The sequence below is a fragment of the Streptomyces sp. GLSS-08 genome, from assembly GCF_056387915.1.
On the sequence record NZ_JBWJAQ010000023.1, the window covers coordinates 57672 to 101856 of the forward strand.

General features: G+C 74.1%; 35 protein-coding genes (1 of these 35 running past the window's edge). 11 read left to right on the forward strand and 24 right to left on the reverse strand.

All coding sequences use genetic code 11. The features are described from left to right. The 6 genes from AC0ZLC_RS29685 to AC0ZLC_RS29710 all read right to left on the reverse strand — a co-directional run. Positions 1-1551: the beginning of an amino acid adenylation domain-containing protein gene (locus AC0ZLC_RS29685; protein ID WP_476755023.1), read on the reverse strand. It extends 6213 nt beyond the left edge of the window; the window shows 1551 of its 7764 coding nt (coding positions 1-1551); its start codon is at positions 1549-1551; the stop codon falls past the left edge of the window. Between the two features lie 43 nt (positions 1552-1594). Continuing rightward, complete coding sequence (locus tag AC0ZLC_RS29690) at positions 1595-2782, reverse strand: NAD(P)/FAD-dependent oxidoreductase (protein WP_476755024.1); 1188 nt, start codon at positions 2780-2782, stop codon at positions 1595-1597. Positions 2783-2923: 141 nt separating this feature from the next. Next, positions 2924-3154 carry an acyl carrier protein gene (locus AC0ZLC_RS29695; protein WP_476755025.1) on the reverse strand — a complete coding sequence of 77 codons (231 nt, stop codon included), beginning with the start codon at positions 3152-3154 and terminating at the stop codon, positions 2924-2926. 36 nt (positions 3155-3190) lie between these two features. After that, positions 3191-4774, reverse strand: a complete 1584-nt coding sequence (locus AC0ZLC_RS29700) for an amino acid adenylation domain-containing protein (RefSeq protein ID WP_476755026.1) — start codon at positions 4772-4774, stop codon at positions 3191-3193. Positions 4775-4867: 93 nt separating this feature from the next. Continuing rightward, positions 4868-5599 carry an LmbU family transcriptional regulator gene (locus AC0ZLC_RS29705; RefSeq protein WP_476755027.1) on the reverse strand — a complete coding sequence of 244 codons (732 nt, stop codon included), beginning with the start codon at positions 5597-5599 and terminating at the stop codon, positions 4868-4870. 203 nt (positions 5600-5802) lie between these two features. Then, positions 5803-6018 (reverse strand): MbtH family protein, encoded by a 216-nt coding sequence (locus AC0ZLC_RS29710; protein ID WP_476755028.1) that lies wholly within the window; start codon positions 6016-6018, stop codon positions 5803-5805. Between the two features lie 422 nt (positions 6019-6440). Between AC0ZLC_RS29710 and AC0ZLC_RS29715 the strand changes: the two genes are divergently transcribed. From AC0ZLC_RS29715 to argB (AC0ZLC_RS29735), 5 genes are all read left to right on the forward strand, one after another. Beyond that, the gene (locus tag AC0ZLC_RS29715) at positions 6441-7187 is read left to right on the forward strand and encodes a thioesterase II family protein (RefSeq protein ID WP_476755029.1); all 747 of its coding nucleotides are present in this window, start codon (positions 6441-6443) and stop codon (positions 7185-7187) included. 1286 nt (positions 7188-8473) lie between these two features. Then, complete coding sequence (locus AC0ZLC_RS29720) at positions 8474-9652, forward strand: serine hydrolase domain-containing protein (protein ID WP_476755030.1); 1179 nt, start codon at positions 8474-8476, stop codon at positions 9650-9652. Positions 9653-9914: 262 nt separating this feature from the next. Next, positions 9915-10943, forward strand: a complete 1029-nt coding sequence (gene argC / locus AC0ZLC_RS29725; RefSeq protein WP_476755031.1) for an N-acetyl-gamma-glutamyl-phosphate reductase — start codon at positions 9915-9917, stop codon at positions 10941-10943. A 127-nt stretch (positions 10944-11070) separates the two neighbouring features. After that, complete coding sequence (gene argJ / locus AC0ZLC_RS29730) at positions 11071-12222, forward strand: bifunctional glutamate N-acetyltransferase/amino-acid acetyltransferase ArgJ (protein ID WP_476755032.1); 1152 nt, start codon at positions 11071-11073, stop codon at positions 12220-12222. Continuing rightward, positions 12219-13184 carry an acetylglutamate kinase gene (gene argB / locus AC0ZLC_RS29735; protein ID WP_476755033.1) on the forward strand — a complete coding sequence of 322 codons (966 nt, stop codon included), beginning with the start codon at positions 12219-12221 and terminating at the stop codon, positions 13182-13184. Before argJ ends, argB (AC0ZLC_RS29735) begins: the two co-directional genes overlap by 4 nt. A gap of 79 nt (positions 13185-13263) precedes the next feature. Here the strand turns inward: argB (AC0ZLC_RS29735) and AC0ZLC_RS29740 are convergent, their stop codons facing one another. Next, positions 13264-14205, reverse strand: a complete 942-nt coding sequence (locus AC0ZLC_RS29740; protein ID WP_476755034.1) for a ParB/RepB/Spo0J family partition protein — start codon at positions 14203-14205, stop codon at positions 13264-13266. A 683-nt stretch (positions 14206-14888) separates the two neighbouring features. Between AC0ZLC_RS29740 and AC0ZLC_RS29745 the strand changes: the two genes are divergently transcribed. Next, positions 14889-15680, forward strand: a complete 792-nt coding sequence (locus tag AC0ZLC_RS29745; RefSeq protein ID WP_476755035.1) for an LmbU family transcriptional regulator — start codon at positions 14889-14891, stop codon at positions 15678-15680. 27 nt (positions 15681-15707) lie between these two features. Here the strand turns inward: AC0ZLC_RS29745 and AC0ZLC_RS29750 are convergent, their stop codons facing one another. After that, positions 15708-16352 carry an FMN-binding negative transcriptional regulator gene (locus tag AC0ZLC_RS29750; protein ID WP_476755036.1) on the reverse strand — a complete coding sequence of 215 codons (645 nt, stop codon included), beginning with the start codon at positions 16350-16352 and terminating at the stop codon, positions 15708-15710. 277 nt (positions 16353-16629) lie between these two features. Here AC0ZLC_RS29750 and AC0ZLC_RS29755 point away from each other — a divergent pair, with 277 nt between their 5' ends. The 3 genes from AC0ZLC_RS29755 to AC0ZLC_RS29765 all read left to right on the forward strand — a co-directional run bounded on the left by AC0ZLC_RS29755 (position 16630) and on the right by AC0ZLC_RS29765 (position 20100). Continuing rightward, entirely contained in the window at positions 16630-18000 is a 1371-nt protein-coding gene (locus AC0ZLC_RS29755; RefSeq protein ID WP_476755037.1) for a lysine N(6)-hydroxylase/L-ornithine N(5)-oxygenase family protein, read from the forward strand. Between the two features lie 490 nt (positions 18001-18490). Beyond that, complete coding sequence (gene argB / locus AC0ZLC_RS29760) at positions 18491-19399, forward strand: acetylglutamate kinase (RefSeq protein ID WP_476755038.1); 909 nt, start codon at positions 18491-18493, stop codon at positions 19397-19399. 296 nt (positions 19400-19695) lie between these two features. Then, positions 19696-20100 (forward strand): hypothetical protein, encoded by a 405-nt coding sequence (locus AC0ZLC_RS29765; RefSeq protein WP_476755039.1) that lies wholly within the window; start codon positions 19696-19698, stop codon positions 20098-20100. Positions 20101-20180: 80 nt separating this feature from the next. Here AC0ZLC_RS29765 and ddaH read toward each other — a convergent pair whose 3' ends face one another. From ddaH to AC0ZLC_RS29835, 14 genes are all read right to left on the reverse strand, one after another. Next, positions 20181-21029 carry a dimethylargininase gene (ddaH, locus tag AC0ZLC_RS29770; protein ID WP_476755040.1) on the reverse strand — a complete coding sequence of 283 codons (849 nt, stop codon included), beginning with the start codon at positions 21027-21029 and terminating at the stop codon, positions 20181-20183. A 333-nt stretch (positions 21030-21362) separates the two neighbouring features. After that, on the reverse strand, positions 21363-21824 hold the full coding sequence (locus AC0ZLC_RS29775) for a nuclear transport factor 2 family protein (protein ID WP_476755041.1): 462 nt from the start codon (positions 21822-21824) through the stop codon (positions 21363-21365). Positions 21825-22035: 211 nt separating this feature from the next. Further along, the gene (locus AC0ZLC_RS29780) at positions 22036-23289 is read right to left on the reverse strand and encodes an MFS transporter (RefSeq protein ID WP_476755042.1); all 1254 of its coding nucleotides are present in this window, start codon (positions 23287-23289) and stop codon (positions 22036-22038) included. 49 nt (positions 23290-23338) lie between these two features. Further along, entirely contained in the window at positions 23339-24640 is a 1302-nt protein-coding gene (locus AC0ZLC_RS29785; protein WP_476755043.1) for a M16 family metallopeptidase, read from the reverse strand. After that, positions 24637-25938: a M16 family metallopeptidase gene (locus tag AC0ZLC_RS29790; RefSeq protein ID WP_476755044.1), complete on the reverse strand. Its 1302-nt coding sequence runs from the start codon at positions 25936-25938 to the stop codon at positions 24637-24639. Before AC0ZLC_RS29790 ends, AC0ZLC_RS29785 begins: the two co-directional genes overlap by 4 nt. After that, positions 25935-26477, reverse strand: coding sequence for a GNAT family N-acetyltransferase (locus AC0ZLC_RS29795; RefSeq protein ID WP_476755045.1), 543 nt, complete (start codon positions 26475-26477; stop codon positions 25935-25937). The genes AC0ZLC_RS29790 and AC0ZLC_RS29795 overlap by 4 nt, the downstream gene beginning before the upstream one ends. Beyond that, positions 26474-27394 carry an AAC(3) family N-acetyltransferase gene (locus tag AC0ZLC_RS29800; protein ID WP_476755046.1) on the reverse strand — a complete coding sequence of 307 codons (921 nt, stop codon included), beginning with the start codon at positions 27392-27394 and terminating at the stop codon, positions 26474-26476. Before AC0ZLC_RS29800 ends, AC0ZLC_RS29795 begins: the two co-directional genes overlap by 4 nt. Continuing rightward, positions 27391-29403: a S9 family peptidase gene (locus AC0ZLC_RS29805; RefSeq protein ID WP_476755047.1), complete on the reverse strand. Its 2013-nt coding sequence runs from the start codon at positions 29401-29403 to the stop codon at positions 27391-27393. Before AC0ZLC_RS29805 ends, AC0ZLC_RS29800 begins: the two co-directional genes overlap by 4 nt. After that, positions 29400-30686, reverse strand: a complete 1287-nt coding sequence (locus AC0ZLC_RS29810; RefSeq protein ID WP_476755048.1) for a TfuA-like protein — start codon at positions 30684-30686, stop codon at positions 29400-29402. The genes AC0ZLC_RS29805 and AC0ZLC_RS29810 overlap by 4 nt, the downstream gene beginning before the upstream one ends. Next, positions 30683-31876 carry a YcaO-like family protein gene (locus AC0ZLC_RS29815; protein ID WP_476755049.1) on the reverse strand — a complete coding sequence of 398 codons (1194 nt, stop codon included), beginning with the start codon at positions 31874-31876 and terminating at the stop codon, positions 30683-30685. Before AC0ZLC_RS29815 ends, AC0ZLC_RS29810 begins: the two co-directional genes overlap by 4 nt. Beyond that, positions 31873-32958: a JmjC domain-containing protein gene (locus tag AC0ZLC_RS29820; RefSeq protein ID WP_476755050.1), complete on the reverse strand. Its 1086-nt coding sequence runs from the start codon at positions 32956-32958 to the stop codon at positions 31873-31875. The genes AC0ZLC_RS29815 and AC0ZLC_RS29820 overlap by 4 nt, the downstream gene beginning before the upstream one ends. Continuing rightward, the gene (locus AC0ZLC_RS29825; protein ID WP_476755051.1) at positions 32958-33824 is read right to left on the reverse strand and encodes a JmjC domain-containing protein; all 867 of its coding nucleotides are present in this window, start codon (positions 33822-33824) and stop codon (positions 32958-32960) included. The genes AC0ZLC_RS29820 and AC0ZLC_RS29825 overlap by 1 nt, the downstream gene beginning before the upstream one ends. 72 nt (positions 33825-33896) lie before the next feature. Then, a complete protein-coding gene (locus AC0ZLC_RS29830) occupies positions 33897-34073 on the reverse strand; it encodes a hypothetical protein (RefSeq protein ID WP_476755052.1) in 177 nt (58 codons plus the stop codon). A 658-nt stretch (positions 34074-34731) separates the two neighbouring features. After that, complete coding sequence (locus AC0ZLC_RS29835; RefSeq protein ID WP_476755063.1) at positions 34732-35928, reverse strand: aminotransferase class V-fold PLP-dependent enzyme; 1197 nt, start codon at positions 35926-35928, stop codon at positions 34732-34734. Between the two features lie 409 nt (positions 35929-36337). Here AC0ZLC_RS29835 and AC0ZLC_RS29840 point away from each other — a divergent pair, with 409 nt between their 5' ends. After that, positions 36338-36721, forward strand: coding sequence for a hypothetical protein (locus AC0ZLC_RS29840; protein WP_476755053.1), 384 nt, complete (start codon positions 36338-36340; stop codon positions 36719-36721). A 294-nt stretch (positions 36722-37015) separates the two neighbouring features. Then, positions 37016-38290 (forward strand): class I SAM-dependent methyltransferase, encoded by a 1275-nt coding sequence (locus AC0ZLC_RS29845; RefSeq protein WP_476755054.1) that lies wholly within the window; start codon positions 37016-37018, stop codon positions 38288-38290. 429 nt (positions 38291-38719) lie between these two features. Here the strand turns inward: AC0ZLC_RS29845 and AC0ZLC_RS29850 are convergent, their stop codons facing one another. Next, positions 38720-39955: a helix-turn-helix domain-containing protein gene (locus AC0ZLC_RS29850; protein ID WP_476755055.1), complete on the reverse strand. Its 1236-nt coding sequence runs from the start codon at positions 39953-39955 to the stop codon at positions 38720-38722. A gap of 495 nt (positions 39956-40450) precedes the next feature. Then, on the reverse strand, positions 40451-42535 hold the full coding sequence (locus AC0ZLC_RS29855) for a condensation domain-containing protein (protein WP_476755056.1): 2085 nt from the start codon (positions 42533-42535) through the stop codon (positions 40451-40453). Between the last annotated feature and the right edge of the window lie 1650 nt (positions 42536-44185).

A 44185-nucleotide genomic window follows, 5' to 3' on the forward strand; every position in this document is an offset into this window, starting at 1 on the left:
CAGTGCGAGGAGCACCAGGTCCTCGGGGCCGGCGCCGTGGCGCAGCAGCTCCCAGGCGACGGCGTTGGCCCGGTCGTCGAGTTCCCGGTAGGTCAGGGTGTGGCCGTCGTGCACGAGCGCGGGGGCGTCGGGGGTGCGGGCGACCTGGTTTTCGAACAGCTCGGGAATGGTCTGCTCGGGGACGGTGGCGGCGTGCTGGTCGAAGCGGGTGAGCAGCAGTTCCCGCTCGGTGTCGTCCAGGACGTCGACGAGGCCGATCACGCGCTGCGGGTCGGCGGTGAGGCGGCTCAGTACGCGCACGAAGCGTTCGGCGATGGTCTCGGCGGTGTGCCGGTCGAAGAGGCTGGTGGCGTACTCCAGGCGGCATCGTGCCCCGCCACGGCTGTCGGGGAGCAGGTCGAAGAACAGGTCGAACTTGGCGGTGCCGGTCTCCAGCCGCTCGGCCCGGACGGTGAGGCCGGGCAGTTCCAGGGCCGGCACGGGCGGCTGCCAGGAGAGCATGACCTGGAAGAACGGGTTGTAGGCGGTGGAGCGGTCCGGGTTGAGGAGTTCCACCAGCCGCTCGAAGGGCATGTCCTGGTTGTCGTAGGCGGCGAGGGAGCGGTCGCGTACCTGCTGGAGCAGCCCGCGGAAGGTCGGGTTGGCGGAGAGGTCGACGCGCAGCACCCAGGTGTTGACGAAGAACCCGACGAGGTCGCGCAGTTCTTCGTCGGTGCGGTCGGTGATCGGCGCGCCGATGGACACGTCGTCGCCGCATCCGAGGTGGTGCAGGAGCACCGCCAGCGCCGAGTGCATGACCATCGACACGGTGGTGTCCAGTTCCGTGGCCAGTTTCTGCACGCTGTCGAGCAGGTCGCCGTCGATCGTGAACGCGACGCGGTCACCGTCGGGGCTCATCACCCGGGGGCGGGGGCGGTCGGTGGGCAGGGCCAGCGGCTGCGGCAGGTCGGCCAGGGCCTCGCGCCAGTACGCCAGTTGCCGGGCCGCCAGGCTCTGCGGGTCGCTCTCGTCACCGAGCACGTCCCGCTGCCACAGCGTGTAGTCCGCGTACTGCACCGGCAGGGGCTCCCAGGTGGGTGCCCCGCCCTCGGTGCGGGCCGCGTAGGCGGTGGTGAGGTCGCGGAACAGGGGTCCGAAGGATTCCCCGTCCACGGCGATGTGGTGCGCGACGACGACGAGGGTGTGCTCGCGCGGTGCGCACCGCAGCAGCCTGGCGCGGATGGGTGCGTCGCCGGCCAGGTCGAAGGTTCGGGTGGCGGCCTCCTCGACGGCCGCCGCCCGTCCTTCCCGGCTGACCTCGACGACCGGCAGGTGGAAGGGCTGGTCACCGGGCGCCAGTACCTGCTGGTGCGGGACGCCGTCGTCGTCCTCGACGATCACCGTGCGCAGGACCTCGTGGCGGTCGATGACGTCGCGAAGCGCCGCCTGAAGCGCCCCCACGCGCAGTTCACCGGTCAGGTGCAGGGCGAAGGCGCCGTTGTAGGTCGCTGACGGGCCTTCGAACCGGTCCACGAACCACAGCCGACGCTGCGCGAACGACAACGGGATCATTGTTTCTCCAAATCGGCGGAACCAGGAGGGGGCGGGTCGTCACTCAGCTCAGGTCGAGCAGGGTCAGCAGTTCGTCGTTGTAGAAGTCGTCGATGGAGCAGGCGCCCGACAGCGTGGAGAAGTAGCGGTCGATGTGCTCCTGGTGGCCGACCAGTTTCTGCAGCATCTCCACCCGTCCCTGGGGCTTGAGCTCGGCCACGTTGAGCGCGCCCTGGTAGTGGCTGAGGGCTTCGCCGCTGAGGTCGTTCTCGTAGCGCCGCAGCGCGGTTCTGAGGGCGGCGTCGTCGTGCAGGCCGGTGCCGATGCGGTCGGTGAGCGACTGGGCCTGGACGAAGGCCTCGGTGATGCCGCGGGCGGTGATGGAGTCCTTGTGGTTGACCGCGTCGCCGACCAGTACCCAGCCGGGCCCGTAGGCCTTGCGGAAGTAGTTCTCCTGGTGGCCGGTGCCGTACAGCTGCTCCACGCGCCGGCCCGCCGACATCCGCTCGTACAGCTCGGGGGCCGTGGTGCGGAAGGTGTCGAGGTAGAAGGGTTCGACTCCCTTGCGGACGTCGTTGTACTCCTCCTGCGGGAAGTAGGTCATGAGCAGGGTGAGGTCGTCGTTGGTGGGGATGACGCCGACCCAGCGGCCGGGCCGCTCGTACAGCTCGAAGTGCGAGGGGACGTCGGCCCAGTAGCTGTAGTAGGTGCAGGTGACCCGCGGGTGCTCGATGACGTTCTGCGCGCCCACCTTGCGGGCCACCAGCGAGCGCATGCCGTCCGCGCCGACGACCAGGCGGGCCCGCTCGGTGGTCTCGGTGCCGCCGGGCGTGGTGCAGCGCACCCCGACGACCCGGTCGTCCTCCCACACCAGGTCCTTGACCGTGCAGGACTCGCGGAAGTCCACGCCGGCCGCCACGGCGCCCTCGGCCAGGACCGGGTCCAGGACGTAGCGGCGCGGCGCGTAGGTGTACCGCAGGCCGTCCAGCGGCAGGGAGAAGCCCTCGATGCGGACGCCGGGGCCCTCGTAGCTCTGGTGGGTGATCGGCCGGCAGCCCGCGTCGCGGAGTCTGTCGAGCAGCCCCCACCGGTTGAGCAGCGACATGCCCTGCATGTGGATGTAGTGCGAGGACAGGGTGTCCTGGGGGAACTGTGCCTTCTCCAGGAGCAGGACACGGTAGCCCTGCCGGGCGAACAGCATGGCCGTCGGCGAACCCGCACAACGGGCACCGATGACAATCACGTCGTACATGGCGCGCCTCTCTTGCCGAATAGTTGGTGAACGCACCTTCCGGCCGCGGCCGGAAAAGCCCTTTGGGTGTGGAGCGTGCTGCGCGGGGCGGCGGGCCCGAAGGTGCTGCCGGGCGGCGCGGACGGGACGGGCCGGACAGGCCTAGGGGGCCAGTGCGCTCTCGGATTCGATGTACGCGCAGATCGAGGCGATGGTGGGGTTGAGGAACATCTGGTCCATGGGGACCTCGACGCCCAGCTCCTCCATGAAGGCGCCCTGGATCTTGACCATGATCAGGGACTGGCCGCCCAGGGCGAAGAAGTCGTCGTCGGCCGCTATGTCGTCGCGCTGAAGTTCCCGGCACCAGATGGCGCGGACGCTGTCGGCACTCATCGTTGTCCTTTCCGTTGCTCGTCAAGGGGCGTTCGGCTAGGCCGCCGTGCCGCTTTCGGCGTACGTCCTGAGTGAGTCGAGGAGCGCTGCGCGGTCGACTTTCCCGTGCGGGCTCAGCGGAAGCCGCAGAATGTTCACGAAGCGCGCCGGAACCATGTTCCGCGGCAGGGTCCGCAGCAGGCGGGTGCGGACCTCGTCCTCGGTGAGCTCGTCTCTGGTGGGGACGATGAACGCGGTCAGCTCGGCCTCGCCGGAGTCGGTGTACGTGACCGCCACGGCGGCCTCCCGGATCCCGGCGAGCTTGCCGAGGGCGCGCTCGATGTCGGTGGGGTCGATCCGCATCCCCCGCACCTTGACCTGGGCGTCCATCCGGCCGGCGACGACGAGGTGGCCGGCCTCGGTGACCTGGCCGCGGTCGCCCGTGCGGTACAGCCGCACCGGTGCGCCGTCGACGACGACGGTGGTGAACTTGTCGTTCTCGGGGCCCGCGGCGCCCAGGTAGCCGGCGCCGACGCCGGCCCCGGCGATGCAGATCTCGCCGTACTCCCCCACCCCGACACCGCGCAGCTGCTCGTCGAGGAGGTGGATGTCGGTGTTGTAGGCGGGTGTGCCGACCGGCGGGATGTCCTGTTCGCCGGAGCGGTACTGGGCCAGGTCGTAGGAGGTGGCGACGTCGGTGCACTCGGCGACGCCGTACTGGTGCAGGAGGGTGCAGGTGTTGCCCTCGCGCCGGGCCCAGCCGGTGAGCCGCTCGGGTTTGAGTGCCTCCCCGCCGAAGAGCACGTAGTCGAGCCGGGTGAGCGCGTCACCGCCGCGGGCCCGCTCCCAGTCCACCAGCACGTACAGCGTGCTGGAGGCGCAGTGCACCACGCGGATCTCGTGTTCGTTCAGGATGCGGTAGGCCATCATCGCGTCGAAGTTGCGGCTGGCCATCAGGTACTGGGTGGCGCCGCAGAACAGCGGTGTCATCAGGGCCCGTTGGGAGAGGTCGAAACCGAACGCGCTGACGACCAGGTGGTGGGAGCCGCTGTGCAGGCCGTACTCGAGCGTGAGCCAGTTCATCAGGTTGAACCAGCCCTCGTGGCGCACCGCGGTCAGCTTCGGCGTACCGGTCGACCCGGACGTGAAGACGGCGTAGCACACGTCGTCGCCGGTGACGGGGACGCCGGGTGAGGTCGCCGGGAGGGCTGCCAGGTGTCCGGCGAGCTGTTCGAGGTCGACGACGTCGACGGCCGCGTCGTCGACCATGGCGGCCGTCGCCGGGGAGGCCACGATCAGGGCGAGGCCGGGGACCTGGCCCAGCAGCAGCTGGAGCCGGGCCGCCGGGTAGGCCGGGTCGAAGGGTACGTAGGCCGCGCCCGCCTTGAGCGTGCCGAGGATCGCGACGAGCATGTCGGTCGAGTAGTCGAGACAGACGCCGACCTTCGCGCCCCGGCCGTGCCCGCGGGCGGTGAGGAAGTGCGCGAAGCGGTTCGCCCGGGCGTCCAGCTCGGCGTACGTCACCTGCCGGCCGGCCCTGACGACGGCGACGGCGTCGGGGGCGGCCTGCGCGTTCGCCTCGAACTGCCGGTGGACGACGGGCTCCGGGGGCAGGGCGACCCGCTTTCCCTGAAGGATCATCAACTGACTCCGATGTGAAGGAGGGGTGCGGACCGGACGGGGTGCCGGCGCGCCACAGGTGAAACGGTGGGCGGCCGGCCCGTCGGGCAGGCCCTAGGCGGCCGGCCGCACGGCGGCGGGCCGGCCGAGGGTTTCGAGGACCTGGGCCACCCACTTGTCAAGAGGCAGACCGTGCGCTGCGGCGGCTTTCGAGCAGTACTCCAGCTGGCCGGCGGACAGCTCGATGGTGAGCGTGGTGACGTCCTGCCGGTCGGCCCCGGCCGCCGGCCGGGGCGTGCGGGGTGCTTCCTGCTGCTCGTCACCGCCGCAGGGGGCGGGGGCCGCGTCGTTCTGCACGGCGAGGCCGGCGCGCAGTGCCCTGCGCAGTTCGTTGCGCGACCACTTCTGCGCCTCGGCCTTGCGCAGCCAGTAGTCCTGCTCGGCCGGCGCCAGGCGGGTCACCTCGGCGTGGTGGGCGAAGCTGAGGCTGTCGTGCCTGCGGTGGTGCTCGAAGCGCCGGGCCACCCACGCGTAGTTGCGCAGGGTCTGGTAGTCGAGCCCGGTGCGCTCGATCGCCTCCTTGTAGCGCCGCCACCCGTAGGTGGCCTCGCCGTAGATCAGCCAGTCGGCGAGCCACCACGCCGAGGAGTTCACCAGCTCGCGCAGGTTGGTCCCGATCTGCTCCCAGGACCGCTCGGGCAGGTTCTGCGGGAACGTCATCCCCGACTTCTGCACCGTGGCCTGCCTGCCCACGAAGGACAGGAACACCTCGCGCTGCGCCGGCTCACCGCCGGTGTCCGCCGGCCTCGCCCCGTACCTGCTCGCGGTCCTCACAGCCCCCGTCACAACCCTTCATCTCCCCACTCGACGTGTCTTCTTCGGCATGGGCCCTGTCACTCGGCCGAGCACCCCGGGCGGCGGACGCCGCCGGTCCCGCGGAGCCGGGCACCGCGGGCCGGCACCGCGGGCCGCGGCGCTCGCACCGGGGCCCTCGGGTTCAGGGGCGGACGGGTGACGCCTGCGGTCGGGTCCGCGAACGGCGCCGGTGTTCAGTCCGCCGCCATGGCCTCCTGCAGGCTCTTGGGGCGCAGGTCCGTCCAGTTCTGCTCGACGTACTCCAGGCACTCGGTCCTGGCCGCCTCACCGAAGACCACGCGCCAGCCCGCGGGCACCTCGGCGAACACCGGCCACAGGGAGTGCTGCTCCTCGTCGTTGACCACCACGTAGAAGCGGCCGTCCGCGTCGTCGAAAGGGTTCGTGCTCACCTGACACCGTCCTTGTCCGTCATGAGGTGACTCGAGATGGGAAATCGCCGGGCCGGGTGCACGAGGGCACCGGGTGCGGATCGCGCCGGGCGGTGTCCGTCCGGTCGACAGGACACTTCGCTGTCCGGTCGACAGGACACCCCGGTGGCGGCCCCGGCGATGCCACGTCACCGTAGGGACCCGGCCGTCGGCGCAACAAGGGCGCCGGGCGGGCCGGCCCTCCCGCCGGCCGCCCGCACCTGCAGCCGCCCCGATCCCCTGTACCGCGCCGCTCTCCTGTGCCACGATGCCGCGCTCGCGGGGGCGCCTGAGGATCACTCAAGAGCCGCCACACCTGCGGCACAGCCCGTGGGGTGCCGCCTCCCGGCGGCCCGGCACCGCTCTATGGTGCGAAGGTGCGCCGTCCGATCCAAGGGGGAGCGATGGACAGCACCCGACCCGCCCTGCGCCTGTTCGTCCTGCACCACGCGGGGGGCTCCCACGTGCTGTACCGGCACTGGCCGGCCGCGCTGCCCCCCACGTGGGACGTGCGGCTGCTCGACGCCCCCGGCCACGGTCTGCTCCTCGACCTGCCGCAAATCAGCGACGCCGGTCGCCTCGCCGACTTCCTGCTGGACGGCATGGAGCCGGAACTCACCTGCCCCTACGCCCTGTTCGGGCACAGCATGGGTGCCCTCGTGGCGTACGAGATCACCCGGCGGGCCGCCGGCCGGGGCCTGCCGCCGCCGGTGTGGGTCGGTGTCTCCGCCCGGCCCGCGCCGCGGCCGGCGGGGCCCGGGCCGCGGTACCACGAGCTGCCCGACGCCGAGCTGCGGGCCCGCCTGAAACAGCTCGGCGGCACGCCCGACGAGGTCTTCGACGACCCCGGCCTGTGGAGCGTGTTCGCCCCCGTCATCCGCGCCGACCTGCGCCTGGTGGAGACCTGGCGGCCCGCTGACGACGCCGCTCCGCTGCCCGTGGCGCTGTCCGCCTACGCGGGCGCCGGGGACCCCTTTGCCGCACCGCCGGGGATGGCGGCCTGGGCGGAGCACACCGAACACTTCCTCGGCCTGCGGGTCCTGGACGGCGGCCACTTCTACTTCCAGGACGATCCCGGCCCGCTGCTGCGTCACATCGAACTCGACGCGAGGGCCGCACTCGACGCGACGGCCTGCGCGGCACGCACCTGACGAACCCCGCCGCCCGCGCCCGCAGGACACCGGCCGGCTTTGCACCGGGCCTGCGCGTAAGCGCACTGCGCCGCGAGCGCGCTGCGCCCCGGTCGTCGGAGCGGCCCGGCCCGGGGTGCCCGGCGGGGCGAAGCGTGCTGCGCGGCGCGATCCGGGGCGTCCGGTGCCGTGAGCGTGTTGCGGCACGACCGGGGCGCCGCGAGCGTGCTGCGCGGCCCGGCCCGGGGGCGTCGGTGTCGCTGAGGTGAGGGCGGGCGGGGGCGCGACGGCGGCCGCCGGCACGCCGCGCGACGGCGGCAGCCGAACCCCGGGACGGGGCCGTTCGTCGGAGCGGCACGACCCGGAGCATGCGGCCCCAACTGAACCTGGGACGGGGGCCGGCCCTCGGGGCGGTGTGCCATGACCGGGGACAGACGGCCGGACTGCTGCGGCGCACCTCGCCGTACCGGCGAGCACCACACCCGGGCGCTGCCACCGACCCCGCTACGGCCGCCATGTCGCCCCGCGCGGGGAAGCGCCGCGTCCCGGCTGCGCTGCCGCACCACGTCGGCGCCCTGAGCGCGCGAGCGGTACGGCGGGCATGTCACCCCGCGCGGGAAAGCGCCGTGCCTGCGCCGTGCGCCGGAGTTCACCCGGACGCCGCCGGCGCCACAGCCAAGGGCACCCCCGCGCGGGATGCGCCGTGCCCCGGGCCGCCCCGCGCCGTGCCCTCACCACGGCCCGCGCAGGCGCCGCCGGTACGGCGGGTGCGGGCCATGTCTGTCCCGTGCGGGGATGCTCCGCGCCCGAGCCCGCGCCGTACGGCGGTTCACCCGGGCGCCGCCGGTGCCGCAGCCAGTGCCACCCCTTGCGCGGGGGTGTGCCGTGCCCAAACCACCCCGCACCGCTGACGCCGGCGGTCCCGCCGGTACGGCGGCCATGTCACCCCGCGCGGGGATGTCCCGCGCCCGAGCCCGGGCCGTGCAGCGGCGGGGGTCGGCCCGGGGCGCGGCGCCGGGCCTCGCGCCGGGCCGCACCGCGCCGCGCCACCGCCGCGGCCCCCGGCTTCACCGCCGGTGCCGTCGGGCCCGGTGGGCCGGCGTGTACTCCCGGCCAACTCCCTTGTCGTGCGCGGCGCGTGACCCGTCGGCCCGCGGGGCATCCGGTGTGCCGCCCGACCGCTTTGTCGTTGTTCGCGGTCTTGCTGTGCACGCTATCCGCACACATCGGCGGTGACCTACTCTGCCGCCGACGGACCGCACAAGTACGGCATCAGCCAATGAGAGACGACTGTCAGGAGCGGGGAAATGACGATACGGATGAGGCCGAGAGCCGGCATGGTCGGCGTGGCGGCGGTCGCGGTCACGGCCACCGTCCTCACGGGTCCGGCCCGGGCGGACACGGCCGGCGGGGTGTCCGGCCATCAGGCGACGCAGGCCGCGATCGAGGCGGCCGTCGCGGCGGGTGTCCCCGGCGTCACCGCCGAGGCGCGCGACGCCGAGGGGGTCTGGAAGACGGCGGCGGGCGTCGGCAACCTGAAGACGGGTGAGCCGCGCGGCAAGAACGACCGGTTCCGCGTCGGGCACCTCACCAGCACCTTCGTGGCGACGGTTCTGCTGCAGATGGAGGCGGAGAAGAAGCTCGGCCTCGACGACAGCGTGGAGCGCCACCTGCCCGGCCTGGTGAGCGGCAACGGCAACGACGGCCGTGCGATCACCGTCCGCCAGCTCCTCAACCACACCAGCGGCCTGCCCGACTACTTCGCCGACAGCGACTACGTCGCCACGTACGTCCTGGGTGAGGGCTACCTCCAGCACCGGTACGAGACCATGCCGCACAGCAAGCGCGTGGAGGTGGCCCTCGCCCACCCGCCGGTGTTCGCGCCGGGGGCCAGGCACGGGTTCTCCAACACCAACGACGTCCTGGCCGCGATGGTCGTCGAGAAGGTGGGCGGCAGGGCGTACGAGGACGAGGTGCGCAAGCGCATCATCGAGCCCCTGGGGCTCAAGGCGACGTCCACCCCCGGCACCGGCACGCAGCTGCCCCAGCCCAGCGGCCGCGGCTACTCCAAGCTCTTCTTCGACACGAAGCCGGACCGGATCGACGACGTCACCGAGGTGAACGGCTCGCAGCTCTGGGGCAACACCGACATCATCTCCAGCGCCGGCGACCTGAACAGGTTCTACGGGGCCCTGCTGCGCGGGAAGCTGCTGCCGGCGCAGCAGCTGAAGGAGATGAAGACGACCGTCGTCAACCCCGACTTCCCGATCTCCTCCTACGGGCTGGGCCTGGAGCGGCTGACGCTGGGCTGCGGCACCAGCATCTGGTACCGCGACGGCGGCACCGTGGGGTGGCTGTCCCTGGTCGCCCTCACCGACGACGGCCGTCACCAGCTCACGTTCAACTACAACGGTGACTGGCGGGCGGACGAGATCCTGTCCATCCTGAGCGCCGAGTACTGCGGCACGTCCTCGCGCACGCGCTGACAGCCCGCCCAGCCCTTCTTGTGTGCGCGGGCCGGCAATCAGCAGGACGCCGGCCCGCACCCCGCCCGCGGATGCCGGGACCCCTCTCGGGGTCTTCGGTTCGCGTCCCGGCCGGCAGTCGGCGTGGTGCGGGCACGGCGCCGGTGAGCTGCGGTGGTGCGGTCCCCCGCACCCCCGCACGGTTGTCATGAGCATGGTGAGAGTGATTGTGGGCGGGGCTGCGGCCGCGTTAGAACGGCATGTCTGCCAACGGGGAGGATCCATGAAGGTGCGAGTGGCCGTGGCGGGAGCCGGCGGGTATGCGGGGGGTGAGCTTCTGCGCCTGCTCCTGGCCCATCCCGGTGTGGAGATCGGTGCGCTGAGCGGGCACTCGGGCGCGGGAGAGCTGCTCGGTGCGCTGCAGCCGCACCTGGCACCGCTGGCCGGGCGGCGGGTGCAGCCGACCACCGCCGGCGTCCTTGCGGGGCACGACGTGGTCTTCCTGGCCCTGCCGCACGGTCATTCCGCAGCCCTGGCACGGCAGTTGGGCCAGGAGAGCCTGGTCGTCGACTGCGGCGCGGACTTCCGTCTGGCGGACGCGGGCGACTGGGAGAGGTTCTACGGCTCGCCGCACGCGGGTACCTGGCCCTACGGTCTGCCCGAACTGCCGGGCGCCCGGGCCGCGTTGGCGGGCGCGCGGCGCATCGCGGTGCCGGGCTGCTATCCGACCGCGGTGCTGCTGGCCCTGTTTCCCGCGTACGCGGCGGGGCTGGCCGGGCCCGAGGCGGTCGTCGTCGCGGCGTCCGGCACGTCCGGCGCGGGCAGGGCGCCCAGGGCGGATCTGCTCGGCAGTGAGGTCATGGGCTCCATGCGGCCGTACGGCGTGGGCGGCGGCCACCGGCACACCCCCGAGATGAGGCAGCACCTGAGCGCGGTGGCCGGCCACCGGGTCGCCGTCTCCTTCACCCCGACGCTGGCCCCGATGCCGCGCGGCATCCTCGCCACCTGTTCCGCCGCGGTGCGGCCCGGGACCGGCGCCGGGGAGGTGCGGGCGGCGTACGAGAAGGCGCTGGACGGTGAGCCGTTCGTGACGCTGCTGCCCGAGGGGCAGTGGCCCGCCACCGCGGCCGTGTACGGGTCGAACGCCGCGCAGATCCAGGTGGCCCTGGACCCCGAGGTGGGCCGGATCATCGCGGTGAGCGCCATCGACAACCTCACCAAGGGCACCGCGGGCGGTGCCGTGCAGAGCATGAACCTCGCCCTCGGGTTTCCCGAGGACGCGGGTCTTTCCACCACCGGAGTCGCACCGTGAGCCGGGGCCCGTCACCGGCGGGCCGCAGGGGCGCCGGGCCGCAGACGGCGGCGAAGGCCGTACTCCCGCGCCGCGCGGGCGCCGGTGACATCAGCCGCCGGTGCGGCGGAGCGGACAAGGAGATGCAGTGAGCGTCACCGCAGCACGAGGCTTCACCGCGGCGGGCATCGCCGCGGGAATCAAGCAGAACGGCGCCCGGGACCTGGCCGTCGTCGTCAACGAGGGGCCGCGCTGTGCCGCGGCGGGTGTCTTCACCTCCAACCGTGTGCAGGCCGCTCCGGTCCAGTGGTCCCGGCAGGTGCTGGCGGGCGGCCGCCTCCGCGCGGTCGTGCTCAACTCCGGTGGCGCCAACGCCTGTACCGGGCCGCAGGGCTTGAGGGACACCTGCGCCACCGCCGGGAAGGCCGCTGGGCAGCTCGGCCTGGACGCGGCGGACGTGGCGGTCTGCTCCACCGGGCTCATCGGTGTGCCGCTGCCCATGGACCGGGTCCTGGCCGGCGTCGAGAGCGCCGTCACGCGGCTGTCCGACTCCGGCGGCCGGGACGCGGCCCTCGCCGTCATGACCACCGACACGGTGCACAAGACGGCCGCCGTCACCCGGGGCGGGTGGAGCGTCGGCGGCATGGCCAAGGGCGCCGGCATGCTCGCCCCCGGCCTGGCCACCATGCTGGTGGTCCTTACCACGGACGCGGACGTCGACAGCGGTGTCCTGGACCGGGCGCTGCGGGCGGCCACCCGGGTCACCTTCGACCGGATCGACTCCGACGGCTGCATGTCCACCAACGACACCGTGCTGCTCCTCGCCTCCGGCGCATCCCGGATCACCCCCGGCCACGAGGAGTTCGCGGAGGCCGTCCGGGCGGTCTGCGCCGACCTCGCCCGCCAGCTCGTCCGGGACGCCGAGGGCGCCGGCAAGGACATCAGGGTCGAGGTCGTGAACGCGGCGAGCGAGGACGACGCCGTCGAGGTGGGCCGCTCCATCGCCCGCAACAACCTCCTCAAGTGCGCCGTCCACGGCGAGGACCCCAACTGGGGCCGCGTCCTGTCCGCCATCGGCACCACCGCCGCCGCCTTCGAGCCCGGCCGGCTCAACGTCGCCATCAACGGGGTGTGGGTGTGCAGGAGCGGATCGGTGGGCGAGGACCGCGCACGGGTGGACATGAGCGGCCGCGACGTCACCATCACCGCGGACCTGGCCGCGGGCACGGACTCGGCCGTCATCTGGACCAACGACCTCACCGCCGACTACGTCCACGAGAACAGCGAGTACTCCTCATGAGCGCTTTTGCTTCTCCCCCGCCGTTTCGTGCGGGCCGCCCGGGCGAGCCCGCTGCCCTGCCCAAGGCCCATGCCCTGGTCGAGGCGCTGCCCTGGCTGGCACGCCACCACGGCAGGACCGTCGTCATCAAGTTCGGCGGCAACGCCATGGTCGACGACGCCCTGAAGGCGTCCTTCGCCAAGGACGTCCTGTTCCTGCGGCACGCGGGCCTGCACCCCGTCGTGGTGCACGGCGGCGGACCGCAGATCAGCGCACAGCTGCGGCGCCTGGGCCTCGAGCCCCGGTTCGAGGACGGCCTGCGGGTCACCACCGACGAGACCATGGACGTCGTGCGCATGGTCCTGGCCGGTCAGGTGCAGCGCGAGCTCGTCGGGCTGCTCAACGAGCACGGCCCGCACGCGGTGGGCATGACGGGTGAGGACGCCCGCCTGATGACCGCCGTCAGACGCTACGCGCACCGAAACGGCCGGCCGGTGGACATCGGCCGCGTCGGCGAGGTCGTCAACGTCGACGCCGGGATCGTGCAGGCCCTCATCGACGACGGACGCATCCCCGTCATCTCCTCCGTCGCCCGGCCCCAGGACGACAAGGACGCCGCCCAGGGCGGTGTCCTCAACGTCAACGCCGACACCGCGGCCGCGGTACTGGCCGCCGCACTCGGCGCCGAGGCGCTGCTGATCCTGACCGACGTCGAGGGCCTGTACGCGAACTGGCCGCACAGCGACGAGGTGATCCCCCGCCTCAGCGCCGGGGAACTCAGCCGGCTGCTGCCCCGGCTGGCCTCCGGGATGATCCCCAAGATGGAGGGCTGCCTGTACGCCGTGAACCACGGGGTGCGCAGCGCCCGCGTCGTCGACGGCCGGGTCGAGCATGCCGTCCTGCTGCAGATCTTCACCGACGAGGGCGCCGGCACGGTGGTCGTGCCGGACGCCGGCGCGGGCTTGGAGGGAGCGACGGCATGAACGAGGACCCGGGCCCGGGCCGGGCGGGCAAAGCGGCGGTGGACGTCTTCCTCGACCGCTCGGGGGCCCGCGTGGGGGCTCACGTCCGGCGGGTCTCCAGTTCGTTGGCGAGGCGCAGCCAGTGGTCGGCGCAGCGGCGTGCGGCCTGCGCGAGGATGTCGGCGCGGTGTCCGGGCACGCTGCGTGCCAGGCGCAGCCACTTCGCCTCGTCGCCGATCGAGTGGACGTTGAGCATCTGCAGCAGCATCCGGCCGGCCTCCGTGCGCAGGGAGGGGTCCTTGCACACGTTGGGCAGGAGCAGCCCGATGGCGGCCGCGGAGGCGCGTGTCACGGGCCGGCCCGGGCCGCCCGGCTGCGGGAGGGTCCCGGGCCCTGCGGGTGAACTCGCCCCGGGTGCGGGCCTCTTGGGCAGGAGGGGGTCCTGTCCCTGGCGTATGCGGTCGCGTACGTCCTTGGCGGTGGCGGTGGCGATGCCCGCCTGCTGCGCTATCTCCCGCAGTGATGCCGCGGGGTTGGCGGCGATGACCTGGCTGGCCCGCAGCCGTCCTTCGGTGGCCTGCAGCGGCCGGGTACGCCCGTCGCGGCCCACGCGCGTGTTCAACTGCGCGTTCTGCTCACCCGAACGGCGCCGGATGGAGGCGACGGTGCCGGCCGCGAGGCCGGCGGTGGCGGCGATGCGCCGGTCCGACCAGTGCGGGCGGGCGTGCAGGATCCGCTGTGCCGCGGCCGTCCGGTCGGCCGGTGACAGCGGCAGTCCGTGGGTGGTGTTGAGCCGTACCGCCAGGGTGAAGGCCTCCGTCTGCCCGCCTTCGAAGAACTGTGCGTCGATGGTGGCATCGCCGCGCAGCCGCGCGGCCTTGAGCCGGTGCATGCCGTCGATGACGCGCATCGTCGCGCGGTGCACGAGGATCGGCGGCAGCGGCGACGTGAGGGCGGCGAGCATGCGGACGCGGTCGCTGTTCTCGCCGTCGATACGCGGCGAGTCGGCGTCCAGCAGCGCGTCCACGGGCACCGCGGCCACGCGGCGTCCCGGGGCCGGCTCCCCTGCCGCGGCGGGGCCGGACACAGCCGGTGCGCTGTCGGCGGCGATTAGGTGAAGACCCATCACAGGCCCCTGTCCCGCGCCGTGGCACCGGCCCGCCCGGCCGCCCGGCGGCGGCCGCGCACTTCTGCGGTGGTGTTCACGAGGTGCATGTCCACGTACGGCTCCCCTCTACGGCCATAACGGCCAAGAGGTACAAAATACCTGTCCGCCGGTTCTTTTCCATGTTCCGGTGGCCGATTTACGCGCTCCGGGGATGCGAACCGTCAAGGAAACATACCCACCGGATTCCCGGAGTGGCCGGGCGGTGGGCGCCGGCGGGTGAAATTGAGGGCCGCGGTCCGGGACAAGGGAACCGTGCCGCGGCGCAGGAATTCGCCGGGCCCTGACATGCCCCGCGGGCACCGGGAAAGGAAAGAAGAAAAAAGGCGGTGTACGGCGCGCGGGGGCCCGGTGGCCGCGCGGTGTCCCGTCGGCGGGACAGCTCCCCGGGCCTGGAGGGATCACGCGCCCTGGCCGCGGGAGCGCACCGATGATGCCACCGGAAGACGGTGCCATGCCGCGGGGACGTTCGACGTGCACTCGTTCGAGTGCCGCTCCGGTACCCCTCCATCCCGCCCTGCGAGGGTTCTCACCGGTTATGGGACCCACCTCATGGAGGCATGATGACGCGTCAGGCCGGTCAGACCGCAGGGTCGCACAACGGCCCGGCAGCAGCTCCCGCGCAGCCCCCCGCGCGCACCGCGGGGGCCGCGCCGCGCCGGGGCCAGGTGCTGACGACCAGGGTGGGTCTGCAGATGCCGGCCAGGATGGCCTACGACGAGTGGGAGCGGGCCGGGCGCCAGCTCGCCGACGTCCTGGACTCCTCGTCCTGGTGGCTGGGCGACTGGCTGGTGTACGGCAAGGACCACTACACCGACCGCTACCAGCGGGGGATACGGGCCGCGGGCCTGTCGTACCAGACCCTGCGCAACTACGCGTGGGTCTCGCGGCGTTTCGACCTCAGCCGGCGCCGGGCCGCCCTGAGCTTCCAGCACCACGCCGAGCTGGCCTCCATGCCGGTCGAGGAGCAGGACCTGTGGCTGGAGCGCGCCGAGCAGCGGCAGTGGACCACCAAGCAGCTGCGCGGCGCCATCCGCGCCGCGCGCCAGGGCGAGCAGCAGCCGCCCGTCGCCGCCGAGCCGAGCCGGCGCCTCGATGTCCCCGGCAGCCGTTTCCAGTGCTGGCACCGGGCCGCCCAGCAGCTGGGCGTCGACTTCGAGCAGTGGGTGATGGCCGTGCTGGACAGTGCGGCGGCCAGCGCCCTGCAGGAGCCGGGCACGGCCGGGGAGCGTGCGGAGGTCACCGGGCTCACGCCGGTGACGAGCCTGCCCGCGCCGGCCGCGGACGATGGTGCGGACAGCGCCCGGCCCAAGGGCCCGGCGGAGCGGGTCCCGGTGGCCATCAGCGCCTGAACCCGCCGGCGCCGGGCCACCGGCACCTCACGGCAGCCGGTTCATCAGCGCGGCGGTCTCGCGCTTGTAGGTGCACGCGCTCTGCCCGAACGACTCCCGTACCCGCTCGCGCACCTCGCCGGGCTGCTCCTGGCTGAGTTTGAACATGCCCTCGGCCCCGGTCACCGTGAACCGGAAGGCCCCCACGGCGGGCACGATCTTGCGGAAGTAGCCGAGCGAGTCGCTCATGTCCCAGCCGGTGCCGAACCCCTCCTCGAAGGCGCGCACGGTGGACTGCACCACGCCCAGCGTCTCCTCCGTCGAGGTGATCCTCTCCACCACGCCCCGGACGTGGACCGCGGTGAAGTTCCAGGTCGGGGCCGCCGGCGTCTTGTCGTAGACGGTGGGTGACACATAGGTGTGCGGGCCGGTGAACGTCAGCAGCAGCACGGCGCCCGTCTCCAGCTGCGCCCAGTGCGGATTGGCCCGGTTCAGGTGCCCGAGCAGCGTGGTCCCCGGCAGCTCGCCGCTCCGGTCGCCGGAGGTCCCGGGGTCGAAGATCACCGGCAGGTGGGTGGCGAACGGGCCGTCCTCGGCGCTGCCGTTGGACACCGCGAGCGCCAGCGGATTACCACGGATCAGATCCACCATCCACGAACTTCCCGGTTCGCGATAAAAGCTCGGAACGAACATCCGGAGTCACCTTTCGGCAATTGTCTCGGGGCACGGCAAAGGGGCAGGACTCACCTGCGGGGAGGCTGCGTCACGCAGAAGTCTTGAGAATCCGCGCCGACCGTACCCCCGTCCCGTCGACGGGACAACGCTTTCGGATATCGAGCCTCCGGTGGCGGCGTCGAACCGTCTTCATGCCGCCCTCTAGTTGCCTTTTAGACACTCTCCGGAGAACACTGTACGACGGTCTCTCGAGCCACCGGTCGAGTTTTTCAGACGCAAAGCGGGAGAATTTTCTATGGACATAACGGGTAGGCCCAGCCAAGAAATCTACGACGTGGTCGGTATCGGGTTCGGCCCGTCCAACATGTCGCTCGCGATCGCGCTGGAGGAACACGAAGCGAGCTCTCCGCAGCATTCGATCAAGTGCCACTTCTTCGAGCGGCAGCCCACGTTCGGCTGGCACCGGAACATGCTGCTGCCGTCGACGACGATGCAGATCTCCTTCCTCAAGGACCTGGCGACCTTCAGGAATCCGGCGTCCCGGTACAGCTTCGTCTCATATCTGCACGCCTCGAACCGGCTGGTGCAGTTCGTGAACAACCAGGACTTCTTCCCGACCCGGCAGGAATTCCACCAGTACCTGGAGTGGGCGGCCGCCGGTCTCGACGACCGGGTCACCTACGGCGCCGAGGTCACCTCCATCCGGCCCGCCGCCGGGGCCGGGGCGCGCACCTCCGACCTCCTGCAGATCGAGGTGCGCGCCGGCGACGGCACCACCAGCGTGGTCACCACCCGCAACGTGGTCGTCTCCACGGGCCTGGTTCCGCGCCTGCCCGAGGGCGTGAGCGGCAGCGAACGGGTGTGGCACAGCTCGCAGTTCCTGAGCCGCTTCAACGCCCAGGCCCCGGGCGACCTCAAGAGCGTGGCGGTGGTCGGCGCCGGCCAGAGCGCGGCCGAGATCACCCGGTTCCTCTACGACTCGCTGCCGCACGCCGAGGTCAGCGCGGTCATCCCCTCCTACGGCTACTCCGTGGCCGACGACACCCCCTTCGCCAACCAGGTGTTCGACCCCAGCGCGGTCGACCAGTACTACTTCGGCACCGAGCGGGCCCGGGACTCGTTCTGGCGCTACCACCGCAACACCAACTACTCGGTGGTCGACGCGGACGTCATCCGCGCCCTGTACCAGCGCTCGTACGACGAGCAGGTGCGCGGCAGCCAGCGGCTGCACTTCCGCAACCTCACCCGGGTCGCCGAGATCCAGCAGGCCGGCGACACGACGCGGGTTCTCCTGCACTCGCTGCTCGACGACCGCAGGGAGGAACTGGCCGTCGACGCGCTGGTGTTCGCCACCGGCTACGACGGCCTGGACCCGGCCCGCCTGCTCGGCGACTTCGATGAGAACTTCGAGCGCGACGAGGTCGGCAGGCACCGCATCACCCGCGACTACCGCCTCGTCGCCGCATCGGGGCCCGCCTGCGGCGTCTACCTCCAGGGCGGCACCGAGCACAGCCACGGCCTGTCCTCGGCCCTGCTGTCGAACATCGCGGTGCGCAGCGGCGAGATCGCCGACTCCATCGTGCTGCGGCGCGCCGAGCGGGAGCTGGACAGCAGCCGCGCCGTCGACGTCGCCGACGTCGCCGAAATCGCGTCCTCGGCCGCCTGAGAGGCACACCACGGGGTGGGCTGCGGCTGCTGTCGCCGCAGCACCGCAGCCCACCCCACGGCGGTTTCCGCAACGGCGGTTTCACACCGCGCGCCGTTCATCCCGTCCCGTGCGGCCCCTGGTATTCCACTCCCCCTCGAGCCGCCCGCGACCCGTTTTCGAGCGGGGAATGGGACATCCGTCAGGGGAGGAAAGTCGGCGGTGTCGAAAAGGCAGGAAAGCAGTCGCCGCCGGGGGCGGGTTGACGGGAATCGGTGTTCCGCCGGCCCTCGTCCGCGCGCCATGATGACGGCACAGCCGATGCCCGAACCGGCAGGTGTTCACCTTCCCAAGAGCCCGCATCCCGGCCAAGTGTTCTCGTGCGGTGTTCAAGCGCATGTCCACCGGTCATCAGGGCCCGGCCCGTGGCCCGGCCCCCACCAGAAGGAGTCGTTCCCATGAGCGCCAACTGCCCGGCCGGCGGCCTCGTTGCCCGGCGTGCGAGGTCGTGGTGAGCGCCGGGGTGCACCCGGCGCTGGCCAAGGCCCGGTCCATCGGCGACGCCCTGCCGTGGCTGGCCCGCCACCAGGGCCGCACGGTCGTCATCAAGCTGGGCGGCCACGCCATGGTCGACGAGGACCTGACGGCGGCCTTCGCCCGCGACGTGGTCTTCCTGCGCTACGCGGGGCTGCGGCCCGTGGTGGTGCACGGAGGAGGCCCCCAGATCGATGCCGAGCTCGCACGGCGCGGCCTGGCGCGCGAGTTCAGGGGCGGGCTCAGAGTCACCTCGCCGCCCGCGATGGACGTGGTGCGCATGGTCCTGGCCGGGCAGGTGCAGCGCGAACTGGTCGGGCTGATCAACCGCTTCGGCCCGCTCGCCGTCGGCATGACCGGCGAGGACGCGGACACCCTGACCGCGGTGCGGCACGTGCCGTGGATCGACGGGGAACCGGTGGACGTCGGCCGGGTCGGCGACATCACCGGCGTGGACACCGGCGCCCTTGACAGCCTGCTGGCCGACGGCCGGATCCCGGTGGTCTCACCCCTCGCCCGCAGCGCCGAGGACGGCGCGGTCTACAACGTCAACGCCGACACCGTGGCAGCGGCACTGGCGGCCGCCCTGCGCGCCGAGGCGCTCGTCATGCTGACCGACGTCGCGGGCCTGTACGCGGGCTGGCCGCACAGTGAGGAGGTCATCGGGCGGCTGACGGCCGGCGAGCTGGAAAAGCTGCTGCCGGAGCTGAGCGAGGGCATGGTCCCCAAGATGACCGGCTGCCTGCACGCCGTGCGCGGCGGCGTGGGCGCGGCCCAGGTCATCGACGGCCGGATCCCGCACGCGGTCCTCCTGCAGATGTTCACCGACGACGGCACCGGCACGGTGATCGTGCCGGACCCGCACGAGGCCGAGGTCCTGGCGTGAACGAGGCACCGGCTGCAGCGGTCGTGTCCTGGCGGCCGCCGCCGGGACGGCGGCACCCGCACGACCACACTCCGGCGAAGGCGAGGGCAGTGCCCGTGACCCACACCCCCTGGTACCCCGCCCCGCCCGGCGGGCGCGGTGACACCCCGCCGTCATCCGTCCCGCCCGGCGGGCGCGGTGACACCCCGCCGCCCTCCGCGGCGGCCGGCCCGGACGGGGAGGCGGCCGGCTGTCCGGCTGCGTCCCTTACGCCCCGGGCCCGGCTCGTCCTGCTGGATTCCCGGCCCGGAACCGGGATGCCCCCGCCCGCGGCGAACGAGCCGGCCGCGCACCTGAGCGTCCTGCCGGCGTACCGTCAGGCCGAGCCGGCCGAGCCGGCCGCGGTGTCGGGGCCGGGTGATCCCGTCTTGCGGGCGGCGCCGCGCAGTGATCCGCCCGATGCCCTCATCCGTATGCGGTTCGCCGACGCGCTCACCCTCGAACGGGCGGGCGCCGTGTTCGGGGCCCTCGCGCACCCCGGGCTCGGCGAGGCGAGCTGTGACCTTGTCACGCTCACCCTGCAGATCCCCGGCGACGCCGGCGTGCAGACCCTGCGGGCCGTGCTGGCCGCCCTGGACGCGGCGGCGCTGACCCCCCAGTCGCTGACCGTGCACACGCACGAACTCGACGACCTGTTCGCCGCGTTCACCAGCCTGCCCTGAAGCGGCGGGCGGGGCCGTCCCCGGCCCCGCCGGCCGAGGCGCGCGGCACCGTGCCCGGCGGTGGCCGCGGCGGCGGGGTGTCAGGACAGTGCGAGCGTGCAGCACTTGACGCTGCCGCCGGCCTTGAGCAGCTCCCCCAGGCTCACCCCGACCGGGTTGAAGCCGCGTTCCTTGAGCTGGGCGATGAGCCCGGTGGCCGCCTGGGGCAGCAGCACGTTGAGGCCGTCGCTGAAGGCGTTGAGGCCGAACACCGCGGCGTCCTGGGCGCGGGCGAGGATCGCGTCGGGGAACATCTCCCGCAGCACCGCCCGGCTGCCGGGGCTGAAGGCCGCCGGGTAGTACATGACCTCGTCCGGGGAGAGCACCGCCAGCGCCGTGTCCAGGTGGTAGAAGTCGGGGTCGACCAGGGTCAGGCCGGTCACGGGCAGGCCGAAGAACTCCTGGGCCTCGGCGTGCGAGCGGGGGTCGGTGCGAAAGCCGGTGCCGGCCAGCATCCGGCGCCCCACGCGCAGGTAGTCGCCCTCGCCCTCGTTGATGTGCTCGGGCCACAGCAGGTCGGTGAAGCCGCCCTGCGCGAACCAGTCGAGGTAGGCCGGGCCCTCCGCGGTGCGCTCCCGGTGCCGGAACCGGGCGCCGAGCACCTTGCCGTCCACCACGGTGGCGCCGTTGGCGGCGAACACCATGTCCGGCAGGCCCTCGATCGGCTCGATGACCTCGACGGTGTGCCCGAGCGAGAGATACAGCTCCCGCAGCTGCTCCCACTGCAGCAGGGCCGTCCCGGCGTCCGTCGGCTTGTGCGGGTTCATCCACGGGTTGATGCGGTAGGTCACGTCGAAGTACTGCGGGGGGCACATCAGCAGGCGGTGCGCGACCGCCCTGCGTGCCGTGCGGGGAGCCTGTTCGTCGACGGTGTCGGGGTGGGCGGCCACGGCGGGTTCCTCCTTGTGTTCTTGGTGGGAGAGGCAGGGGCGGGCCCGGCGCGGCGGGGTGTGCCGGGCGGGCCGCCCGGGCCCGCGAACGGGCTCTGGTCCGGGCGCGGGGGGTGCCGGGCGCGGTGCGCGCCCGCTCCCCCGTGGGTCGACGCGCCCGCCCTCGTCGGGTGACGGCAGGCGGGCGCGGACAGGGAGGTGATGAGCACGGCCACTGTAGGCAGGGGCGCGGCTGCGCGTCCCGTGCGTGGTGCGGAACTTCGAGTTCAGCTGGAGCGGCGTTCCACCTCACGCCACCGGGCGCCGGGCGGGGCCCCCGCCGTTCAGGTCAGGTCAGGTCAGGTCGTCGCGGGTCACCCGGCGGTGCGCGGTGCGCCAGGTGCCGCGGGTGCGGACCAGGACGTCCTGCATGACGCACACGTACAGGACCTTGGAGCTGCCCCTGAGGGGCGTGGTGTGCACCAGGGCCGAGCAGCGGGTGTGCAGGGTCCCCTCGGGCCGGGGCCGCACGTCGAGCATGCCGACCCAGTGGTGGAGGCGGGCCCCGGCCTGCCGCAGCCGTGCCGCGCCGGCGCGCTCGTAGCGGGCGAGCCCGGTGCGGGCAGCCACCGGTGCGGGCAGGAAGGGCAGTTCGAGGACGGCGTCCTTGGTGAAGGTGGCCGCCAGGGAGTGGGTGTCGTGTGTGTCCAGGAGCTGCATCTGGTGGGCGTAGAAGTGCTGCGCCTGCGCGTACAGGGCGGCGAACTCCTGGCCGGGCCAGGCGTGTGGGGTGCTGTGCGCCAGCTCGACGGTCATGATCTCAGCCTCCGCTTTTGTCCGTGGCCAGGTCGTGTCCACGGGGGTGGTGAGGGACGCCGGGGAACCCGCGTGAGGGAATCCGGACTCGGCAGGGGGCAGTCTCCGCGTCCTGGATCGAGCATCTTTCGCATACCCCTCAAGTGCTGTCGCCGCGGCCCGCTGCGGCGCCCGGCGGCACGGGGCCGGCGGTGGCTGTCCGCTGCCCGCCTCAGGCGGCTGCGCGGGGCTGGGGGGCGGGTTCGCGGTGCTGTGCGGGCAGGGCGCGGCGGGCCCGGGTGACCGAGGGGCCGAGGGCGGCCGTGCCGGCCAGGAAGAGGGCTGCCAGGGCCAGCCAGCCCAGCGGGCCGTGGCCCACGGCCAGGAAGCAGACCAGGGCGGGGCCGAGGGTGGCCTGGATGACCACGTGCAGGTGGAAGGCGCCGAGGTATTCGCCGCGGGCGTGTTCGGGGGCCAGGGCGAAGCCGAGGCCGAAGCCGCTGGCGGACTGCCACAGTTCGGCGAGGGTGAACAGCAGGACCGCGGCGAGGGCGAGCGCGCCGGTGGCGAAGGATCCGGTGAGTTGGCCCGCCGCCAGGACGGCGCAGGCCAGGACGCTCACCAGTCCCGCTCTGCGGCCCGCGGCGACGGCGCCGTCCAGGTTCTCCGAGCCGCGGGCCGCCGCGACCTGGAAGAGGACCACCAGGACGGTGTTGACGGCGAGGATCAGCGGGACGGTGCCGTGCGGCAGCGCGGTGTTCTGGACGATCCACAGCGGGATCCCGGCGAGCAGGACCGCGCTGTGCAGGGCGAGCAGGCTGGAGGCGCCGATGACGGCGAGGAAGGGCAGGTCGCGCAGGACACCGAAGGCTCTGCCGGGGCCGGCGGCGGCCCGGGCACCGGTCACGGGCAGTTTCAGCACCAGGGCGGCCGCCAGCAGGAAGGTCAGGCCGTTGCCGAGCGGGAGCAGGCTCAGGGCGTCCGTGCCCAGGGCGATCAGCGCGGCGGCCGCCAGCGCGCCGGCCGAGAAGCCGGCGTTGAACAGGGAGCGCAGTGCCGCCCGGGCGGTGACGCGTTCCCCCTCGGGGACCAGGTCGGCGATCAGGGCGCCGAAGGCGGGTCCGCAGCCGTATTCCAGGGCGCCGGTGACGATGACCACGGGGAAGTAGGCGGCGGGTGAGTGCACGGCCGGGTAGAGGGCGTAGGCGCCGGCCAGCAGGAGCAGCAGGACGCTGAGCAGGCGCCGGGCGCCCGCCTTGTCGGTCAGCCGGCCGAAGACCAGGCCGGCGGCGAAGCCGCTGAGGCCGGCGAGGGAGAGCCCGAGGCCGACGACGGTGGCGGGCAGGTGGGCGACGGTGACGAAGTAGACCGCGGAGCCGGCCATGAACAGGCCGTTGCCGAGGCTGTCGGCGAAGTGCAGCGCGCCGAGCGTCCTGGCCGGTCCGCGCAGGGACGAGAACGTGCGCTCGATGAACGTTTTCACCATGGTGGGTCCCTCGTCGTCGGTTGCGGTGCGGTGGCGTCCGGCCGGGCGCTCAGGTGCCGTTGCGGGCGGGCGGCGGGAGGCCGGGGGTCCAGGCGGGAGCGACGGCCACCGTGCTGAGGCCGGGCGGGGCCAGGTGGGCGGCGGCGGCGCGGGCCACCTCGTGCGCGCTCAGGGAGCGCAGCCGGTCCTCGTAGCCGGCCGGCCAGGTCGCGGGCAGGCCGCCGGCCAGCACGGCGGCGTAGGTGGAGGCCAGCCCGGAGCGGGAGGAGCAGGCCATCGCCATGGAACCGACGGCGTAGTTCTGGGCGTTGTGCAGTTCGCGGGCGGTGAAGGCGCCCTGTGCCAGGCGCTGGGTCTCCTGGGTGATGAGGGCGAGGGCGCGGGCGGCGCCGTCGTGGCGTACGTCGGCTTCCACGGTCAGTACGGCGCCGGTGCCCAGGGGGTCAAGGACGGCGCGCGGCGCGTAGGCGAGGCCTTCGCGTTCGCGCAGGACGCGGGTGAGGCGGCTGGCGTAGTAGCCGCCGAGCATGAGTACGGCCAGTTGCAGTGCCGGGTAGTCGTGGTGGCCGCGGCCGGGGACCAGGGTGCCCAGGCGCAGCAGGGTCTGCGGGGTGTCGGGGTGCAGGACGGTGGTGCGCGGGCCGGCGTCAGGCGGCCCTGGGGCGGGCGGGGGTGGGCCGGGGTCGGGCGGTGGGCTGGGGCGGGTGGCGCCGGTTTCGGGCAGCAGGGCCAGGGCCTGGGCCAGGAGGTCTTCGGCGGGGCCGGGGCCCACGGTGACGCTGCTGCGGCGGGCGGGGTCCGTGCCGTGCAGCAGCGCCGCGGTGTGCGGGCCGTGGACGTCGGCGCTCTGGGCGGCGGTGGCGGCGCGGCCGTAGGGGTGGGGGCCGTAGACGGCGGTGAGGAAGTGGGTGCGGGCCAGGTGGGCGGGTGCGGCCCGGGCGGCGGTCAGGCGCTGTGCGACGCGGCCGGCGGCCTCGCGTACCCGGCGGGTCTGGTGGGGGCGGCCGGTGTCGAGGCAGTCGCGGATGCGGGCGCAGGCGGCGGTGAAGTCGTCGGCGAAGGTGCGTACGGCGATGACGGCGCGGTCGCTGCGTGTCTCCACCCGTACGGTCGCCAGGTCCGCGGCGGCTTCGGTGAGGGCCTCGCGCAGGGCTTCGGCCAGTACCTCGACGCGGGCCTGGTGCGGGCCGGGTGCCGGGGTCAGCGGGAACAGCAGCCTGGCTTCGGCGAGTTGGCCGGTTCCGGGGCGCCGCAGGGCGACGGCGGTGCCGCGGGCGGTGCTGCTTTCCAGGTGCGGGGGTGCGGTGAAGCAGGGTGCGGGTGCGGGTGTGGTGGGGGTGGGGGTGCTCATGCGGCGGCTCCTGTCCGGCCCGGGGCTGGTGTGCGTGTGGTGGGGGCGGGCAGGCTGGTGATGCGGGCGGCGGGGGCGGTGGCGTAGCGGTGTGCGGCGGCGGCCACCTCGGTGTCGGCGAGCCGGTGCAGGGCGTCGGGCAGGGCGGCCAGGTGGAGCGGGTCGCCGTGGACGGCGGCGCCCACGCACAGCCAGGACGCCTGGCTTGCCACGGAGTCCAGTTCGGCGTGCAGGGCCAGGGCGAGCTGTCTGCGGATGCGGGCCAGGGGTGCGGTGAGCGGCACGGTGCCCCGGGCGATGGCGTGAAGGACGGAGCGCAGGCAGTGTTCGCCCTGGTCGGGGTCGGTGTCGGCGGGGTGGGGGAAGTCCACGGCGAACAGGGCGTCGCGGGCGACGTCGAAGGGGTTGCCGGTGCGGTGGGCGCGGGTGCGGAAGGCGCCCCAGGTGCGCTGGGCCGGGGGGTGGCAGGCGCAGTGGGTGCCGCGGGTTTCCAGCAGTTCGCCGAGCAGGACGGCGGCGAGGTGGGCGCCGGGGTCGGTGGCCGGGTCCGGGGTGCGAAAGCCCAGGGCGGTGCGGGCGGTGCGGGCGATGCGTTCGGTGCGCGGGGCCCGGCGGTCGGCGGTGAGCGGCTGCTCGGGGAGGTGGGGGCGGGTGCGGTGGGTGCGTGGGGGCAGCGGGGACAGGCGCTGGTGCACCAGGTCGCGGGCGTGGGCGGTCTCGAAGTCGCCGACGAGGGCGAGGTGCACGTTGGCGGGTGCGTAGGACTCGTCGAAGAAGTGCCGCAGGGCGGCGGGGTGGAGGTCCTGGAGGGCGTCGATGTCGCCGTATCCGTTGTGCCGGTTGTGCCAGGTGTCGTGGAGCAGGGCGGGCAGGTCGAACAGGACCAGTCCGCCGTGCGGGCGCTGGAGCATGTTGCGGCGTATCTCGGCCTGGACGACGGCGATCTGTGCCGTGACGTGGCCGGCTCCCAGGTCGGGGTCGCTGAGCCTTTCGTGTTCGATGCGCAGTCCCAGGTCCAGTGCGCCGGCCGGCAGGACGGCGGTGTACTGGGTGTAGTCGGCCGCGGTGCGTGCGTTGGTCATGCCGCCGGTGGCGGCCACGGCGTCGGTGAGGGGTCTGCTGCTGGAGGCGCCCTGGGCCAGGACGTGTTCGAGGAGGTGGGCTGCGCCGGCGGCCGGTTCGTTGCGGAATCCGGTGCCGACGTGCAGGCAGGTGGCGACGACCTGGCAGCCGGGCAGCGGCTGCAGCAGGACGCGCAGGCCGTTGTCCAGGCGCAGGGTGGTGGGCTGCTCGCTCATCGGGGCTCCTGGTCCGGCAGGGGGGTGTCGGTGCGCAGCACCGAGTACAGGATCTGGTCGTGCCAGCGGCCGGCCCGCCACTGGGCGCTGCGCAGGGTGCCCTCGCGGGTGAAGCCGGCTTTTTCCAGGGCTCGCTGTTCGGCGAGGTTGGCGTGGTCGGTCCAGGCCTGGATGCGTTCGGCGCGGGTGTGGGCGAAGAGGTAGCGGGTCAGGTGGTGCTGGGCGGCGGTGCCGGTGCCGCGGCCGCGGCAGGCGGGGAACAGGCCGATGGCGATGGTCCAGCAGGAGGAGGTGTCGGGGCGTCCCCAGGCGGCGGGAAACCATTCGACGCGGCCCGCGGGCGCGCCGTCGGCGGTGACGGTGAGGGTGCCGCCGTCGGGTCCCAGGAGTGCGTTGTCGGCGAAGCGGGCGCGCAGCCGGTGGGCGGGGGTGAAGCCGAACCACTGGTAGGGGCCGGTGCCCTCGGGGGTGGCGAACTCCCGCTCGAAGAGGTCGAGGTCGCCGGGGGTGACGGGCCGCAGGGACACCTCGGCGTTCATGGGGTGGGCTCCTTGTGCGGCGTGTGGGGGTGTGCCGCGCCGAGGTGTCCGGCGGGCAGCGGGGCGGGGGCGTCGGTGACCGCGCGCCAGCCGGGGGGTGTCAGTGCGCGGCGCAGGTCGCGGTGGCCGGCCAGCCAGCGGCAGGCGAAGCGCACCAGGTCGCGCAGGGGTACGGCCCGGCACAGGGCGCCGGCGACGCGGGTGGTGGCCAGGGGGCCGGCGGTGGCTTCGTAGGCGGCGCCCAGGGCGTCGAAGTCGCCTTCCCATACGAGGAGTTCGGGTATCTCCTGCCAGTGGGTGCGGCCGGGTGTGCGGGGGGTGGGCACCGCCCACAGGCCGGCGCGCCGGCCGGGGTAGGCGGTGGCGTACTCGGCCAGGTGCAGGGCGGTGCATTTGTGCCAGGGGGTGCCGAGCATCAGCACGGTGGCCTTCAGGTCCCACAGCCGGCCCAGGGGGCCGTGGGCGGCGAGCCGCCAGGGGTGGGGGTGGTGGCGCACGATGTGTTGGGCGAGGGGGCCCTGGGCGGTGAAGGAGACGTGGGGGTGGGTGGAGCGGTGGGCGGCGGGCTGGGTGCGAAGGAGTTCGGGCAGGGCGCCCATGGTGCGGGCGGCGGGGGTGCGCCGTGGGTCGAAGGGGGGCATCTGGGCGGCGGTGTCCGGGTCGGCGGCGGCGTGGGCGAGGTCGGGGGCGCGCCAGGTGCGGGGGTGGGACAGCTGGGGGGTGAAGGCGGGCATGACGAGGGTGCCCTGGGGGCCCAGGGTGTCGCGCAGGGCGAGCAGGACGCTGTGGGCGCCGCCGACGACGTAGCCGAAGGAGCTGAGTGAGGTGTGGGTCAGGACGGTGGTGCCGGGGCGGATGCCCAGGTTCGTCAGGCTGTGGGCGAGTGCGGATCTGGTGATGACGTGCCGGGCGGTCATGATGCCGCCTGTGCGGGGGTGGTGGGGGTGAGTTCGTCGGCGGCGGCCGACAGGACCCAGCGGTACCAGGCATGGATGTTGCCGGGCCGGCTGAGGGGGTGTGCCTCGGAGCGGAAGAACGCCACTTCGCTGCGCACGCCCTGGCGGGCGAGTGCGCGGTGGGTGCGCAGGGTCTCGGTGGGCGGTACGAGGCCGTCGTGCAGTCCGTGCGAGAGCAGGACCCGGGTGCCGGGCCGTACGGGGCGTGCGGCGAGGCTGTTGAGCTGGTAGAGCGGGCGCCGTTCGGTGGGGTCCCCGAATTCGCGGATCCACTGCCAGCCCACGTCGCTGCCCTCGGCGACCTGGGTGAGGTCCAGGGGTGCGCCGTGGGTGACGACCAGGTCGGGGTTGAGGAGTTCGGCGGTGGTCAGGGCCAGGTAGCCGCCGAAGCTGCCGCCCATCAGGGCCAGTGGGGAGTCCAGCAGGCCCTCGGCGGCGCGGACCGCCTCGACCTGGGCGGCGGCGCAGGCGGCGGTTCCGCCGCGCCACTGGCGCCAGCCGGTGCGTACGGCGTCGGGGTAGCCGAGGCTCATCGGCGGTTCGACCAGGACGACGGCGAAGCCGCAGGCGACGAACGGCCAGGGGTTCCAGCGCCAGGACCATTCGCTCCAGCTGTTGAACGGGCCGCCGTGGTAGAGGACGACGGTGGCGCGGGGCGGGGTGTCCTTGGGCAGGCACACCCAGCTGGCGACCTCGCCGTGGGTGCCGGGGATGTGCTGGGGCCGGTGGTGCAGGCGGCCCGGCAGCGGTGGCGTGTGGGCGGACACGACGTGTTCGGCGGTGCCGGTGTCCAGGGTGCTCACCTCCAGCGCGGGCGCGGTGTCGGGGGCGGAGGTGAGGACGGCGGCCCGGCCGGTGTGGATGCGGGCGTTCATCACCGACGCCCGCAGCGGCACCGGCCGCCAGGTGGCGTGGTCCAGGTCGTGGACGTACAGGCCGCGGCGGGGTCCGGACTCGGCGGTGCACACCAGCCGGCGTGGTCCGTCCCAGCCGGCCGGGCGCTGCCACAGGCCGTTCTCGGCGGCCAGCAGGGCGGGCTGGTGCAGGTGTGCGCCGACCAGGCAGGCGAACTGGGTGACGGGTTCGTTGTCGTGGCGCCGGGTGGTGGCGAGGTAGGCGACCTGCCCGCCGGGGCCCTGGACGGGGTAGCACAGGTCGAGGGTGTCGCAGAACAGTTCACCGGCCGTGTCGCCGTCCTGGTCGCCGTCCTGGTCGCCGTCCTGGACGTTCAGGGCCAGCAGTCCGAAGTTGCGCAGGCCGTGGCGGTGGTGGCGCTGGGCTCCCAGGAGCAGGGTGGCCGCTGTGGCCCAGGCCGCCTCGCCGGTGAGGGCGAGGCCGGCGGGGAGGGCGGGGGTGAGCCGGTGCGGGGCGCTGCCGTCCAGCGGCAGCAGGTGCAGGTGCCAGTCGCCCTGGGGCTGTTTGGCGTGGCTGAGGGTCATGTCGCTGCCCTTGGCCCAGACGGCGTCGGAGCCCGTCAGCAGGTTCTGGGGGTGTTCTCCGGGCCCGCCGAAGGTGGTGGCGGTGACGGCGATGGAGGTGCCGTCCGGGCGGGGGGCGAGGGCGGCGACCTGTCCCTGGACGCTCAGCAGGACCTGTTCCCCGCCGCCGTCGGCCCGGCGCCGCACCACCAGGGTGCGTCCCTGCTCGCGGCGCACGCACACGTAGCCGCCCGGCACGGGAAGCGCCTTTGTGCCCCAGGGCATCGTCCAGGTGTGTTCCCAGCTGCCGTCCGGGCGGCGCCGGTAGTGCAGCAGGTGCGGCTGCTCGGCGCCGTGCCGGGTGGGGACGTCCACGCGCAGCAGCAGTCCGTCGTCGCCGTAGGCCGCCACCTCGGTGGGGCGTGGTTCGCTGCACAGCGACTCGGCCAGCGACTCGGCCGGCGACTCGGCCGGCGACTCGGCCGGCGCCTGGGCCGGCGCCTGGGCCGGCGCGTCGGTCAGGGGGGTGGCGGGCGGCGGGGTGGGGGTCATCGGGCTGCCGCCGCCGGGGCGTGCAGGAGCCGGGCGACCAGGGTGAGGTCGAAGGTTGCGGCCAGGCGGGCGGCTTCGGCGCTGTCGCGGAAGCCGCGTTCCAGCGCGCACAGCCGGTACTCGTGGTCCGATCCGGCCTGCCACAGTTCGCGCAGCAGGGCGTGCCGGTGTGCGGTGGGGGCGGGCTGCGCGCCGGGCGGCAGCAGCAGCCGCAGGCAGCGCTCCTCCAGTTCGTCCAGGGTGGTGCCGGTGACTGCTTCGGCGGGCAGGTCCTGGTAGACGAGGCGGCCGGGCGGCAGGCGGAAGGTGCGGGCCAGGAGCCGTTCGTCGGTGCTCCAGGCGGTGGTGGCCTCGGTGGCGCGGGCCAGCTGGGCGTCGGGGCGGGGGGCGGGGGCGAAACCGGCGGCGCTGAGGACCTGCCCCGCGGTGGCGGTACCGCCGCCGCCGGTGATGGTGGTGGCGGCCAGGCGCAGGGTGTAGGCGCGGTGCCGGTCGGGGAAGTCGGCGGCGAACAGCTGCAGGCAGGCCAGGGCGAGGCGGGCGCTGACGGCGGAGCCGGGCTTGAGGGGGCGGTGTTCGAAGTCCCATTCCCGGCCGTAGGAGCTGGGCCAGGCGTCGGCGGTGCCGGGGGCGGCGGGGGGCGGTACGGGGTGGGCGGCCAGGGTGTCCAGGGCGTGGCGGGCGTCGCGGGTCTTGATGTCGCCGTGCCGGGCCAGGTGGTCCAGGAGCAGGTCCATGGCGGCGCGGTCGGCTCCGGCGCCGTGGCGCAGTCCCGCGGCGGAGCGCTGGGTGAAGTGCAGGCGGGCGGCCGCCTGTTCGAGGCGGGTGGCCTGGCCGGTGTCCAGGTGCTGTGCCTCGAGCAGTTCGGCCAGGGCGTGCCGTACGCAGACCATCGCCTCGGTCAGCCGGCGGGCGCCGGCGCTGTCGTCGGTGTGCAGGACGGCGACGTCGGCGTCGGCGTTCAGGCGTTTGGCGCGGGCCTCGGCGTACACGTGGCCCAGGCCCTGCATGCCGAAGCCGGCCAGTTCGGCGGCGCGCAGCGCGCCGAGGCTGGCGGTGCCGGCGACGTGGACGCCGCGGGCGAGCTGGGCGAGGATCTCCTTGTGCCGGACGGGCGCGAAGTGCTGGTAGACGCCGTCCACGATCAGTATCTGGTCGCCGGGGCGCAGGCACAGGTCGAAGAGGTCGCCGTGGCGTACGGGCGGCCGGTATTCGAAGGGTCCCGCGGGCCGCTGGGGCGGGGGCAGGGTCGGGCCGACGAAGGCGATGCGGCGGGGGGTCACGCGAAGCTCCTGCTGGCGAGGGACTGCGGGCGGGGGTGCTGGAGGGTGAGTCCCAGGCCCGGTGCGAAGATCTGGACGACGGCGGGCCACGGCTGCCGGCCGGGGGTGAGGTCGACGGCGATCACGGGCCGGCCGGTGGTGCGGTGCACGGCGGTGACCAGGTTTTCCAGCGTCTGGCCGAGCGTGGCGGGGGGCGGGGGTGTGTGCGGCATCGCTTCGGTGCGCCGTGGTGTGGGGCGGGACCGGCCGGGCGGGGCGGCCAGGCGGCGGTAGGTCCACTCGGGGATGTCGTCGCGTCCGCCGCTGATGGCGGAGCCGCGGCTCTGGACGGCTTCCAGCAGGGCCCGTTCGGCGGCGGTGGCCGGGTCGGTGTGGCAGCCGGAGCCGGCGAATATCTGCCACATCTCGGGCTGGGTGAGCCAGCAGGTGTAGGCCCAGGTGCCGGGCACCGAGGGGATGCGTTCCAGGGCGACGTCGGCTCCGGCGGCGTGGATGCGGGCGATGACCGCGCCGAGCCGTTCTCCGACGGTGTCCAGGTCGGTGGCGGTCGCGTCGCCGTCGCGCAGCCGGGCCAGGGCGTCTCGTTCGACGGCTTCGAGCAGTCCGTGGAGTGCGGCCTCGACGTGGTCGTTGCCGGAGGCGAGGCCGTTGGTGGTGGTGACGAAGGTGGCCGGCTGCCAGCGGTCGGCGGCCCAGCCGCGCAGTCCCACCGCGGCGGCCGGGACGAGGGCCGGCCGGCCCGCTGCCAGGTCCCAGCCCGGGGTCCAGTCAAGGACGGTGCGCTGGTCGGCCAGTGACACGGGGTGCAGGGACAGCTCGCCGACCTCGTAGCCGGGGGTGAGCGCGCGGGCGCTGTCGCGGGTGACGCGGGCGGGGCGGGCCTGTTCGGCGACGGCGACCTCGAGGGATTCCATGACGGCGGAGATGCGGGCGGCGTCGGGTGAGATGCCTTTGCCGGCGCTGGCGACCAGGGTGGCGGCGGCGGGCCTGATCGCCGTCCACACCGGGACGTCGAGGATGTCCAGGCCGGTGAGGTCGGCGACCCGGGTGATGCCGCGGGCGGACAGCTGCGGGGCGAGGCGGGCCCAGGTGTCGTTGAGGGTGGTGGTGCGCAGGGTTCCCTCGGTGACGGCCGCGGGTCCCCCGCCGCTCATCCAGGGGGCGCGGCGGGCGCCCTGGCGCCATGTCACCGGTGTTCCCTGCGCAGGGTGACGGCGGCCCGCGTCACCGCTTGTTCGTCCACGGCGGCGAGGTGGGCGAGCAGGGCTGTGCGCAGCAGTTCGGTGCGCTGGTCGAGGGTGTGCTGGTGGTGGTGGTCGTGCAGGGCCTTGAAGGCCGGGTCGCCGAGGAAGCCGGCGAGGATCACCTCGGCGAGGTTGTGCGCGGTGGGTTCCTCGATGGTGATGGCGACGTGGATGGAGTTGCCCTGGCGTGCGGTGGCGTAGTGCGGGGTGCCGTGCGGCATGTACAGCACGTCGCCCGGGCGCAGGGTCATCTCGATGCGCTGCTCGTCGGGGATGGGCCCCTCGTGCAGGGTGGAGTCGCTGGTGGAGGTCTCGTCGATGCGGCCCACCACCCAGTCCTTGACGCCGGCGACCTGCATGATGAAGACGTGTGCGCCGTCGGTGTGGGCCTGCATGGCGGTCTTGCCGGGCGGGCTGAGGAAGACGAAGGATTCCAGGCCGCCGCTGAAGTGGGGCTCCAGGGCCTTGACCAGGGTGCGGATGCGCGGGTGCCAGTGCTCGGCCTGGTTGAACTTGAAGGTGGCGCCGGCTGCGAAGTCCTGGCGGATGCGTTCGGGTTCGATGTAGCCGGGAAGTTCGTGGCCCACGACGCGGCGCTTGCGGGTCATGTCGCTGATCGCGGTGCGCACGCCCTCGTTGAAGACGGTGAAGTAGGGGCGGGACAGCAGGCCGCACTCGACCTCGTCCCACATCTCCTGCTCGGTGATGAGCCGGCCGAGGTCGCTGTGCGCGCGCAGCAGGACGGGCTGGTTGGCCCAGTGGTCGCGGAAGAAGGCGTCGGTGTCGCCGACCAGGTGCTCCAGACGGGTGGGCACCACGCCGTACCCGGACACCTCGTGCCCGGCGGACACCTCGTGCCCGGCGGGCGCCGGGGCGTAACTGGCGGACGGGTCCGGGCCGTTGGACGCCGGGTCGTGTCCGGCGGACGGGTCCGGGCCGTTGGACGCCGGGTCGTGTCCGGCGGACGGGTCCGGTCCGGTGGGCGGTGCCGGGGCGGTCTCGTGGATCTCGGTGGTCGTGGTGGTCATCAGCCGATCGCCTCCCGCATCGTCTCGAGCGCCGTGCGCGCCCAGCGGGCGCCGTCCAGCGTCTTGGCCTGCTCGGTCAGGGCCGAGCGGACCTCGCTGGTGCGGGCCGGGAGCCGGCGGGTGTGGAAGTGGTGCACGAGGTTGTGCTCGTCGTCCAGGAACCGCCGCAGGAGCGCGTCGGCCAGGTCCTCGGGGGTCGGCTCGGTGAGCGTGAACGTCAGGTGCAGGGAGTCGCCGCCGGCGGCGACGGCGTCGTGCGGCCAGCCGTGCGGCAGATACAGCACGTCGCCCGGTTCCAGGGTGAAGACGTGGGTGGGACGGGCGGCGTCCACGTCCAGGCCCGCCGACGCGCCGATCTGGCCGGGCTCCGCGTACAGGTGCCACTGCTTGCGGCCTTCGAGCTGGATGACCAGGACGTGGGCGGCGTCCCGGTGGGGAAGCATGCCGCGCGACTCCTGGGGCGTCCAGAAGATGTAGGAGTTGGCCGCCACGGGCAGGAGCTGCTCCAGCTGCCGTGCGATGTCGCGGGTGGGCCGGTGCCAGTCCGCCACCTGGTTGAGCTTGAGGGAGGCGCCGTCCGCCATGAGACGGGCCACGGCCCGCGGGTCGGCGAATCCGCCGACCTTGTGCCCGATCACGTCCCGCTTGACCGTGTAGGAGGACACGGTGGGCACTTCCCCGTGCTTGAGCAGGGTGAAGTAGGGCCACTTGAGGAGACTGGCGTCGAGCATGCGCCGGATGCCGTCGCAGGTGAGCAGGCCCGCGGGATCCAGGGCCTGCTTCTCGACGCGGTGCGAGACGCCCCAGGCGGCGTCCCCGAAAAGCCTGCCGGTCAGGGCGGCAGGCCAAGGAGTGGCTGTGGTCATGCGGATGCCAACCTTCCCGGTCCGTGGCGCCCGGGAGCCGAGCGCTCCCGGGCAACCCCCAGCGTGGTGCTGTCAGGCCTCGTTGATCTGGCTGAGGACCGTCATGGGGGCGTCCGCGGCCTCCTCGTTGTTGCTGAGGACGGCGGCCTTCTCCGGGTCGAGGATGCCCTCGCCCGCGAGACGGGACTCGGCCGGAGAAGCAACGGCGTCGGTCTCGTTCAGGGACTGGAATACGTCACGGAGAGCCATGCGAAACCTCCTTCAGAACCACTGCCGTTCAGTGGCCGTTGTCCGAGGCAACAGCAGCGCCCTTGCAGCACACCAGTGCGGTCCTCGCGCCGGGCTGGAGCCCGGCCGATACGGGCCTGTACGCGGACGGTGCGGCCGATACACGGGGGCGCCGCCGGTGCCGGTACGCCCGGTCCCGCCAATGCCGGCCCGGTACGGGCGGTGCCGCCGGTACGCCCAGTGCGGTGCGGGCCGGTGCCGCCGGGCAGGGCGGGCGCCTGGCGCGTCTGTTCGTGAACGCCCGCTGCCCGCAGGCCCCGAGCCACCCGCACCCCGGGCCGGGGTACGGCGCCGGGACCGGGTGCGGGGCCGGGGACCGGGTGCGGGGCCGGGGACCGGGTGCGGGGCCGGGGACCGGGTGCGGGGCCGGGGACCGGAACCGGGCGCGGGGGCGGGACGCGAGCGCGGGGGCCGGGACCGGAAGCCGAGGCCGGGGCCGGGGTGTGGCGGCGGGCGGGCCGGAACCGGGCGGGGGCCGGTGGCCGGATCGGAAAGCGGGACCGGATGCCGGGCGCGGGTCCGGAGGCCGGGCGCGGGTCCGGGGCAGGGATGGAGGCCGGGGCCGGGGTACGGCGTCGGCGGGCCGGGACTGGAGCCGGGGTCGGGGTGCAGGTGGGGGTCAGATGCCGTCCTGCGTCCGCTCGCCGGCGCGGGATCGCGCCGCGGCCGCCAGCGGCACTGCGTGCGGCGGCGCCGCTGCGCCGAACAGCGGGCGCGGCACGCCGGCGGAGCGCGCACTGCCCTGTGCCACCGCGTCCTGGAGCGCGCCGGCGAACACGTCGATGTCCTCGGCGCGGCTGTCGTGGTGGACCGAGGCGCGGACGGCGGTGACGATGCCGCGCCCGGGCAGGTACAGCGGCATCTGCGCGGCGACGGTCTTCCATACGGTGACTTTGCGGTCGGCGAGGCGGCGGCGCACCAGGTGGGCCGGCAGGTCCTCGTGCCGGAAGGTGACGATGGCGCACTGGACCCGGCCGGGGGCGATGAGTTCGGTGCCGGCGGTGTTCTGCACGGCGGCCCGCAGCCGGGACCCCAGTTCCCCCCACGCGGGTGCGGGTGGGGGTGCGGGCTGGGCCAGGGCGGTGTTCAGCGCGGCGACGGCGGCGCCGTGCGGCGGCGTGAGGGGCAGGCCGCCGCACGGGGCCAGCGCCTGGCGCAGCCGGGGCGCCGTATGGGCGAACCCGACGCGCTGGGGGCCGCGCAAAAAACGCCAGCCGTCGCCGGTGAGCAGGTGGCAGCCGATGCGGGTGACGTCCACGGGCAGCTGCCCCACGGCGTAGGAGGCGTCGACGGCGTACAGGCACCGGTAGGGGGCCAGGAGGCGGCCCACGTCCTCGACGGGGTTGACGATGCCGCAGCCCGAAGCCACGTAGGGGACGCAGACCAGGGCGACGTCGTCGCCGATGTGCTGCGCCATCCACTCCAGGTCCAGGTCCCCGTCGGGGCGCAGCGGTACGACCTCCAGCCGGCAGCGGGTGCGGGCGCGCAGGGCGTAGAGGGCGGTGAGGTGGGCGGCCGACTCGTAGGGGGTGGTCCAGACCCGGTCGCGCGGGCCGAGCGGGAGCCGGGAGACGACGGCGGTGAACGCGTCGGCGGCGCCGGTGCACACCGCGGTGTCGCCGGCCGGCGCGCCGAGCAGGGCGCCCAGCCGTTCGTGGATCTGCCCGTGCAGGACGCCGTCGAGGTGCTCCTCCAGCTCCAGGGGCCCGTACCGGTCCTCGAAGCGGGTCCACCGGGTGAGGACCCCAAGGACGGCCGCGGGCATGCGGCCGACGCCGGCCGCGTTCAGATGGACCCTTCGCTCACCATGGGACATCGCGTTCACTTCCGGTCCTCCCCCGTCCCCAGAACAATCGAGGCAATGTGTTGCCTCGTGCTTGGCAATACATTGCCCACACGGGAGGGCAATTGGCAACATGGGCTCCGGCGGCGCTCTAGCGGACGGGCCCGCCGGCCCCCGGAGTCAGCCGTTTCCGGCTCCCTTCTCCAGGGTTTGCCGAGCGTTGCCAAAGGGCCCGCAATTGTGCCAAGGGTGCGCATCTTCGCAGCTCAGAGGCGGTTCTTTTAGGCAATTCAGTGTGGCGTGCCGGTCTTTTGGAGTGCATATCACGGCTATCTTGAGCGAAATTCCACCTATTCCCCACCAATTCACGAGAATTGCTTGCCAATCTTTAGGCAAGAGGTTGCCAAGCAGCGAACACGGAATTGACACCGAGGAGCCCGCCATGAACCGCATCGCCCGGATCGCCACCGCCGCCGCCGCCATCGCCGGTGCCGCCTTCTCCACCGCCGGCGCCTTCAGTGCCGCGGACGAGATCGGCCGGCCGACGGCGCCGGGGACGGTCACCGTCGCGGACTCCATCGGCTGGCCCACCGCCCCCACTGCCACCCCGGCCGGTGACATCGGCTGGCCCAAGGCCGCCACCGCCACCCCGGCCGGTGACATCGGCTGGCCCACCGCCCCCACCGCCGTCCCCGCCGGTGACATCGGCTGGCCCACCGCCCCCAAGGTCGTCCCCGCCGGTGACATCGGCTGGCCCACCGCCCCCAAGGTCGTCCCCGCCGGTGACATCGGCTGGCCCAGCGCCCCCGAGGTCGCCTCCGTCTGATCGCGCCCGGGCCCGGTGCCCGCTTCGTGACGCCCCCGCCGGCCGCCGTGCCGCCGCGGGGGCTTCGGCGTTCCCGGGGGCGTTCTCACCGGCCAGCGGGGCTCCGTCTCACACCGGGTGCGGGCGGTGTTTGGCAACGTGCCGTCCGCGTGCGGGCGCCGGCGCGACGGCACCACCAGCGGCTCAACCGCCGCTCTACCGGGGCGAGATACCCACTCAGGCCGCCGTTGCCAACATGAAGGCAATGTTTTGCCAAGCCGGAAGGCGCTGTCGAAAAAAGGGGAGCGGGTGCCGATGTCCATCTCCGGGCTCAGGTACGAGAGCGAGGGCGCCGACGCGCGCCGGGAAGCACTCCCACCGGCGGCCGCTGCCTTTGGGGCGGACGCCGGGGAGAGCCGCACCAGCAGCTACGACGCCCTGCCCATCCCGCCGGAGCAGCTGCGGGAGTGGCGCGGGGCCACCGTGGAGCGGATCCGGGAGCTGCCGCGCCGCCGGGTCCTGGAGATCGGTGCGGGCGCCGGGCATCTGATGGAGCGTCTGGCCCGCGACGAGGAGGTCCACGAGTACTGGGCCACCGACGTCTGCCCCGCCGCCGTCGCCGCGCTCACCGCGCGGGTTGGGGCCGACGCGGTCCTCACCGACAAGGTCCGGCTGCGGTGCCGCAGTGCGCAGGACACCGGCGGGCTGCCGGCCGGCCACTTCGAGACGATCGTCCTGAACTCGGTGGTCCAGCGCTTTGCGAGCCTTGCCCGCCTGCGCACCGTCATCGAGGGGCTGCTGCCGCTGCTCGCCCCGGGCGGTTCGCTGTTCCTGGGTGACCTGCGCAGCCTGGATCTGGCGCGCTGCTTTCGCACCGGTGTCGCGCTGGCCCGGCCGGGTGCCGCCCGCGGCGAGCGGGAGGCGCTGCTGCGCGCCATCGACGAGCAGGTCGCCCAGGAGAGCGAACTGCTGCTCGCCCCCGCCCTGTTCGGCGTGCTGGCCCGGGATTGGCCGGCCGTGCGGGCGGTCGACGTACGGGCCAAGCGGGGTGTGCACCACAACGAGCTGACCCGCTACCGCTACGAGGCGGTGCTCTCCACCGCCGAGCCGGTCGCCGACCTGGCCGGCGCGCCCGCGCTGCGCTGGGGCCAGGACGTCACCGACGTCGCCTCGGTGGTCAAGCGGCTGGCGGGGCGGCGGCCGGCCGTGCTGCGGCTGGCCGGGGTGCCCAACCGCCGGGTGCACGACGAGTACGCGGCCATGCGCTCGCTCTTCGATCCCCGTGAGGGCATCGACCTGGCACCGCAGGAGGTGCTCGCGCCCGACCCGGAAGTGCTGTGCGGGGCGGTGGAGCGGCTGGGCTACCGGGCGCTGCTCACCTGGGGCCGGGAGCCGGACCTGCTCGATTGCCTCGTCCTGGATCCCGGGCAGGTGCCCGCGGGTGCGCTGAACGGTGTGTGCGCGCTCTCCGCCGGTGAGGCCGGCGCCTGCGCCAACACCCCGGCGGCCGCCCGCGCCGCGCAGGTGGAGGCCGTCCTGCACGGCCCGGCCGGGGAGCCGGCAAACGTCCTGGCCGCGTCCGCACGGTGAGAGCCGCCCGACGGTGCTGACGGCCCGGCCGGATGCTCACGGCCCGGCCGGATGCTGACGGCCCGGCCGGATGCTGACGGCGCGGCAGGATGCTGACGGCGCGGCAGGGTGCCCGGGGCGGTGCCCGGCCGGGCCGGGGCGCGTGGGGCCGGGTTCCCGGCGGCGGCGTGGTGGGCGTAGGTGGGCGTGGTGGGTGGTGGGTGGTGGGCGTGGTGCGTGGCGGGCGTGGTGCGTGGTGGGTGGTGGGCGTGGTGGGCGTGGTGCGTGGCGGGCGTGGTGCGTGGCGGGTGGTGGGCGTGGTGCGTGGTGGGCGTGGTGCGTGGCGGGTGGTGGGCGTGGTGCGTGGCGGGCGTGGTGGGTGGTGGGCGTGGTGGGTGGTGGGCGTGGTGGGTGGTGGGCGTGGTGGGTGGTGGGGGTGGGCGGGGTCGCTCACGCCCCGGATGGGGCGGGGCCCCGTGCGGCCTCGAGCTGGGCCAGGGATTCGGCGAGCAGGCGCCAGATCTCCGCGGCGAGGTCCATGTTGGCGTCGGCCTGGGCCTGTTCGGCCAGTGCCCGCAGTCCCTTCACGCCGCTGTCGTCACCGGAGCGGATGCGCAGCTGGTGGCGCAGGATGTCCAGCCGTACCCGGTCGCGGTAGGTCATGCGGGGTTCGGCCTGGGCGAGTTCGCCGAGCAGGTGGCGGGCGTCGTCGTAGCGGGCGGTGAGGAAGGCGAGGTCGGCTTTGAGTGCGGTCAGTTCCTGGTGCAGGGCGGGTGTGGAGACGAAGGCGAGGGCGCGTTCGGCGGCGATGACGCACTGTTCGGCGGCGTCGGGGTCCGGCGGCAGTTTCTGCAGGTGCAGGCGGCCGGCGGCGAGCCGCAGCCGCAGCCACAGCACGAGGTCCTCGGCGCTGTCGAACTTCTCCAGCGCCTCTTGCAGGTAGGCCTGCGCGGCGGCGTGGTCGCCCTGGCGCAGGCGCACCGCCGCGGCGGTCCACATCGCTTCCGCCCACAGTGCGCTGGACCAGCCCGCGACCAGTTCGACCAGTTCGTCGGCGTGGGAGCGGGCGTCGGGCGTGCGGCCGGCCTCGGCCTCCACCGAGACCAGGGCCAGCAGTACCGCGGCGCGGTCGTGTGCCTCCAGGTCGTCCTCGCGGGCGAGGTGGTGGGCCGTCATCGCGGCGTCGAGGGCGGCGGTGATCTCTCCCAGTGAGCGCAGGCAGCGGGCGTAGCGGGTCAGTCCGCGTACCCGCAGGGCGACCAGGTTGACGGCGTCGCCGAGGCGGACCAGTTCCTCCAGGTCCGCTCGCTCGCCGGCGTGGTCGCCCTGCAGGCGGCGGCGGCGGGCCAGTTGCCACAGTGCCTGCCAGCGCAGTACCGGAACCTCGTGTCCCTCGGCGGCCAGGGCCTCGCGCAGGGTGTCCATCGCCGCGTCGGACTGGGTGGAGGCGACCAGCGTCAGCGCGTGGGCGAGTGAACCGCCGGCGGGTTCCTCGAAGTCCGCGCGCTGCAGGCCGAGTTGTTCGGCGAGGTAGGCCACCGCCCGTTCGGTGGGCTGGCGTGCGCCGGACTCCAGCCGGGAGAGGTAGCCCGTGGACATGCCCTCACCGGTCAGCGCGGTCTGGGACAGCCCGCGGGCCTGTCGCAGGGTGCGAAGACGGCGGCCGAAGGCGGGCTGACGCAGCATATGACCATTCCCTGGGACGCACGGGTGGGGGCGGGTGCGGGGCGCACGGGGCGCGTCACCGCCGGTGGCCACCGAAGCCGCCCCGAGCGTAGGGGGCCGGGCAACGGGCGGGCAATGTTTTGCCATGGGTTGTGCCCTGGACCTCGTGCGGACCTGGCCGGGCTCTCCGGTGTTCCTCGAGCGGTTCTTGAACGGTTCTTGAACGGATCCGGGAAGCATTTCGAGCACCAGTGGCGGTGCCCTGGCACCAGCCGTCCTCGATCACGGGAACTGTTCTCGTTCACATCCACGGGAGTCGTTCATGAAGCACTCGGTTTCTGGCCGCCCCGATGCCGTGGAGGGCGGCGGCGGCCGGGCGCAAGCGGTGCACGTCACGGCGTCGGACGAGGACATCGGCTGGCCCAGGAGATGATCCCCGCCCTGGCGCACGACAGGGGACGGCGCGAAACGGCGCCTGTGCCCGTACGGGGTGCCTGGGGGCGGGTGTGGTGTTTTTCAGTGGCGGCCGGCCGACGCGCTCGCCTGCTGCAGGGCGCCGGCCAGGGTGCGGGGCCCGTCGGGGTCGTGGTCGGCGCCGCCGACCACCACCAGGGGCGGGCGCACTCCGGGCCTGGTGAGGTGGCGGGCCAGTTCGCAGGCCAGGGCGCCGGTGCCGGAGTAGCCGCCCAGGACCAGCCGGCCGCGTGAGCGGGCCAGGGCGCCGAGGGCCGCGGCCTGCTCGCCCGGCCGGCCGGTGGTGAGGCTGAGCGCGGTCAGTGCCTCCGGTCCGCGGTAGTGGCGCACCACCTCCCAGTGCCCGGTGCGCGGTGCGCCCGGTACGTCGAGCAGGCATATGGTGGCCGCCGCGGGTGCCAGCGCACCGCGCAGCGCCACCAGGGGTGCCGCGTCCCGGGCGCCGGGCCCGTCCGGGACGGGGGGTGTGGCCGCGCCGGGCAGCAGGGCCAGCACGTCGGCGACGGTGGTGGCCGCGCTCGCGGTGGCGGGCAGCAGGCTCAGCAGGTGGGCGGTGTGTGCCAGCAGGGTGCGGGCGGCGCCGCGGTCCAGGAGGTCACGGTCGTAGGCGCAGGTGAGGGTGAGCGCGCGGCGGGCGTCGTGTCCGGCGCGCAGCCGCAGGGCGTATCCGGCCGGTGCCCCGGCGGCCTCCTGCTCCTCCAGGCGTATCCCGTGCGCGGCCAGGTCGCCGGCGTGGGCGGTTTCGGGCCGCGGGCCGCAGTCGAAGGCGAGCAGGCCCCCGGCCCGCCGCCCGGCGCCGCTGCCGGGCGGCGGGCTCGCGGCGGCAACCCCTTCGCAGGCGGCCATGTCCATGGCCACGTCCCGCAGTTCACGCAGCAGCGCGGGCAGGCCCAGCGCCGCGTGGAGGGTGACGGTGAGGGGCAGGGCGTTCTCGAACGGGCCCGGGAGGCCCTCGATGCCCTGAAGGAGCAGTCCCCGTCCGGGAAAGTCCAGGCCGAAGCCGACGCTCGCGGGCCCGGGTGCGGCGCCGCGGGCCCGGTAGGAGAGCATCGCCCACACCGCTTGGAGCACGCTGCTCTCCGCGACCCCCCACTGCGCGGCCCAGTGGGCCAGCCGTGCGCTGTGACGGGGGGACAGGGCCGTGCGCAGCACGCCGGTGCCCCCGCCGCCGGCAGCGGCGCGGGCGGGCTGGGGCGAGGCGGGCACGGCCGGCGGGCGGGCCGCGCCGCGCCACCAGGCGCCCGGGGCCGGGTTGCGGGTGCCGAGCCAGCGGGCGAAGTCGCCCAGGCCGGGGCGGCGTTCACCGCCGGGCAGCACACCGCCGGCGAGGTAGGCGCGGCAGCACTCACGCATCAGCAGCCGCACACTCCAGCTGTCCAGCAGGGCACGGTGATAGGTGAGCAGTACGTCGGTGAAGGGCGCCGCGGCGTCGGCGGGGCCACTGTCCAGCAGCGCCACGCGCACCGACGCGGGGCGGCGCAGGTCGAAGGAGCGGGCACGCTCGCGGGCCAGCAGCGCAGCGCGCCGGACCGCCGTGCCGTGGGAGTGGCGGGCGAGGGGGGTGATGCCGCGGTCGAAGACGACGGCGCGCGGGCGCGGGTCCCACACGAAAGCGGTGCGCAGTACGCTCTCACGCGCGCCGACGGCCTGCCAGGCCGCCTCGAAGCGTGCGGTGTCCAGCGGGCCGTACCAGCGCCACAGGATCTGCTCGACCTGGTGGTCGGGCCAGGTGAGGGCGTCGGTGAGCCGCTGCTGCTGCAGGGGGGTGAGAGGTTCGGTGCGCGGCAGCGTCCCGCAGGGCAGGCCGGCCGCTCCCGCGCCCGCCCCGGTGCCGGGCAGAGCGTCGGCGGCGGGCTCGGGCGCGGCGGTGAGCAGGTCGGCGAGCAGGCCCGCGAAGCCGGGCTCCGGCGCCTGGTCGCCGCCGGACAGTTCCACACTGTGCACGCCGGGGCCGTGCCGCAGCAGCCGCAGCCCGGTGTGGCGGGCACCGGGACGGATCTCCGCGATGCGGTGCAGGGCCCGGTGGACACCGGCGGTGTCCAGTGGGCCGTGCAGTTCCAGGACGCCGTGGGCACCCCGCTCGGGGTCGATCACCGCGCATACGCCGCTAGGCCGGCCGTCGTTCATCGCCTCCCCCTTCTCAACTCAACCCCGTACGCAACCCGAACCACTGCCCTGCCCCCCAGCTCAGCAGACCGTCACCCCCGGCCGGCGACAACCCCCACCCCCGGACCGGGCGAGGACCCTCGCCACCCGGCCGGCTGCAACCGGCACCTTTGGACCGGGCGAGGACCCTCGCCACCCCGGGCCGGCGGCAACCCTCGCCCCCAGAGCGGTGAGGACCGTTGCCACCCGGCCGGTGAGGACCGTTGCCACCCGGCGGGTGGGATACGGCACCCCGTGGTGCCGAGCCACGCGCTCAGCACCGCCGGCCCGCCCCCGGCGGCCGACCCGAGCCGGCACCACCGGGACCGGCAGGTACGGGACCGGCAGGTACGGGACCGGTACAACCGGGATCCGCGGGTAGGGGACCGGCGGGTCCCAGGAAGCGTCACCGGGGGTGTTACCCGGGGCGTATGCGGTGTCCCGCCCGGGCGCACAGCGCGCAGCGCAGGCCCGGGCGCACAGCGCACTCCCCTGGTCCGGGTTTGGCGTGCGTCGGCGGTCCGGGTATGCGGCAGGCATCCGGCCGCGGGTGCGGCGGGGGTGCGTGCCGGTGCGGTGCGGTGCTCCGTCCATGGCCGGCCCCTCCCGTTCGGCCCTGCCACGCTAGCTCCGGCACGGCCCGTACGTCCGTTTTCTCCAGTGGCCCCCGAACCGTCTGCGACCTGCACTCGTCCGCGCGGACACCCCGGGCTCCGCGCACCGGGCCAAGCACGCCCGCCCGCTCACCACCTCCCGCGCACCTCCCGCCCGCCCGGCACCCCCCACCCCGGACACCAAACACCGTCCCCGGACACCAAACACCGTCCCCGGACACCAAACACCGTCCCGGGCGCCATACGCGTCCCCCGGGCGCCGTGCCCGGTCAGCGGGCGGCGCAGCGGCGGGTCCGGCCCGGGGGCGTGTGCCCAGCGCGCCGTGGAACTGTCCTGCCCGCAAGCGGAGTTCGGCGCTGCGGCAAAACCCGGCACGGCGGTACAGCGGGCGGACGCCGGCTGCGCCCTGCGGAGCGAACCGGCCGATGGGCGCCGGTCGGCGGGTGAGGGCCGGCAGGTGCCGTACGACGTCCCGCGGGCGGCGCAGCGGCGGGTCCGGCCCGGGGGCGTGTGCCCAGCGCGCCGTGGAACTGTCCTGCCCGCAAGCGGAGTTCGGCGCCGCGGCAAAACCCGGCCTGGTACAGCGGGCGGGCGTCGGCTGCGCCCTGCGGAGCGAACCGGCCGGTGGGCGACGGTCGGCGGGTGAGGGCCGACGGTCGGCGGGTGGGGCAGGCGGGGCCGGAGGCCGACGGCCGGCAGGCGAGGGCCGGCAGGTGCCGTATGCCGGCCCGCGGGCGGCGCAGCGGCGGGTCCGGCCCGGGAGCGGGTGCCTACCGCGCCGTGGAACTGGCCTGCCCGCAAGCGGAGTTCGGCGCCGCGGCAAAACCCGGCACGGCGGTACAGCGGGCGGGCGTCGGCTGCGCCCTGCGGAGCGAACCGGCCGGTGGGCGCCGGTCGGCGGGTGAGGGCCGACGGTCGGCGGGTGGGGCAGGCGGGGCCGGAGGCCGACGGCCGGCAGGCGAGGGCCGGCAGGTGCCGTATGCCGGCCCGCGGGCGGCGCAGCGGCGGGTCCGGCCCG

What these genes read in the sequence shown, in the direction of transcription:
- AC0ZLC_RS29690 (WP_476755024.1), bottom strand. Translation starts at nt 2,782, where the DNA reads ATGTACGACGTGATTGTCATCGGTGCCCGTTGTGCGGGTTCGCCGACG.
- AC0ZLC_RS29695 (WP_476755025.1), bottom strand. Translation starts at nt 3,154, where the DNA reads ATGAGTGCCGACAGCGTCCGCGCCATCTGGTGCCGGGAACTTCAGCGC.
- AC0ZLC_RS29700 (WP_476755026.1), bottom strand. Translation starts at nt 4,774, where the DNA reads ATGATCCTTCAGGGAAAGCGGGTCGCCCTGCCCCCGGAGCCCGTCGTC.
- AC0ZLC_RS29715 (WP_476755029.1), top strand. Translation starts at nt 6,441, where the DNA reads ATGGACAGCACCCGACCCGCCCTGCGCCTGTTCGTCCTGCACCACGCG.
- AC0ZLC_RS29720 (WP_476755030.1), top strand. Translation starts at nt 8,474, where the DNA reads ATGACGATACGGATGAGGCCGAGAGCCGGCATGGTCGGCGTGGCGGCG.
- argC (WP_476755031.1), top strand. Translation starts at nt 9,915, where the DNA reads ATGAAGGTGCGAGTGGCCGTGGCGGGAGCCGGCGGGTATGCGGGGGGT.
- argB (WP_476755033.1), top strand. Translation starts at nt 12,219, where the DNA reads ATGAGCGCTTTTGCTTCTCCCCCGCCGTTTCGTGCGGGCCGCCCGGGC.
- AC0ZLC_RS29745 (WP_476755035.1), top strand. Translation starts at nt 14,889, where the DNA reads ATGATGACGCGTCAGGCCGGTCAGACCGCAGGGTCGCACAACGGCCCG.
- AC0ZLC_RS29750 (WP_476755036.1), bottom strand. Translation starts at nt 16,352, where the DNA reads ATGTTCGTTCCGAGCTTTTATCGCGAACCGGGAAGTTCGTGGATGGTG.
- AC0ZLC_RS29755 (WP_476755037.1), top strand. Translation starts at nt 16,630, where the DNA reads ATGGACATAACGGGTAGGCCCAGCCAAGAAATCTACGACGTGGTCGGT.
- AC0ZLC_RS29765 (WP_476755039.1), top strand. Translation starts at nt 19,696, where the DNA reads ATGCCCCCGCCCGCGGCGAACGAGCCGGCCGCGCACCTGAGCGTCCTG.
- AC0ZLC_RS29775 (WP_476755041.1), bottom strand. Translation starts at nt 21,824, where the DNA reads ATGACCGTCGAGCTGGCGCACAGCACCCCACACGCCTGGCCCGGCCAG.
- AC0ZLC_RS29780 (WP_476755042.1), bottom strand. Translation starts at nt 23,289, where the DNA reads ATGGTGAAAACGTTCATCGAGCGCACGTTCTCGTCCCTGCGCGGACCG.
- AC0ZLC_RS29785 (WP_476755043.1), bottom strand. Translation starts at nt 24,640, where the DNA reads ATGAGCACCCCCACCCCCACCACACCCGCACCCGCACCCTGCTTCACC.
- AC0ZLC_RS29790 (WP_476755044.1), bottom strand. Translation starts at nt 25,938, where the DNA reads ATGAGCGAGCAGCCCACCACCCTGCGCCTGGACAACGGCCTGCGCGTC.
- AC0ZLC_RS29795 (WP_476755045.1), bottom strand. Translation starts at nt 26,477, where the DNA reads ATGAACGCCGAGGTGTCCCTGCGGCCCGTCACCCCCGGCGACCTCGAC.
- AC0ZLC_RS29800 (WP_476755046.1), bottom strand. Translation starts at nt 27,394, where the DNA reads ATGACCGCCCGGCACGTCATCACCAGATCCGCACTCGCCCACAGCCTG.
- AC0ZLC_RS29805 (WP_476755047.1), bottom strand. Translation starts at nt 29,403, where the DNA reads ATGACCCCCACCCCGCCGCCCGCCACCCCCCTGACCGACGCGCCGGCC.
- AC0ZLC_RS29820 (WP_476755050.1), bottom strand. Translation starts at nt 32,958, where the DNA reads ATGACCACCACGACCACCGAGATCCACGAGACCGCCCCGGCACCGCCC.
- AC0ZLC_RS29825 (WP_476755051.1), bottom strand. Translation starts at nt 33,824, where the DNA reads ATGACCACAGCCACTCCTTGGCCTGCCGCCCTGACCGGCAGGCTTTTC.
- AC0ZLC_RS29830 (WP_476755052.1), bottom strand. Translation starts at nt 34,073, where the DNA reads ATGGCTCTCCGTGACGTATTCCAGTCCCTGAACGAGACCGACGCCGTT.
- AC0ZLC_RS29835 (WP_476755063.1), bottom strand. Translation starts at nt 35,928, where the DNA reads ATGTCCCATGGTGAGCGAAGGGTCCATCTGAACGCGGCCGGCGTCGGC.
- AC0ZLC_RS29840 (WP_476755053.1), top strand. Translation starts at nt 36,338, where the DNA reads ATGAACCGCATCGCCCGGATCGCCACCGCCGCCGCCGCCATCGCCGGT.
- AC0ZLC_RS29845 (WP_476755054.1), top strand. Translation starts at nt 37,016, where the DNA reads ATGTCCATCTCCGGGCTCAGGTACGAGAGCGAGGGCGCCGACGCGCGC.
- AC0ZLC_RS29850 (WP_476755055.1), bottom strand. Translation starts at nt 39,955, where the DNA reads ATGCTGCGTCAGCCCGCCTTCGGCCGCCGTCTTCGCACCCTGCGACAG.
- AC0ZLC_RS29855 (WP_476755056.1), bottom strand. Translation starts at nt 42,535, where the DNA reads ATGAACGACGGCCGGCCTAGCGGCGTATGCGCGGTGATCGACCCCGAG.